Source organism: Azorhizobium oxalatiphilum, from assembly GCF_014635325.1.
Classification (GTDB): domain Bacteria; phylum Pseudomonadota; class Alphaproteobacteria; order Rhizobiales; family Xanthobacteraceae; genus Azorhizobium; species Azorhizobium oxalatiphilum.
Window position 1 is genome coordinate 341,536 of record NZ_BMCT01000005.1, and the last position, 55,728, is coordinate 397,263.

53 protein-coding genes and 1 tRNA gene (2 of these 54 cut by a window edge) are annotated in these 55,728 nt (G+C 67.8%); 42 read left to right on the forward strand and 12 right to left on the reverse strand.

What is annotated here, in order from left to right; all coding sequences use genetic code 11:
• A protein-coding gene (locus IEW24_RS18215) for a lytic murein transglycosylase (protein WP_188581233.1) crosses the window boundary here: on the forward strand, positions 1-178 show its 3' end. The gene continues 1,052 nt to the left of window position 1, outside the view; 178 of the gene's 1,230 nt are visible here — the last part of the coding sequence; the start codon falls outside the window, past its left edge; its stop codon occupies positions 176-178.
• 20 nt (positions 179-198) lie between these two features.
• Complete coding sequence (locus IEW24_RS18220; RefSeq protein ID WP_188581235.1) at positions 199-1,068, forward strand: lytic transglycosylase domain-containing protein; 870 nt, start codon at positions 199-201, stop codon at positions 1,066-1,068.
• A gap of 4 nt (positions 1,069-1,072) precedes the next feature.
• Here the strand turns inward: IEW24_RS18220 and IEW24_RS18225 are convergent, their stop codons facing one another.
• Both IEW24_RS18225 and IEW24_RS18230 read right to left on the reverse strand, forming a co-directional pair.
• Positions 1,073-1,387 carry a hypothetical protein gene (locus IEW24_RS18225; RefSeq protein ID WP_188581237.1) on the reverse strand — a complete coding sequence of 105 codons (315 nt, stop codon included), beginning with the start codon at positions 1,385-1,387 and terminating at the stop codon, positions 1,073-1,075.
• Between the two features lie 77 nt (positions 1,388-1,464).
• Positions 1,465-1,926, reverse strand: coding sequence for a winged helix-turn-helix transcriptional regulator (locus IEW24_RS18230; protein ID WP_188581239.1), 462 nt, complete (start codon positions 1,924-1,926; stop codon positions 1,465-1,467).
• 69 nt (positions 1,927-1,995) lie between these two features.
• On the opposite strand from IEW24_RS18230, the gene IEW24_RS18235 reads away from it, so the two are divergent.
• A complete protein-coding gene (locus IEW24_RS18235; protein ID WP_188581242.1) occupies positions 1,996-2,808 on the forward strand; it encodes an SDR family NAD(P)-dependent oxidoreductase in 813 nt (270 codons plus the stop codon).
• 37 nt (positions 2,809-2,845) lie between these two features.
• Here the strand turns inward: IEW24_RS18235 and IEW24_RS18240 are convergent, their stop codons facing one another.
• The 4 genes from IEW24_RS18240 to IEW24_RS18255 form a co-directional block, all read right to left on the reverse strand.
• Positions 2,846-3,790 (reverse strand): glycosyltransferase family 2 protein, encoded by a 945-nt coding sequence (locus IEW24_RS18240; protein WP_188581244.1) that lies wholly within the window; start codon positions 3,788-3,790, stop codon positions 2,846-2,848.
• A gap of 224 nt (positions 3,791-4,014) precedes the next feature.
• On the reverse strand, positions 4,015-4,329 hold the full coding sequence (locus tag IEW24_RS18245) for a hypothetical protein (RefSeq protein WP_188581246.1): 315 nt from the start codon (positions 4,327-4,329) through the stop codon (positions 4,015-4,017).
• Between the two features lie 178 nt (positions 4,330-4,507).
• Entirely contained in the window at positions 4,508-4,954 is a 447-nt protein-coding gene (locus IEW24_RS18250) for an RrF2 family transcriptional regulator (protein ID WP_188581248.1), read from the reverse strand.
• Positions 4,955-5,024: 70 nt separating this feature from the next.
• The gene (locus tag IEW24_RS18255) at positions 5,025-6,068 is read right to left on the reverse strand and encodes a hypothetical protein (RefSeq protein WP_188581249.1); all 1,044 of its coding nucleotides are present in this window, start codon (positions 6,066-6,068) and stop codon (positions 5,025-5,027) included.
• 746 nt (positions 6,069-6,814) lie between these two features.
• Here IEW24_RS18255 and IEW24_RS18260 point away from each other — a divergent pair.
• From IEW24_RS18260 to IEW24_RS18275, 4 genes are all read left to right on the forward strand, one after another.
• Complete coding sequence (locus tag IEW24_RS18260) at positions 6,815-7,099, forward strand: hypothetical protein (protein ID WP_188581251.1); 285 nt, start codon at positions 6,815-6,817, stop codon at positions 7,097-7,099.
• Positions 7,100-7,256: 157 nt separating this feature from the next.
• On the forward strand, positions 7,257-7,562 hold the full coding sequence (locus tag IEW24_RS18265) for an ETC complex I subunit (RefSeq protein ID WP_188581253.1): 306 nt from the start codon (positions 7,257-7,259) through the stop codon (positions 7,560-7,562).
• A gap of 156 nt (positions 7,563-7,718) precedes the next feature.
• Positions 7,719-7,795: transfer RNA gene (locus IEW24_RS18270), tRNA-Arg, on the forward strand.
• Between the two features lie 143 nt (positions 7,796-7,938).
• The gene (locus IEW24_RS18275; protein ID WP_188581255.1) at positions 7,939-8,226 is read left to right on the forward strand and encodes a hypothetical protein; all 288 of its coding nucleotides are present in this window, start codon (positions 7,939-7,941) and stop codon (positions 8,224-8,226) included.
• 20 nt (positions 8,227-8,246) lie between these two features.
• Here IEW24_RS18275 and IEW24_RS18280 read toward each other — a convergent pair whose 3' ends face one another.
• On the reverse strand, positions 8,247-9,734 hold the full coding sequence (locus IEW24_RS18280) for a class I adenylate-forming enzyme family protein (RefSeq protein WP_188581257.1): 1,488 nt from the start codon (positions 9,732-9,734) through the stop codon (positions 8,247-8,249).
• Positions 9,735-10,071: 337 nt separating this feature from the next.
• Between IEW24_RS18280 and IEW24_RS18285 the strand changes: the two genes are divergently transcribed.
• From IEW24_RS18285 to IEW24_RS18345, 13 genes are all read left to right on the forward strand, one after another.
• Positions 10,072-10,464 carry a c-type cytochrome gene (locus tag IEW24_RS18285; protein WP_188581259.1) on the forward strand — a complete coding sequence of 131 codons (393 nt, stop codon included), beginning with the start codon at positions 10,072-10,074 and terminating at the stop codon, positions 10,462-10,464.
• 239 nt (positions 10,465-10,703) lie between these two features.
• Positions 10,704-11,165, forward strand: a complete 462-nt coding sequence (locus IEW24_RS18290; protein ID WP_188581261.1) for a (2Fe-2S)-binding protein — start codon at positions 10,704-10,706, stop codon at positions 11,163-11,165.
• Between the two features lie 10 nt (positions 11,166-11,175).
• Complete coding sequence (locus IEW24_RS18295) at positions 11,176-13,350, forward strand: xanthine dehydrogenase family protein molybdopterin-binding subunit (RefSeq protein WP_244644524.1); 2,175 nt, start codon at positions 11,176-11,178, stop codon at positions 13,348-13,350.
• A complete protein-coding gene (locus tag IEW24_RS18300; protein WP_188581266.1) occupies positions 13,347-13,649 on the forward strand; it encodes a c-type cytochrome in 303 nt (100 codons plus the stop codon). The genes IEW24_RS18295 and IEW24_RS18300 overlap by 4 nt, the downstream gene beginning before the upstream one ends.
• Positions 13,630-14,892: an NAD(P)/FAD-dependent oxidoreductase gene (locus IEW24_RS18305; RefSeq protein ID WP_188581488.1), complete on the forward strand. Its 1,263-nt coding sequence runs from the start codon at positions 13,630-13,632 to the stop codon at positions 14,890-14,892. The genes IEW24_RS18300 and IEW24_RS18305 overlap by 20 nt, the downstream gene beginning before the upstream one ends.
• Positions 14,889-15,332: a sulfur oxidation c-type cytochrome SoxX gene (gene soxX / locus IEW24_RS18310; protein ID WP_244644525.1), complete on the forward strand. Its 444-nt coding sequence runs from the start codon at positions 14,889-14,891 to the stop codon at positions 15,330-15,332. Before IEW24_RS18305 ends, soxX begins: the two co-directional genes overlap by 4 nt.
• A 4-nt stretch (positions 15,333-15,336) precedes the next feature.
• Complete coding sequence (locus IEW24_RS18315) at positions 15,337-15,798, forward strand: SoxY-related AACIE arm protein (RefSeq protein ID WP_188581267.1); 462 nt, start codon at positions 15,337-15,339, stop codon at positions 15,796-15,798.
• Positions 15,798-16,118, forward strand: coding sequence for a thiosulfate oxidation carrier complex protein SoxZ (gene soxZ, locus IEW24_RS18320; RefSeq protein WP_188581269.1), 321 nt, complete (start codon positions 15,798-15,800; stop codon positions 16,116-16,118). Before IEW24_RS18315 ends, soxZ begins: the two co-directional genes overlap by 1 nt.
• Entirely contained in the window at positions 16,118-16,897 is a 780-nt protein-coding gene (gene soxA, locus IEW24_RS18325) for a sulfur oxidation c-type cytochrome SoxA (protein WP_188581272.1), read from the forward strand. Before soxZ ends, soxA begins: the two co-directional genes overlap by 1 nt.
• Positions 16,898-17,375: 478 nt before the next feature.
• Positions 17,376-18,791, forward strand: coding sequence for an APC family permease (locus tag IEW24_RS18330; RefSeq protein ID WP_188581273.1), 1,416 nt, complete (start codon positions 17,376-17,378; stop codon positions 18,789-18,791).
• 28 nt (positions 18,792-18,819) lie between these two features.
• On the forward strand, positions 18,820-19,689 hold the full coding sequence (locus tag IEW24_RS18335) for an SAM-dependent methyltransferase (protein WP_188581275.1): 870 nt from the start codon (positions 18,820-18,822) through the stop codon (positions 19,687-19,689).
• 226 nt (positions 19,690-19,915) lie between these two features.
• Positions 19,916-20,635 (forward strand): response regulator, encoded by a 720-nt coding sequence (locus tag IEW24_RS18340; RefSeq protein WP_188581277.1) that lies wholly within the window; start codon positions 19,916-19,918, stop codon positions 20,633-20,635.
• Positions 20,632-22,140 carry a sensor histidine kinase gene (locus tag IEW24_RS18345; RefSeq protein WP_188581279.1) on the forward strand — a complete coding sequence of 503 codons (1,509 nt, stop codon included), beginning with the start codon at positions 20,632-20,634 and terminating at the stop codon, positions 22,138-22,140. The genes IEW24_RS18340 and IEW24_RS18345 overlap by 4 nt, the downstream gene beginning before the upstream one ends.
• On the opposite strand, the gene IEW24_RS18350 is transcribed toward IEW24_RS18345, so the two are convergent.
• A complete protein-coding gene (locus IEW24_RS18350; RefSeq protein WP_188581281.1) occupies positions 22,081-23,367 on the reverse strand; it encodes a Bcr/CflA family multidrug efflux MFS transporter in 1,287 nt (428 codons plus the stop codon). The two genes, IEW24_RS18345 and IEW24_RS18350, sit on opposite strands and share 60 nt — an antisense overlap.
• Positions 23,368-23,816: 449 nt before the next feature.
• Here IEW24_RS18350 and IEW24_RS18355 point away from each other — a divergent pair, with 449 nt between their 5' ends.
• The 16 genes from IEW24_RS18355 to IEW24_RS18430 all read left to right on the forward strand — a co-directional run bounded on the left by IEW24_RS18355 (position 23,817) and on the right by IEW24_RS18430 (position 45,392).
• Positions 23,817-24,863, forward strand: a complete 1,047-nt coding sequence (locus tag IEW24_RS18355; protein WP_188581283.1) for an NAD(P)-dependent alcohol dehydrogenase — start codon at positions 23,817-23,819, stop codon at positions 24,861-24,863.
• Between the two features lie 450 nt (positions 24,864-25,313).
• On the forward strand, positions 25,314-25,973 hold the full coding sequence (paoA, locus tag IEW24_RS18360; RefSeq protein WP_188581285.1) for an aldehyde dehydrogenase iron-sulfur subunit PaoA: 660 nt from the start codon (positions 25,314-25,316) through the stop codon (positions 25,971-25,973).
• Positions 25,970-26,920, forward strand: coding sequence for an FAD binding domain-containing protein (locus IEW24_RS18365; protein ID WP_188581287.1), 951 nt, complete (start codon positions 25,970-25,972; stop codon positions 26,918-26,920). Before paoA ends, IEW24_RS18365 begins: the two co-directional genes overlap by 4 nt.
• A 4-nt stretch (positions 26,921-26,924) precedes the next feature.
• The gene (gene paoC / locus IEW24_RS18370) at positions 26,925-29,114 is read left to right on the forward strand and encodes an aldehyde oxidoreductase molybdenum-binding subunit PaoC (protein WP_188581289.1); all 2,190 of its coding nucleotides are present in this window, start codon (positions 26,925-26,927) and stop codon (positions 29,112-29,114) included.
• A gap of 241 nt (positions 29,115-29,355) precedes the next feature.
• Complete coding sequence (locus IEW24_RS18375) at positions 29,356-29,643, forward strand: hypothetical protein (RefSeq protein ID WP_188581291.1); 288 nt, start codon at positions 29,356-29,358, stop codon at positions 29,641-29,643.
• 282 nt (positions 29,644-29,925) lie between these two features.
• A complete protein-coding gene (locus IEW24_RS18380) occupies positions 29,926-31,158 on the forward strand; it encodes an efflux RND transporter periplasmic adaptor subunit (RefSeq protein WP_188581293.1) in 1,233 nt (410 codons plus the stop codon).
• Between the two features lie 6 nt (positions 31,159-31,164).
• Positions 31,165-34,341, forward strand: coding sequence for an efflux RND transporter permease subunit (locus IEW24_RS18385; RefSeq protein ID WP_188581295.1), 3,177 nt, complete (start codon positions 31,165-31,167; stop codon positions 34,339-34,341).
• Between the two features lie 388 nt (positions 34,342-34,729).
• Complete coding sequence (kdpF, locus tag IEW24_RS18390; protein ID WP_244644538.1) at positions 34,730-34,816, forward strand: K(+)-transporting ATPase subunit F; 87 nt, start codon at positions 34,730-34,732, stop codon at positions 34,814-34,816.
• Between the two features lie 40 nt (positions 34,817-34,856).
• Complete coding sequence (gene kdpA / locus IEW24_RS18395) at positions 34,857-36,566, forward strand: potassium-transporting ATPase subunit KdpA (protein ID WP_188581299.1); 1,710 nt, start codon at positions 34,857-34,859, stop codon at positions 36,564-36,566.
• Between the two features lie 21 nt (positions 36,567-36,587).
• A complete protein-coding gene (gene kdpB, locus IEW24_RS18400; protein WP_188581301.1) occupies positions 36,588-38,669 on the forward strand; it encodes a potassium-transporting ATPase subunit KdpB in 2,082 nt (693 codons plus the stop codon).
• A gap of 20 nt (positions 38,670-38,689) precedes the next feature.
• A complete protein-coding gene (gene kdpC / locus IEW24_RS18405) occupies positions 38,690-39,256 on the forward strand; it encodes a potassium-transporting ATPase subunit KdpC (protein WP_188581303.1) in 567 nt (188 codons plus the stop codon).
• Positions 39,257-39,367: 111 nt separating this feature from the next.
• Positions 39,368-42,085, forward strand: coding sequence for a DUF4118 domain-containing protein (locus tag IEW24_RS18410; protein ID WP_188581305.1), 2,718 nt, complete (start codon positions 39,368-39,370; stop codon positions 42,083-42,085).
• Positions 42,082-42,768 carry a response regulator gene (locus tag IEW24_RS18415; protein WP_188581307.1) on the forward strand — a complete coding sequence of 229 codons (687 nt, stop codon included), beginning with the start codon at positions 42,082-42,084 and terminating at the stop codon, positions 42,766-42,768. The genes IEW24_RS18410 and IEW24_RS18415 overlap by 4 nt, the downstream gene beginning before the upstream one ends.
• A 45-nt stretch (positions 42,769-42,813) precedes the next feature.
• Positions 42,814-43,023 (forward strand): hypothetical protein, encoded by a 210-nt coding sequence (locus IEW24_RS18420; protein ID WP_188581309.1) that lies wholly within the window; start codon positions 42,814-42,816, stop codon positions 43,021-43,023.
• Positions 43,024-43,117: 94 nt separating this feature from the next.
• Positions 43,118-44,263: an ROK family protein gene (locus tag IEW24_RS18425; protein ID WP_188581311.1), complete on the forward strand. Its 1,146-nt coding sequence runs from the start codon at positions 43,118-43,120 to the stop codon at positions 44,261-44,263.
• Positions 44,264-44,390: 127 nt separating this feature from the next.
• Positions 44,391-45,392, forward strand: a complete 1,002-nt coding sequence (locus tag IEW24_RS18430) for a UDP-glucuronic acid decarboxylase family protein (protein ID WP_244644526.1) — start codon at positions 44,391-44,393, stop codon at positions 45,390-45,392.
• Between the two features lie 53 nt (positions 45,393-45,445).
• On the opposite strand, the gene IEW24_RS18435 is transcribed toward IEW24_RS18430, so the two are convergent.
• Positions 45,446-46,291, reverse strand: a complete 846-nt coding sequence (locus IEW24_RS18435) for a helix-turn-helix transcriptional regulator (protein WP_188581495.1) — start codon at positions 46,289-46,291, stop codon at positions 45,446-45,448.
• Positions 46,292-46,409: 118 nt separating this feature from the next.
• Here IEW24_RS18435 and IEW24_RS18440 point away from each other — a divergent pair, with 118 nt between their 5' ends.
• Entirely contained in the window at positions 46,410-47,312 is a 903-nt protein-coding gene (locus tag IEW24_RS18440; protein ID WP_188581312.1) for an SDR family oxidoreductase, read from the forward strand.
• A gap of 455 nt (positions 47,313-47,767) precedes the next feature.
• On the opposite strand, the gene IEW24_RS18445 is transcribed toward IEW24_RS18440, so the two are convergent.
• On the reverse strand, positions 47,768-48,049 hold the full coding sequence (locus IEW24_RS18445; protein WP_188581314.1) for a hypothetical protein: 282 nt from the start codon (positions 48,047-48,049) through the stop codon (positions 47,768-47,770).
• Positions 48,050-48,189: 140 nt separating this feature from the next.
• Here IEW24_RS18445 and IEW24_RS18450 point away from each other — a divergent pair, with 140 nt between their 5' ends.
• On the forward strand, positions 48,190-49,977 hold the full coding sequence (locus IEW24_RS18450) for a potassium/proton antiporter (protein ID WP_188581316.1): 1,788 nt from the start codon (positions 48,190-48,192) through the stop codon (positions 49,975-49,977).
• Positions 49,978-50,235: 258 nt separating this feature from the next.
• Positions 50,236-50,535, forward strand: a complete 300-nt coding sequence (locus IEW24_RS18455) for a hypothetical protein (RefSeq protein ID WP_188581318.1) — start codon at positions 50,236-50,238, stop codon at positions 50,533-50,535.
• A gap of 213 nt (positions 50,536-50,748) precedes the next feature.
• On the opposite strand, the gene IEW24_RS18460 is transcribed toward IEW24_RS18455, so the two are convergent.
• Together IEW24_RS18460 and IEW24_RS18465 are read right to left on the reverse strand one after the other, a co-directional pair.
• Positions 50,749-51,264 (reverse strand): DUF1801 domain-containing protein, encoded by a 516-nt coding sequence (locus tag IEW24_RS18460; RefSeq protein ID WP_188581320.1) that lies wholly within the window; start codon positions 51,262-51,264, stop codon positions 50,749-50,751.
• An 11-nt stretch (positions 51,265-51,275) separates the two neighbouring features.
• A complete protein-coding gene (locus IEW24_RS18465; RefSeq protein ID WP_188581322.1) occupies positions 51,276-51,677 on the reverse strand; it encodes a VOC family protein in 402 nt (133 codons plus the stop codon).
• Between the two features lie 291 nt (positions 51,678-51,968).
• On the opposite strand from IEW24_RS18465, the gene IEW24_RS18470 reads away from it, so the two are divergent.
• The 3 genes from IEW24_RS18470 to IEW24_RS18480 form a co-directional block, all read left to right on the forward strand.
• Positions 51,969-53,123, forward strand: a complete 1,155-nt coding sequence (locus IEW24_RS18470; RefSeq protein ID WP_188581497.1) for an aminotransferase — start codon at positions 51,969-51,971, stop codon at positions 53,121-53,123.
• Between the two features lie 201 nt (positions 53,124-53,324).
• Entirely contained in the window at positions 53,325-54,485 is a 1,161-nt protein-coding gene (locus IEW24_RS18475) for an efflux RND transporter periplasmic adaptor subunit (protein ID WP_188581324.1), read from the forward strand.
• A gap of 4 nt (positions 54,486-54,489) precedes the next feature.
• Positions 54,490-55,728, forward strand: the beginning of a protein-coding gene (locus IEW24_RS18480) for an efflux RND transporter permease subunit (RefSeq protein WP_373870088.1). It continues 1,884 nt past the right edge of the window; the window shows 1,239 of its 3,123 coding nt (coding positions 1-1,239); it begins with the start codon at positions 54,490-54,492; its stop codon lies beyond the right edge, outside the window.

Genomic DNA, 55,728 nt, shown 5'->3' on the forward strand with positions numbered 1-55,728 from the left:
TTCGGTGGAAGCGATGCAGACCCATCTGGCGGGGCTCGGCCTCTATAAGGACAAGGTGGATGGCAAGGCGGGCATGCTCACCCGCTCCGCGCTCGGCGCCTATCAGAAGCAGGCCGGGCTGAAGGTGGACTGCTGGCCGAGCGAGAGCGTGCTGCAATCCATGCGCGCGGCGCGCTGAAGGCAGGGAGCGCCAGCGTCATGCCGCACCATGACGGAGGGCGCGCAGGCAGGCGGGGCATCATCCTCATCCTCGTTGCCGCCTGCGTGCTGTCCGCCGCGCCCGCGAAAGCCCAGCGCGCGGGCGAGGCCATGGATGATGCGCTCTGCCGGCTGATCGAGGATGCGGCCAAGGCCAACGCTCTGCCGGTGCCGTTCTTCACCCGGCTGATCTGGCAGGAGAGTTCGTTCCGCCTGTGGGTGGTCAGCTCCAAGGGGGCGCAGGGCATCGCGCAATTCATGCCGGGCACCGCCGCCGAGCGCGGGCTGGCCGATCCCTTCGATCCCGAAGCCGCATTGCCCGCCTCCGCCCATCTGCTGGCGGACCATGCGCGCGCCTTCGGTAATCTCGGCTTGGCGGCGGCGGCCTATAATGCGGGGCCGGGGCGGGTGCAGGCGTTTCTTGCCGGCCGCTCCGGCCTGCCGTCGGAAACCCGCGCCTATGTGCTGGCCATCACCGGGCGCAGCGCGGAGGACTGGAAGCAGGCGGGGCGGGACACGAAGGCCGGGGATGCCGTCCCGGCAGAGGGCTGCCGCACGGTGGTGGCCGCGCTCCGGCGCGGGGCAGGGACGAGTGGCGTAGTTGCCAATGCGGAATTCTCGCCCTGGGGCATTCAGGTGGCGGGCGCGGTGTCGAAGAGCGCCGCTCTGGCGGCCTATCAGCGGCAGGCGAAGGCGATTTCGGCGGTGTTCGCCGACACCCAGCCCATGATCATCGGCACGCGGCTGGCGGGGCGGGGGCGCGCGCCCTTCTACCGGGTGCGCATGCCGGCGCAGACCCGTCAGGAGGCCAATGCGGCCTGCACCCGCCTGAAAGCCGCGGGCGCGTCCTGCATTGTGCTGGCGAACTAGCGCCTCACGGCTTCTTCGGCAGGTTCTGCGGTACGATGGACGAATGGATGATGTCCATGATCCGGCTGAGCCCTTCCGGCGTTCCGCCGCCGTTGACGCTGTCGAGGTCCGCATCGGTCAGTGACCGCACGCCGTCGGCGGACGTGGACCGAGTCGCGTCGATGATGGCGTCGGCCTCGGCCTCGGACAGTGCGATGCCATGGCCGGCGGCATAAGCCTGCAAGGTGTGCGCATCCGCAAGGCCGGCTGAAAGCGCGCGGGCACCTTCGTCGTTCTGCGATAAGCCGCCGACATGGTGGACGAAGTCAGCAATCGGCATCGAATTCTTCCTGCACATGGGGCGGCCAAGGGGCGGCGTGATCGCGCCTCAGCCACCAACCCCTTGATCGTATGCCATCAAGCTTGCCCGGAGGCGGTCCCGGTGTCCGGTCGTTCCAACCGCAGCGGGCGGGTGCCGATGGGCGCGCCGGTGGCGCGGTCCACCACCATGGGGTCCACCGGCGCGCCGGTTTCCGCATCCACCACCCGGCTCAGGGGGCCGTCGCCCACATGGGCGCGCGCCCAGCCGGCGATGACGAACAGAACGGGCAGGAAATCACGCCCCTTCGCCGTCAGCACATACTCCTCGCGCGGCGGGCGCTCGGAATAAAGGCGCTTCTCCAGGAGCCCCTCCTCGGACAGCGCCTTCAGGCGGCCGGTGAGGATGTTGGGGGCGATGCCGAGGCTGGCGCGGAACTGGTCGAAGCGCGTCAGCCCGAAGCCCGCATCCCGCAGGATCAGCATGCTCCACGTGTCGCCCACCACGCTCAGTCCACGGCCCACGGGGCAGACGCCCGTGCGAAGTTGATTTTTGTCCATTGCAAAATGATAGTGATGTGCGTAGCTTTTTGCAAGCGACCCATTCCGGGCCGATCCGGAGTATCCCCAATGACCACTCTTTCCACGCTCGCCGGCACCGCCCTCGTCACGGGTGCCTCCACGGGTATCGGCGCCGTCTATGCCGATCGCCTCGCCCGGCGCGGCCATGATCTCGTCCTCGTTGCCCGCGACGTGGCACGCATGGAGGCACTGGCGACACGCCTGCGCGCCGAAACCGGCCGCACCGTCGAGGTGCTGCCCGCCGATCTCGCCACGCAGGAGGGGCGGGCGCGCATCGCCGGCCGCCTCGCCGATGACGCGGCCATCAGCGTGCTGGTGAACAATGCCGGCCTCGCGCTGGAAGGCGATCTGCTGCAGAACGGCACGGAGGATCTGGAGCGTCTGGTGTCGGTCAACGTCACCGCGCCCACCGTGCTCGCGGCCGCCGCCGCAAAGGCATTTGCCGCACGGGGGGCGGGGGCCATCATCAATCTGTCCTCGGTGCTGGCGCTGGCACCGGAACTGTCCGGCAGCGCCTATAGCGGCTCCAAGGCCTATGTGCTGAACCTCTCGCAGAAGCTGGCCCTCGTGCTGAAGGACACCGGCGTGCGCGTGCAGGCCGTGCTGCCCGGCGCCACCCGCACCGAGATCTGGGAAAAGACCGGCACCGACATCGACGCCATCCTGCCCGGCAAGGTGATGGCCGTGGGGGATCTGGTGGATGCCGCGCTGGCCGGCTTCGATGCGGGCGAGGTGGTGACGATTCCCCCGCTCGCGGACGAGGGCCTCTGGACCGCCCATGAGGCGGCCCGCATCGCTCTGCTGCCCAACCTCTCCGAGCGCCTGCCCGCCGAACGCTATCGGGTGCCCGTGGCGGCGTGAGGCGCGGGACGGCTCGCCGGCAGAGGCGAGCCGTCGCTCACTTCACCCGCAGGAAGCGCGCGGCATCGAAGGCGGCGTCGCGGGCGGCGTTGGCATTGGGGGCGAGCAGGAAGGCCGTGCCCTGCTGGCACAGCGCCTTCAGGCGCTGGTCCTTCTCCCGCGACAGCATGGCGTCGGAGGTGAGCAGCCGGGCCCTGGCGATGTTGCGGTAAGGCTGCGGAACGAGGGACGGGTTCGGCACCCGCTCGCGGAAAATCTGCCGCACGGAACGGACCAGTTCCGCCGTGTCCTTGGAGGCGGAGCCGGGGCGCTTCAGGTAGCGCGTGGAACAGACCGTGTCGCAATAGACCCGGCCCACCTCGCACAGCTTCAGCCAGAGGTCCCAGTCCTCGCCGATGCGGTAGCGGGTGTCGAAGCCGCCCACCTGATCGATGCTGCTCTTGCGCGCCATCACGGTCGAGGTGCCGCACACCGTCTCCGCCAGAATCATGGCGAAGGCGTCCTTGCCGAGGTCGAGCAGGCCGGTGCGCCCTGCGATCCAGCGCCGGAAATAGGGCCAGTAGGTGAACTGCCGGCCGAGCACCACGCCCTCCGGCGTCACGGATTCCACATCCGCGAAGGCGAGGCTGACGGAGGGATCGCGCTCCATCAGTTCCAGTCGCGCCTTCAGCACGCCGGGGAAGAACTGATCGTCCGCATCAAGGAAGGCGATGATCGGTGCCCGCGCCACGTCGAGGCCGGCATTGCGCGCGGCGGAGACGCCGGCAGGCTCGTGCACCAGCGGCGTGAGCAACGGATCGCGGGTCGCCATGTCGGCCAGGAAGGCGTCGGTGCCGTCGGTGGAGCCGTCGTCCACCACCACGATTTCCACGTCCCCGATGCCGTCGGGGCCTTCGCTCTGGGCGCGGATACTGGCGATGGCCGCCGGCAGATATTCGAGGCAGTTCCGGCTGGGAATGACCACGCTGAGGCGGGGCGTCATGCAAGGCTCCGAGGCCCGCCGGAGAGCGGACGATTGCAACTTGCGCGATGCTAAAGCGTCTTTCGGCCCTTTGGAAGCGGATCGCCGGTACTCACCCCGCCGCCATCCCCCCTTGCCTGAGGGCGGGCGCTTTGACCTGGCGTTTCGGTCGGCGGGCAAAGCTCTTTGTCAGGACAGCCGCGTGCAGGTGGGCGCTCCCGTGGGAGCGCCCGAAAACGCGAAGATTACTTCGGCGGCAGGGCGGTCGGCCCGCGGAAGGTGGCGACGTTGTGGAGCACGCCCGCGCCATAGCCGATGAACTCGGCGTTGGGGCAGGAGAAGGTGCCGCCCTTCAGCAGGTGGCCACCGACACGGTATTGGGTGCCCACGGTGAAATCGGCCCCCGGCGGCGGCACATTGATCGCAATGGTGATGCCGCCCGGAATCGTGGAGACCACCGCGCTGGCTCCGGAAAGAATGAGAAGTCCAAACTCGGACGCCACATGCACATCAACGGCATTGGCGCGGGGAATGGTTACAACATCAGCTTCAACAGTCATCGTTTCCCCCATTTGCAATGGGCAGCCGCCAACCCATGGCGGTGCCGGATGGGAGTAATACATCTTTTGGTTGTCTCGTCACCTCAATAAAATCATAGCTTGCAAGCGTTGCAAGCCGAGGATTTTGCCGACCTTGCAACCGATCAGCCGGGGGACCTTCGGGTTGTGCTCAGGGGGGTCAGATGTAGTCCACGAAGGCGGAGAGCTTGTCCTGCCGCAGGTCGCGCATTTCGGCGAGGCTGAAGGTGTCCAGCACCGTGCCCATGGCATCGCGCACCTTCACCATGATGCGGCGGACCTCGCACTGCTCCACGTCGCAGTCCTCGCACGGCACGAAGGAGTTGCGGCTGGCGCAGGGGATGGGCGCGAGCGGGCCGTCAAGGGCGCGGATGATGTCGCCGACAACGATATCCTCGGCCGGCTTCGCCAGCTTGTAGCCGCCCGCCTTGCCCTTCTTGCTGGACAGGAAGCCGGCGTTGCGCAGCTCGCCCAGGATCACGTCGAGAAATTTCTTCGGGATCTGGTTGGCGTCCGCGATCTCGGCCACCTGATTGGACTCGCCCGGCAACAGGCGTGCCAGATGAACGGCCGCCTTCAACCCGTACTTGCCTTTTTTCGTCAGCATTTCACGCCCTCACACCGGGCTTATGGGTTGGAGTTGCTCGAAGGTCAACACACGGCGAGCAGCAGCAGGGTCAGGCGGGCGGTTGCCCGGCCCCGGAAGAGGCGGGCTGGGGCAGGGCCGCGGCAGCGCCTTCCAGGAACAGCAGGAAGACGGCGGCGAAGAAATCGGCGATGGCGGACCTGAGCGGCGGCAACAGGCGTACGCCGCCGGATGCGCCCGCCGCGCGCTCCACGAGGCCTGCCGCCTCCGCATCCCGCAGCAGCTTCAGCACATGGGCGCGGGACACATGGAAACGGCGACCAAGCGACGCAACCGGCGACATGATGGTGTCCTCCGGTGGAAAGGTCCCGTCGCGCACACCGGAGAGGGCGAGGGCGAGCAGGACCATCAGCCCGCCGTCGCGGGCGGCGAACAGGGTCAGCGCCGGGGCATGATCCAGCACACGCTCGCCGGACCGGAAGCGCGTGAGGAGATAGCGCAGCACGATGCGCCGGAAATCCTGATCGTCCAGCCGTGCCAGCGCCACCCCGGCCAGCGGGTCCACATGGCTGGCCGCCGCGAAGATGGCCCGCCACCGTTCGGTCTGGTGGGAGATGAAGAGGGCGGTCGGCACCAGCGGGCGCTGGCGCTTGTCGGCGCCGGGCAGGGCAGGTTTGACGTCCACATAGCCGGCCCAGCGCATCAGCACGAGCATGGCCTTGGCGCGTCCGCGGCTGCACAGGCCGGTCTCGGTGCACAGGCCGATGATGCGCCCGGCGGTGAGGCCGGCGCCGGTTTCGTCCGGCGTGGCGTTGAGATAGAGCGCCATGAGCGCGAACATGGCGCGCTCGCGGTCGTTCAGCAGGCGGTTGAGCAGGCGGTTGCCGTCATAATGGCCGACGAGATTGTCCGCCCAGCTCAGCATGGCTTTGGAAAAGGCGGGGTGCGCCCGCATGGCCGCGATCCGGGGCGCCATGGCGGCCACGGCGGCCACGGGGTCCAGAGGGGCAGGGCTGGACGTATCCGCCTCGCTCCGCCACGGGACGGTGCCATAGGCATCCCTGCTCGCGGCGATATGGTGGCCATCGTCCAGCGCGGCCAAGGCCGGGCTTCGCCGCCGATCGAGATCCGACATCCCGCTCAAGACGTCCTCGCGCCCTGTCGCGTCATCATTACCCCTCTGCCGGTGCACGTTCTAACGGCGTCTGTGCTCTCGCTCCCCGCTCTCCGGGGGGCGAGTGGTGACGTGGCCAGAAATCGCCATTGAGGTCACGCCAGCCCCATTCTAACGCTGGCGCACGTCAAGCGCACCTGGGAAGCGTCGCGCGGACCATCAACCTCCGGAAGGTTGTTGTAATGTCGAAGAGATCCCGCAGTCTTTTCCACATGTTCATTGCGCTGGGCGCGGCATTCGCCGCGATTCCATCGCTGACGCTTCCGGCTGGTGCCGTCGTCTATTGCCGCGCCGTGGGGGTGCCGAAGGGCTGCGTGGCCCGGCCGACGGCTGCTGTCGTTTGCACCCGGCCGGGCTATCCGGTGGGGTGCGTGCCGAAGGGCAATGGCACCGGTGTCGGGGTTCTTCCCGGTGCCGGTGCCGGCGCCGCCGGAGTTGGGCTGGCGCCGGGCGTCGGCGTCGGTGCTCCGGGTGCGGGGGTGAATACAGGGGGGCCTGTCAACCGCGCGGGGGTGCGTTAGGGCAGTGTGCAAAGGGGCGAAAGCCCCCGCCGCATCTGCCCGCCCATGGGTATTTGCACCGGTCTGCCCATGGGTGCACCCCCCGGTTTTCGCGTGCGCCCCGGTTTGCGCGCCTCTGCCGGCCTTCCATTTCCTCCGCCCATCCCGTGCGCCGGGACGGTGCCGCTGATTCCCCAGGAGACACTCATGATTTCGACCCGTCTGGCCTGCCTGCTGGCCGCCTGCCTGATCGGCTCCACCGCTCCGGCCCTTGCCGACAAGGCGTCCTCGGAGGCTTGCGCCGCCGGCCTCTCCGCCGATGGCAAGACCATCTACAAGGCCAGCGCGCCGGCCATCACCCCCACCGCCAACATCCGCGACGTGGTGACGGAGAAGACCCGCTCCCTGGTGATGGGCGGCAGCATCGGCCGTGCAAATGCCAAGACCGACGCCGAGGCGGCCGGCGGCTGCCTCGCCATGCTCAAGCCCTGAGAGGCGCCCGCGCCCCTCTGGCTGTCCTCGGGCTGGCAGGCGGGCGCATGCCGCCACGCGCCGCGTTGTCAGGCGCATCCGCTCTGATTATAGATCGGTTACAGAGTGAGAGGGCGCGGCTGTCCCGCGCCTCCAAGATGGATCAGGCGAGCGAACCATGGTGGCACGCATCTACAAGCCGGCCCGCAATGCGATGCAGTCCGGTGTGGCCAAGACCAAGCACTGGGTGCTGGAATTCGAGCCGGAGCGCGACCGCGCCGTGGAGCCCCTGATGGGCTACACCAGCACCACCGACATGACGAGCCAGGTGCGCCTCACCTTCGAGACCCGCGAGGAAGCGGTGGCCTATTGCGAGCGCAAGGGCATCCCGTACCACGTGACCGAGCCGCACGAGCCGGCCCGCCGCAAGATGGCTTATTCCGATAATTTCGCCCATTCCCGCGTGGGGCAGTGGACCCACTGAGGGTCGATTGAGGGCGTCAGGCCACCGGGCTGCCGCCGGCTCTGGCCTTGTCTCCCGAGGCATTTCGCGTGGACGACGCCCCTGCGCCCGTTTGCATCTGGCGCAGGATGCACAGCCTTGTGCTAAAGGCGGTTTGCGCGATATGCGTCGGCGCATGGCCCCGTAGCTCAGCTGGATAGAGCAGCCGCCTTCTAAGCGGCAGGTCGCAGGTTCGAGCCCTGCCGGGGTCGCCATGATTTAAATGGCTTAGGCTTCTCGCCAGTCGCTATTCCGGCAAATTCACCCGTCTGCCTGTTCCGTTCTGCCCCGCCGTCTTCGCGCAGGCCGGAACAGCATGGCGGCTCCCCCCGTTGAGGAGAAAACGAGGGAGCCTGACATGGACGACACGGGTCACGTGCGATCCCCAGCCGAGATGGATGCCGTCATCGCGGCACACCGGCAACTCCTGATCCTTCTGCTCTCCACCATCGCGGAGAACGAGACCATGCGGGCGCGTCTTGCAGCCCGGATCGAGCAGCGCGAACTCTTTCGTGATGCGCACGAAGATCCCGGAGTCGAGGCGGATGGGGCCGTCGCCTTCGAGGTGGCCGTGGAGCGGGAAATGACGCGCATCCTGGATGATGTGCGCAGCGCTCTGGCGGCGGAGACCGGCAAAACGCTCTGAGCAAGACGCTCCCGGTTCGGTCAGGCCCCCGCGCCCAGTTCCTTGATCGCCTGCCGGTCCGGCTTGCCCTGTTCGGTGCGGGGCACGCGGGGAAGGGGGATGATCGCCGTCGCGTCGGCCACTTCGGCGCCATAGGCTTCGGCAAGAGCCGCGGTGCAGGCGTCCCGGTCGATCTCGCCGCCCGGCCAGGGCTCCACCGCCGCCACGCGCCGGCCGCTGTCGCGGTCGAGCACCACCACCGCATAGCGCACGCCCGGCAGGCGGCAGAGCGTGTCCTCGAGGCCGGTGGAGGTGACGAGAGCGTCGCCCGTGCCGGTGATGTCGTCGGCGCGGCCGAGCACGTGCAGATAGCCAGCCGCATCCAGCACGCCCATGTCGCCGGAATGGTACCAGCCGTCCGCGAAGGCCGTCGTGCTCAGGTCGGGCTGATGGCGATAGCTCTGGGCCATGTTGGCGGGTCGGGTCTCGATCAGGCCCGGCTCGCCGGTGGCGGCGAGCGTGCCGTCGGCCTTGCGCAGTCGCAAATCCACACCCGGCACGAGCCGGCCCGCGCTGGTGAAGCGCTCGGGCAGGCCGGGGTCATGCTCGGCAGGGGAGAGAAAGGTGACGACGCCCTGCTCGCTGGCACCATAAGGATGGGCCACCACCGCCCCGAGACGCGCCCGCGCCCGCTGGCGCAGCACGGCGGGAGCCGAGGCGCCGATATGGACGATCATGCGCAGGGAGGAGATGTCGGTGTCCGCCAGCGCCGGGTCGTCCATCAACTCGAACAACTGCGGCTCCACGAGGAAGAGGTCGGTGATGCGCTGGGATTCGATCTGGGCCAGCGTGTCGGCGATGCTGAAGCCGTCGCGCAGCACCACCGTGCCGCCGCCCAGCAGGGTGGCGTCCACCATCACGCCGGAGAGATAGGCGAGGCGGCCGTTGACCAGTTGGCGCCGCGCAGGATTCGGCGGGCCGTCCACCATGCGGGAATAGGTGGCGAAGTCACGGCAGCTGCCCTTGGGCAGGCCGGTGCTGCCGCCGGAGGAATGGATGACGCCCAGATCCTCGGGGAGGGCCTGACAGGCGATGTCGTCGCCCTCGGGCACATCCTGATCGAGGCGGGCGAGGTCCGGCCCGCAGTCGCCCACGGCGCGCACGGGCACGTCGAGACCGGGTGGCAACAGCGCGCGCGTCTGCGGGAACACCACCAGCAGGGTGGGGGCGATCTTGGCGATGAGCGCGGCGCGCATGGCGGCGGAGGGCGGGGCGGAGAGATAGCAGGTGGCCGCGCCCAGCAGGCTCGCCGCGTAGCGCAGGCAGATGGCATCTGGCGCCGTGGGGGCGAAGAGGGAGAGGAGGGTTCCGCGCCCGATCCCACGCGCGGCGAGGGCGCGGGCATGGAACTGGATGCGGGAGAGTACGGCGCCCGCATCCATGGCGCCGTCCTCGTAGATGAAGACGGTCCGGGCGGGATCGGCGGCGAGGCGGTCCGTCAGGCGATGGATGAAAGTGTCCGCGCTCATGCCGTGCCCCCGCTGCGCATCGCCCGCCCATGGGGATGCGTGGAGGCATGAATGCACCGCCCGCCGGGGGCGTGCAAGCTATTGATCAACAGTCGATACGGTCCGCTCAGCCCCACAGCGGGGCATTTGTAACCGGCTCTCCGCTGCCATGCCGAAACGATACATCTTGCGACACAGCCTCTGTTTACCGGCACATTTCTGCGAAGGGTCAACGGCAGTTTCAGGCCGGTCACGCGGTGTCGAGGGGCGGTTCGTCCTCCATCGCATCTCCCGCCATCCCAGCCCTGCCGCCGGCCTTGCCGGCGCGTCGGCGGCTTCCTGCCTCATCGAGACCTGCATGAACACCTTGCCCCTGAAGATCACGCGTGCCGTGCTGTGCCTTGTCGTTTCCCCGCTGCTTTTCGCGGCACCCGCCCAGGCGCAGGAGGCGGCCGAGGGCGAGCGCCTGTTCAAGGCCCGCTGCGCGACTTGCCATACCACCGTCGAGGGACAGAACCGCGTGGGGCCGAGCCTTGCCGGCGTGTTCGGCCGCACGTCCGGCAGCGTGGAGGGCGCCCGCTATTCCAACGCCATGAAGGGCGCCAACCTCACCTGGGACGAGGCCACGCTGGAGACCTACCTCGCCAATCCGCGCGGCGTGGTGCCGGGCTCGACCATGACCATCTCCGTCACCAGTGCCGACCAGCGCGCCGCCATCATCGCTTTCCTGAAGGCGCAGGCGGGCGGCTGAGGATTCGAGTTGTAACAATTCTCATCAAGGCCCAGACTTCGCGACATCTTGCGACAAAGGGCCGGCCGGAGAGGCACGTTTCTGCGACAGGGCGCGCCTAGCGTCAGGTCAAGAACGGCTCGCAGAGCCTGCCGCCCCATGGCCGCGTACCGCCGACCAAGCTGCGTACCGCCGACGCTTTTTGCCAAGCCGCAATCCAGAACCGAACTTCATCCGGTCGCATGAAAGGGGAGCCGTCCATGCCTCGTCTCAACGTGAATGGTCAGGTCCGTGAGGTCGATGTGGACCCGGACACGCCGCTGCTGTGGGTGCTGCGCGAGCAGCTCGCCCTTACCGGCACCAAGTTCGGCTGCGGCATCGCCATGTGCGGCGCCTGCACCGTGCATATCGACGGCGTGCCCACCCGCTCCTGCGGCCTGCCCATCAGCGCAGTGGAGGAGGCGCAGAAGATCGTCACCATCGAGGGGCTTTCGCCTGATGGCAGCCATCCGGTGCAGAAGGCATGGCTGGCGCTGGATGTGCCGCAATGCGGCTACTGCCAGTCCGGCATGATCATGGCCGCCGCCAGCCTGCTGGAGCAGAACCCCAAGCCGACAGACGAGATTATCAATCAGGAGATCACCAACATCTGTCGATGTGGCACCTACAACAAGGTGCGGGCAGCCATTCACATGGCCGCCGAACGCGGCAATGCGGGCTGAGGAGGCGGACATGAACGCACAACCGCAACTCTCCCGCCGCCGCTTCGTCGTCGGCTCCGCTGCCGCCATCGGCGGCCTCTCGCTCGGCTTCCATCTGCCGTTCTCCTCCGAGGCGCTGGCGCAGGGTGCGCCGGCCGCTGCCCCGGAAGTGAACGCCTGGGTGGTGGTGAAGCCGGACGAGACCGTGGTCATCCGTGTCGCCCGCTCCGAGATGGGGCAGGGCACGCTCACCGGCCTCGCCCAGCTGGTGGCCGAGGAGCTGGAATGCGACTGGTCCCGCGTGACCACCGAATTCCCCGGCCCGTCGGAAAACCTCAAGCGCAGCCGCGTGTGGGGCAATTTCTCCACCGGCGGCAGCCGGGGCATCCGTGAATCCGAGCAGCTTGTGCGGCAGGGCGGGGCCGCCGCCCGGCAGATGCTGATCACCGCCGCCGCCCAGCAATGGCAGGTGCCTGCGGCCGAGTGCCGGGCGCAGAAGGGTGTCATCACCCATGCCGCCTCCGGCCGCAGCACCACCTTCGGCGCGGTGGCGACCGCCGCCGCCAAGGTGCCGCCTCCGGGCGCCATCACGCTGAAGGATCCCAAGGACTGGACCATCGCCGGCAAGCCGCTGCCGCGCCTCGACACCAAGGACAAGCTCACCGGCAAGCAGATCTATGGCGCCGATCTGAACTTCCCCGGCATGCTGAATGCGGCGGTGAAGGCGAGCCCTTACTTCGGCGGCAAGATCGCCTCCTTCGATGCCGACGCCATCAAGGACAAGCCCGGCGTGCGCAAGGTGGTGAAGCTGGACGACGCCACCGTCGCCGTGGTGGCCGACACATGGTGGCACGCCAAGACCGCCCTTGATGCGCTGCCGATCACCTGGGACGAAGGCCCGCACAAGGCCCTCGACAGCGCTGCCATCGCCGCCACGCTCGCGGAGGGGCTGGAGGCGCAGGACGCCTTCGTGGGCAACAGTGCGGGCGATGCGAAAGGCACCCTCGCCAAGGCGGCGAAGACGGTGACGGCGACCTATGCCTATCCGTTCCAGAACCACGCCACCATGGAGCCCATGAACGCCACGGCCCTGTTCACGGACGGCCGCTGCGAGGTGTGGGCGCCGACCCAGAATGGCGAGGCCAGCCTTGCCGCGGCTGCGGAAGCCGCGGGCCTGCCGCCGGCCCAGTGCGAGGTGCACAAATTGCTGCTCGGCGGCGGCTTCGGCCGGCGCGGGTTTCAGGATTATGTGCGGCAGGCGGTGCTCGTCGCCAAGCAGTTCCCCGGCACCCATGTGAAGCTGCTGTGGAGCCGCGAGGAGGACATGCTGCAGGGGTTCTATCACCCCATCACGCAGGCCAAGCTCACCGGATCCCTTGATGAGCAGGGGAACCTTACGGCGCTGCACATGCGCATTTCCGGCCAGTCCATCATGGCCTTCGTGCGGCCCGAGGCCATGGCCGGCGGTATGGATCCTGTGGTGTTTCAGGGCCTGACGCCGAAGAGCCCCGAGGGCATGCTGGGCTATTCCATTCCCAACATCCTCATCGACCATGCCATGCGCAATCCGCCGGTGAGGCCGGGTTTCTGGAGGGGGGTGAACCTCAACCAGAATGCCGTCTATGTGGAATGCTTCATGGACGAGCTGGCGCACGCCGCCGGCATCGAGCCGCTGGCCTTCCGCCGCAAGCTCATGGCCAACCACCCCAAGCATCTGGCGGTGCTGAATGCGGCGGCCGAGCGCATCGGCTGGGATACGCCCCCACCCAAGGGCGTGGCGCGCGGCTGCGCCCAGATCATGGGCTTCGGCTCCTATGTGGCCGCCGCCGCCGAGGTGTCGGTGGAGAATGGCGAGCTGAAGATCCTGCGCATCGTCGCCGCCACCGATCCCGGCCATGTGGTCAATCCGGCGCAGGTGGAGCGGCAGGTGGAGGGCTCCTTCTCCTATGGCCTCTCCGCCAGCCTCTATGGCGAATGCACGGTTGCGGGCGGGCGCATGGAGCAGGAGAATTTCGACAGCTACGACGTGGTGCACATGCACCAGATGCCGAAGGTGGAGACCATCGCCATGCCCTCCGGCGGCTTCTGGGGCGGGGTGGGCGAGCCGACCATCGCGGTGGCGGCACCGGCGGTGTTGAACGCGCTGTTCGCCCTCACCGGCAAGCGCATCCGCACCCTGCCGCTGAAGAACCACTCGCTGGCATGAGGGGCTTGCGCCGGATCGCGCTGGCGGGCCTCGTCTTCCTGACGGGGCCTGCCGTCGCGGCCTCGCCCGCACCGCCCGGCGCTTTGTCGTGCGGTGGCTGCCATCCGGCAAACCCGGCGGGTGCCATTCCCAGCCTCGCCGGCCGTTCGGCCGGTGAGATTGTCTCGCAGATGCAGGCGTTCCGCGACGGCGGCCGGCAGGCCACGGTCATGGACCGCATCGCCAAGGGTTTTTCCGATGATGAGACGCGCGCCATCGCCGACTGGCTCGCCGCCCGTGATGCCGCGCCCAAGCCGTAGGGCGGTGCTCGCGGGGCTGGCGGCAGGCGCGGCGGCATTGGCCGCGCCCTCTGTGGGTGCGCAGACGCCCGGCCGTGTGGTGGTGATCGGCGGTGGCTTCGGCGGGGCCACCTGCGCCCGCGCGCTGGCGGCGGCGGGGCTGAACGTCACACTTGTTGAGCCATCGGGCACTTATGTGGCGTGCCCTTTCTCCAATGCGGTCATCGCCGGTCTGCGCGAGATGTCGGCGCAGACCTTCACTTATGACGGCCTGAAAGGCGCGGGCATCACGCTCGCCGCCCGTGCCGCCACTGCGGTGGATGCGGACGCCCGCCGCGTGCGACTCGATGACGGCACGGAGCTTCCCTACGACCGCCTCGTCATGGCCCCCGGCGTCGACATGAATTTCGAGGCCCTTCCCGGCTATGACGCCTCCGCCGCCGGGCTGATGCCCCATGCCTGGAAGGCGGGCGAGCAGACCCTGCTGCTGCGCCGCCAGCTGGAGACCATGAAGGACGGCGGCACGGTCATCATCTCCGCCCCGCCCAATCCCTTCCGCTGTCCGCCCGGCCCCTATGAGCGGGCGAGCCTGATCGCGCATTATCTGAAGACCCACAAGCCGCGCTCCAAGCTCCTCATCCTCGATGCCAAGGATGCCTTCTCCAAGCAGCGCCTGTTCACGGCAGCCTGGGCGGAGCTTTATCCCGGCCTCGTGGAATGGGTGGGCCTCTCGGGCGGTGGCCGGGTGATCGAGGTGGACCCGGTCACGCGCACCCTCGTTACCGAGTTCGACCGCCACACGGCGGATGTGGCCAACATCATCCCGCCCCAGCGCGCCGGCGCCATCGCCCGGCAGGCGGGCGTGGCGGATGCCACCGGCTGGTGCCCCATCGACCCCGTGACCTTCGAGAGCCGGCTGCGGCCCGGCATCCATGTGATCGGAGACGCGGCCATCGCCGGGGCCATGCCGAAATCGGCCTTTGCCGCCAATGGGCAGGCCAAGGTGTGCGCGGCCGCCGTGGTGGAGCTTCTGGCCGGGCGGGAGCCGGCACCGCCGAAGCTGGTGAACACCTGCTACAGCCTCCTCGCACCGGGCAATGCCATCTCCATTGCCGGCGTCTACCAGCCGAAGAACGGCCTGCTGGCGGATGTGGAGGGGGCAGGGGGGCTCAGCCCGCAGAATGCGTCCAGCGAGGTGCGCGCCACGGAGGCGGCCTATGCGGAGGCGTGGTTTGCCACCGTCACCGGGGAGGCGTTCGCGTGAGGCGGTTCGTGCTCCTCACGGCCCTGCTGCTGGCGGGGCCGAGCTTCGATGCGCAGGCGGTGGCCACCTCCTATGAAATTGAGGGCGATGCCATCGCCGAGCCGCTCACCGGCCATGAGGGCGATGCGGAACGAGGAGCGGCGCTGGTGGCGGATCGCACGCTCAGCCTGTGCGTGCTCTGCCATTCCGGCCTTGTCGCCCCGGTGCACATGCAGGGCAATCTGGCGCCCAGTCTGGCCGGCATCGGCGGGCGGCTCACCCCCGGCCAGATCCGCCTCAGGGTGGTGGATATGAAGCGCCTGAACCCCGACAGCCTCATGCCGGTCTATGGCGGGGTGGCGCCCGGTGCCCGCGTGGCCGGGCCGTGGCAGGGCAAGGCCATCCTGACGGCGGACGAGATCGAGGATATCGTCGCCTATCTCGTCAGCCTGAAAGGGTAGGGCCATGTCTCCCATCCCCCACCTGAAACGACGCGATGTCCTGCTCGGCGCGGCGGCCGGCCTTGCCGTGCTGGCGCTGCCCGCCCGCGCCATGGCGCGCCCGGAGATGCAGGAGGCGGTGAAAGCCTTCACCAAGGGGGCGATGGCGCAGGAGGGGCGGGTGCGGCTCGATCTCTCGCCCATCGTGGAAAACGGCAATGCCGTGCCGCTCACGGTTGACGTTGAAAGCCCCATGGAGAGCGCCGACCATGTGCGCCGCATCGCGTTGTTCAACGAGAAGAACCCGCAGGCGGATATCGCCATCTTCCATCTCTCGCCGGCCTCGGGTCGCGCCCGCATCTCCACCCGCATCCGGCTTGCCACCTCGCAGCAGGTGATCGCGGTGGCCGAGATGAGCGACGGCACCTACTGGTCGCAGACCCGCGACGTGGTGGTGACGCTCGCCGCCTGCATCGAGGTGCTGTGATGCCTCGCACCCTCATCAATGTCCCGAAGACGGCCAAGGCGGGCGAGATCGTCGAGGTGCGGGCCATGATCGCCCATCCCATGGAGACCGGGCAGCGCATGGGCGTGAACGGCGCCATGATCCCGCGCGACATCGTCAATCGCTTCGTGTGCACCTATGGCAGCGAGGTGGTGTTCGCGGCCGATCTCTGGCCGGCGGTTTCCGCCAATCCCTTCCTGTCCTTTTCGCTGCGGGCGAAGGAGGCGGGCGTGATCACCTTCTCCTGGACCGAGGACAGCGGCGCCGTGCACGTGGCAACCGCGGACATCACGGTGACTTGATGCGCCCTGCCGTGCGCTGCTTCGGCTTGGCCGCCCCGCTGCTGCTGGCGGCTTCGGTTGCGCATGGCATCGAGCAAGGCGAGCCGCGCTCGGGCATCGCGTTCGCGAGCCCCGAAACACGGGCCATGCAGGCTGATGACACCGCCAATCCCGGCCTGTTCTGGGTGCTGGACGGCGAGCAGCTGTGGGCGAAGCGCGAGGGCGCGGCGCAAAAATCCTGCGGTGATTGCCATGGCGCGGCGTCTGCCAGTATGAAGGGCATCGCCGCCCGCTATCCCGCCTTCGACGACAAGACCGGGCAGGCGGTGGACCTGACGGGCCGTATCAACCTCTGCCGCACCCGCCACCAGCAGGCGACGCCGCTGCCGCACGAGGGCAAGGAGATGCTGGCGCTCACCGCCTTCGTCGGTTTCCAGTCGCGCGGCCTGCCCATGGCGCCGCCCGCCGATCCGCGCCTCGCGCCGGCACGCGCGCAGGGCGAGGCGCTGTTCACACAGCGCATGGGCCAGCTCGATCTGTCCTGCGCCAATTGCCATGAGGCCAACTGGCAGGGGCGCCTCGGCGGCAGCCCGATCACGCAGGGCCAGTCCAATGCCTATCCGCTCTATCGGCTGGAATGGCAGGGGCTGGGCTCGCTGCAACGGCGCATGCGCGCCTGCATGGTGGGCGTGCGGGCCGAACCGTTCGATTATGGCGCGCCGGAATTCGTGGCGCTTGAGGCCTTCCTCGCCACCCGCGCCAAGGGGCTGCCCGTGGAGACGCCCGGCGTGCGGCCATGAAATGAAGACACCATTTCCGGCACTCTCAGATCATCACTTTGTGATCAAGCTCTGTAATCGGTCCTGAAGTACCGTCTCATGACGACGAAATGCAGGATGATCTGGCAGTTGTCCATGTTCGGGACATTTCGATACAAAGTCATTCCTCTACGGCACATTCGAGCGACAAACCCGTCTCACCTTGCGTGAGATCAGGGGATGGTGCCCCAGCCGAGCCGCATGAGCCAACCGATACAGCACCTGTTCGATCACAGCTCCCACGCTCCGCACGCGCGACAGCCGGCTTCCGGCGGTCTGCCCGGCCCGGCGTTCCTGCGCACGCCTGCCCCGTTTCCGGCACCCGTCGGCCCGTCTCCCTAATCGTGGGCTCATCCCGCCCTCGCGCATGATCCCGCGTGCCCGCGTCCGGAAACGCTGCATCGTCCGTTCCGCAGCATTCCTCCCATCCGTCCGCTTTCGCCGAAACGAGAGGTTCCGCATGTCGCAAGCCCCGCAGGGCCAAACCTCGCCGCGCCAGAGCCAGCCTGGCCAAGCCCCGCGCTCCGAGCCATTGGCCTCGCTCAGCGTGTTCGATGCCGTCACCATCATGGTGGGGCTCGTCATTGGCATCGGGGTGTTCCGCACCCCCTCGCTGGTGGCGGCGAACGTGGACAGCGAGATGGCCTTCGTGGGTGCCTGGCTGCTGGGCGGCCTTGTCACGCTCATCGGCGCGCTCTGCTATGCGGAACTGTCCTCCGCCCATCCTCATGCGGGCGGTGAATATCATTTCCTCTCCAAGGCCTATGGTAAGCCGGTGGCGATGCTGTTCGGCTGGGCGCGCGGCTCGGTGATCCAGACCGGCGCCATCGCGGGCGTGGCCTTCGTGCTGGGCGATTATGCGGCGCAGCTGCTGCCTCTCGGCCCCTATGGGCCGGCGCTCTATGCGGCGATCGCCATCATCGTCTTCACCGGCATCAATGTCATCGGCACGCTGGAGAGCAAGACGCTCCAGGTGGCCATGACCTTCATCGAGGTGGGCGCGGTGCTGGCCATCATCGCCTTCGGTTTGCTGGGCTCGCCCGGCGAGCCGCCGCCGGCGCCCACCGTCGCGCCGGAGACCGCCGCCTTCGGCATGGCCATGATCTTCGTGCTGCTCACCTATGGCGGCTGGAACGAGGCGGCCTATCTCACCGGCGAGCTGAAGGACGCCAAGCGCAACATCGCCCGCGTGCTGGTGATGGGCACGGTCATCCTCGTGACGCTCTATGTGCTCGCCAATGTGGCGCTGCTCGCCATCCTCGGCCTTGACGGCCTGCGCAATTCCGATGCGGTGGCGGCGGACATGATGGCGCGCATGGCGGGTCCCTCAGGCGCTTTCATTGTCAGCCTTGCCATCGTGGTGGCGGCCGTTTCCACGCTCAACGCCACCATCTTCACCGGCGCCCGCGTCTATTACGCCATGGCCCGCGACATCACCCTGCTGCCGCGCGTCGGCGAATGGGATGCGCGGGGCAAGACGCCGGCCAACGGCCTCATCCTGCAGGCGGTGGTGGCGCTGGTGCTGGTGGCCATGGGCGCCGCCACGCGGGATGGCTTCAAGGCCATGGTGGATTACACCGCGCCCGTCTTCTGGGGCTTCCTGCTGCTGGTGGGCATTGCCGTGTTCGTGCTGCGCTGGCGCGAGCCGAAGCGCCTGATGCCCTTCAGGGTGCCGCTCTATCCGCTCACCCCGATCCTGTTCTGCGCCACCTGCATCTACATGCTGCACGCCTCCATCGCCTACACGGGCGTGGCCTCCCTGATCGGGCTGGGCGTGCTGGCGGCGGGTGCCCCGCTGCTGCTGTTCCGCCGCCGCGATGAGGCTTCCCGGCGCGATGTGCCGGCCGTCGGATCGGCGGCCACCCAGTCCGAGTGATCTTTCCCCTCGAACCCGGAGACATGACATGACCGTCATTCGCACCCTTGCCAGCAAGGTCACTATTGCCTGCGCCGTCTCGGCGCTCAGCCTCAACGTCGCCTTCGCCCAGTCCCCGCAGGCGCCCATGCAGATGGCGCAGGCTGCTGCTCCCGCCGCCAACAAGGCGTTCGAGCCGGTGTCCGGGCAGGCCGGCAAGGACGTGGTGTGGGTGCCGACCCAGCAGGAGCTGGTGGACCGCATGCTCGCCATGGCCAATGTGACGAAGGACGATTACGTGATCGATCTCGGCTCGGGCGATGGCCGCACCGTCATCACCGCCGCAAGGCTCGGCGCCCGCGCCCATGGCATCGAGTTCAACCCCGACATGGTGAAGCTCTCGCAGGACGCGGCGAAGAGAGAGGGCGTGACCGAGCGCGCCTCCTTCGAGAAGGCGGACATCTTCCAGTCCGACTTCTCGAAAGCCTCGGTGGTGACGATGTTCCTGCTGCCCCAGCTCAACATCAAGCTGCGCCCGACGCTGCTGGACATGAAGCCGGGCACCCGCATCATCTCCAACACCTTCGACATGGACGACTGGCACCCGGATGAGTCGCTGGTTCTGAGCACGGACTGCGCCAGCTTCTGCCGCGCCTACAAATGGATCATCCCGGCCAAGGTGGCGGGGGACTGGCGCGTGGGCGGGGATGAACTTCAGCTCACCCAGACCTACCAGATGCTCTCCGGCACCCTGACGCGCGGCGGCAAGAAGCTGCCCATCTCGGAGGCCAAGATGATCGGCACGCAGATCACCTTCACCGTGGACGGCAAGCGCTACACGGGCGAGGTCGGCGGCGGCAAGATGACGGGCACCGCGGAAGGTGCCGGCGCGTGGACGGCGGAACGGTCCTCGACCTGACCGGGGCGGAACACGTTTTTCGAACACACCCCGGATCTTAAGGTCCGGGGTGTGTTTCGTCGTGCCGGACGAGCGCGGCAGTCCGGAAAAATCGTCTGCAACTGTCGCTGCGGCAGGTGCTGACGCATTCTGATACACTTTTGATATGGGTTGGCGGGAACACTCGCGTATGTTGCCCTCAGAGCCGGATCGGACATCCGCCTCAGTAACCTTGATAGAGTATTCGATGGACGCGGCACCCCATATCGCGGTCGTCGACGACCATCGCGATATTCGTGATCTCGTCGGCAAGTACCTGATCCAGCACGGCTACCGCGTCTCGCTGGCGGAGAATGCCGGCGCCATGCGCCGGCTGCTGGAGAAGAGCGCGCCCGATCTCGTGGTGCTCGACATCATGATGCCCGGCGAGGATGGCCTCTCGCTCTGCCGCTATCTGCGCAGCACCACCGAGCTGCCCATCATCCTGCTCACCGCCATGACGGAAGAGACCGACCGTATCGTCGGGCTGGAGGTGGGGGCGGATGATTATCTCACCAAGCCGTTCAATCCGCGCGAACTGCTGGCCCGCATCAAGGCCGTGCTGCGCCGGGTCAACAGCCTGCCGCCGCAGAAAGGGCAGATCGCCGCGAAAGTGGTGCGCTTCGATCGCTGGACGCTGGATGTGGGCAGGCGCGAGCTGATGGGCAGCGACAGCGTGGCCGTGCCCCTCAGCACGGCCGAATACCGGCTGCTGTGCGCCTTCCTCGATCATCCCGGCATCGTGCTCAGCCGCGACCAACTGCTCGACCTCACGGTGGGGCGCACGGCCGATCCGTTCGACCGCAGCATCGACAATCAGGTGAGCCGCCTGCGCAAGAAGGTGGAGGCGGATCCCAAGCAGCCCTGCCTGATCAAGACCCACTGGGGCGGCGGCTACTCCATGACGGCCGAGGTGAAACGCCAATGATGCGCCTGTGGACCCGGAGCCTGGCCGCCCGCTTCATCTGCTTCACCCTGCTCTCGCTGGTGCTGGCACAGGCGGTGGTGTTCTTCATCTCGTGGGACGAGCATGGGCAGGCCATGCGCAAATCCGCGAAGAGCGAGATGCTGAGCCGCGGCTCCTCGCTGGTCCGCGTGCTGGAGGCGACCCCGCCCAGCCTTCAGGCGGACATCCTCGCCGCCAGCAACACCACCGCGACGCGCTACTGGATCACGCCCTCCGTGCCGGAGGATGTCACCACCTGGCGGATGGATGCGTGGGGGCAGCTCACCGAGCCGCTGGCGCGCCTGCCGGTGCACGGCAAGAGCCCGCCCGCGCTGGAGCCGCGCATCGAGAAGCCGCGCAATGCCTCCGAGGTGGGATCGCCCACCTGGCTGGACATGCCGCCTTATGCCTGGCCGATCTCGCGCCCGGCCAAGTTCTGCTATCTGGACAATGCCGCCGGCATGGGGCTGGCCGTGCAGCTGGAGAACGGCAGCTGGCTCAATGCCGCTTTCGCCAAGCCGCAGGAATCGTTCTGGAACAGCCAGACCATCGCCTCGCTGACGGCCTCCGCGCTGGTCCTCTCCGTGCTCGCCATTTTCGCCGCGCGCGGCATCGCCCTGCCGCTAAAGCGCCTCACCCGCGCCGCCGAGGCGCTGGGGCGCGGACAGCAGATCGACCCGCTGCCCGAGACCGGCCCGGACGACATCCGCCAGACGGCGGAAGCCTTCAACCGCATGCAGGAGCGCCTCACGCGCTTCGTGGAGGACCGCACCCGCATGCTGGCCGCCATCGGCCATGATCTGCGCACGCCGCTCACCTCGCTGCGTCTGCGCGCCGAGTTCATCACCGACGACGAGGTGCGCGAGAAGGTGCTGAGCACGGTGATCGAGATCCAGTCCATGTGCGAGGCGACGCTCGCCTTCGTGCGGGAGGAGGGGGCGGCGGAGGAGACCCGCGCCGTGGACCTTGCCGCGCTGGTGGAGAGCCTGTGCGAGGATCTGGCCGAGCTGGGACAGGAGGTCACGTTCCTGGAGACCGAGCGTCTCAATTATCGCTGCCGCCCCGCGGCCTTGCGCCGCGCCTGCCGCAACGTGGTGGAGAATGCCGTGCGCTATGGCGAGCGCGCCCGCGTCTCCATCCTGCCAGGCCCCGACCATGTCTCCATCGTGGTGGAGGATGACGGGCCGGGCATCGCCGAGGATGTGCAGGAGCAGGTGTTCGCACCTTTCTTCCGTCTTGAGCATTCGCGCAACCGGGAGACCGGCGGCGTGGGCCTCGGCTTGGCAATCGCCCGCACCATCGTGCGCCATCACGGCGGCGACGTGCTGCTGGCCAATGCCGGGCAGGGCCTGCGTGTGACCATCGCCTTGCCGGCCATGCCCAGCGACGGTGTGCAGGGCGCCCCGGCGCCAGTGACGCGCGAGAAGCTACGCCGCCGCCTGCCGCTCGGGCGTTCCGGCGTCCCCACCACCGGCGGGGCCGGCTGAGGCGGGCTTATCCTTGCCGCGCACCATCAGCACCGAAGTGAGCACGCAGCCGAGGCCGCAGATGCCGACGACCCAGCCCATGGGCCATGGCGTGCCGTCCGCGCACCAGCCCACCAGAGCGGCGCTGAGCACGCCCGAGCCATATTGCATGGTGCCGATGACCGCCGAGGCCGCGCCCGCCTGACGCGGGAAGGCGGCAAGGCCGGCGGCAACCGAATTGGCGACGATGAAGCCGCTCATGGGAATGTAGAAGAACAGGGGCACCGCCAGCCCGGCGAGCCCGCCCCAGCCGAAGCGGGCGTTCATGGCCAGCACCACGCCGGCGATGGCGCAGGTGACGGCGCCCACCTGGAACATGCGCTGCGTGCCATGACGCATCACCAGCCTGGTGTTCAGGTAATTGGTGCCCATCATGCCGAAGATGTTGCAGGCGAAGATGAAGCCGTAGAAGCGCTCCGGCACGCCGTAATATTCGATATAAGCGAAGGGCGAGCCGGCCAGATAGGCGAAGATGCCGCCATAGAAGAAGCTGCCGGCGGCGGAATAGCCCAGCAGCTTCCGGTCGCACAGCAGCATGGCATAGTCGCGCCACACCGCGCTCATGCGCTGCGCGCTGCGGCGGGATGGCGGCAGGGTCTCGGGCAGAGCCAGGAGCGAGACGAGCGACAGAGCGCCGAACAGCACCAGCGCCCAGAAGATGGCGCGCCAGGAGGCGAACTGCAGGATCTGGCCGCCGATGATGGGGCCGAGCAGCGGCGCCACGCCCATGATCAGCAGCAGCGTTGAAAGCACCTGCGCCGAGCGCTCGCGGGCATAGAGATCGCGCACCATGGCGCGGGCCAGCACCGGGCCGGAACAGGCGCCCAGCGCCTGCACCACGCGCCAGCCGATCAGTTGCCCCACGCTGTCCGACAGCGCGCAGCCGATGCTGCCGGCGATGAACAGCAGCGTGCCGGCGATGATGGGCTTGCGGCGGCCGAAGCGATCCCCCAGCGGCCCCCACGCCAGCTGGCCGAGGCTGAAGCCGATGAGATAGGTGGAGAGGGTGAGCTGAATGAGCCCCGGATCAGCTTTGAGCGCCGCGCCGATGGCCGGAAAGGCGGGGAGATAGGTGTCGGTGGAGGCGGCGGCATAGGCCATCAGGGCGCTCAGAATGAGCAGGACGCGCAGGTCCGCCGTCCGGGCGCTGGTGGCTGCCGGCGGGGAAATGTCTGAGGTGCTGGACATGGGCTGGCCTGACGCGTGACATCCGCCGGAAAAGACGCGCCAAAAGATGCGCTCGCTGCCCCGGACCCTGAAGGAAGATGCCGCAACGGTATGCCTTTGAGCAGGCCGGATGCGACGTATGCTTACAATGTCTAGGTCCTTTTTGCGCTGCACAACAGGGGTGTCGGCGGCTTTCGCCATGCCCTCAGCGCATGAGCATTTCAGGCGCGGGCATAGCGAGCGAGCGGACGCAGCGGCAGGTTCGCATATTGATGAAGTCTGCTCATAGGTACATGCACCTTGCCCCCCTTATTCCCCGGCGGCGCGCTCGCTAGACAAGGTGCCGACGCGATGTGGGGTGCCGAACTGCGTGGCGCGGCCCGGCATGCCCGGCAACGACACCGCTGAAGGACGCATTTGGCGTCCGGTGCCAGTCCCCGCACGCGCGCGACAGAGTAAGGACTGACCAGATGAAGACCATTGGCTTCGCGGCGACCTCCGCCGACACCCCGCTCGCCTCCTTCCGCTTCGAGCGCCGCGCCGTGCGCCCCAACGATGTGGCCATGGAGATCCTTTATGCGGGCGTCTGCCATTCCGATCTGCATCAGGCCCGCAACGACTGGGGCTGGTCGCAATATCCCATGGTGCCGGGCCACGAGATCGTTGGCCGGGTGATCGAGGTGGGCAGCGACGTGACCGGCTTCAAGGTGGGCGATATCGGCGCCATCGGCTGCATGGTGGACAGCTGCCGGGATTGCGACCAGTGCCGCAAGGGCTGGGAACAGTTCTGCCGCAAGGGCAACACCCAGACCTATAACGACAACGACCGCATCGACGGCACGCGCACCCATGGCGGCTATTCCAAGCATGTGGTGGTGCGCGAGGAATTCCTGCTGCATGTGCCGGCGACGCTGGATGTGTCGCGCGCGGCGCCCCTGCTGTGCGCGGGCATCACCACCTATTCGCCGCTGCGCACCTGGAATGTCGGCCCCGGCAGCCGGGTGGGCGTCATCGGCCTCGGCGGCCTCGGCCACATGGCGGTGAAGCTCGCTTCCGCCATGGGCGCGGAAGTCACCGTGCTCTCGCGCTCCGGCGACAAGCAGGCCGACGCGCTGGCGCTGGGTGCTGACCGCCTGCTCATCTCCACCGATGCGCAGGCCATGGCGGCGGCGGATTCCAGCTTCGACCTGATCATCGACACCGTGCCGGTGAAGCATGATCTGGCGCCCTACATGCCGCTGCTGGACGTGGACGCCACCCTCGTCATCGTCGGGCAGATCGGCCCCATGGCCGAGCCCAATACGGTGCCGTTCGTCATGGGCCGCCGCCGCATCGCCGGCTCGCCCATCGGCAGCATCCAGGAAACGCAGGAGATGCTGGATTTCTGCGGCCGCAAGAACATCCTGCCCGAGGTGGAGATGATCCGCATGGACGAGATCAACGCGGCCTTCGACCGCATGGAGCGGGCCGATGTGCGCTACCGCTTCGTCATCGACATGGCCTCGCTCGCCGCCTGAGCGGACGGCCCGATCCGGACGCCGCGCTGTTGCGCGCGGCGTCCCTTGCGGCGGCGCGCTGAGGCGGGCCGTCGTTTTCGTTTGGCGACCGCGTGCGCGGCCTTTTGTTGAGCGGCTTTTCCGGATTGCCCGGCCCGTCGCGCCGAATTTATCGCGGCCGGCCCGCCTTGCTGGAACGCGGGCCCCCCGGGCGACGTTGCACCCTCAGGAGCAAGCCTCGCCGGCGCTCCGTTTGCACGACATTCATGCGCGTCGTTCATGAGCGTTTGCAGGGAGACGCGCTGGCGGATGCAGCTCTCGCAGATTATAATTATGATAAGCGTAATCTTCAGTTGAAGTGGCGCTGATCTCGACATGAATGGCCGCTCCTGAATGGCAGCTCTTGCCGCCCCTCGGGGTGATGCCTTCGGTGCGCCACAGCCTTTCCATGCGTCAATCAAGGGATCGGGAATGACTCTCCAGACACCCCGTGAGGCCGACGTTTCTCGGCGTCATCTTCTCATCGCGGGAGCCGCCTCGGTGGTCGCTTCCTCCGCTTCCGCCCAGACAGAGGCCCAGACGCCCGCCGCTCCGGTGCCGGCCGCCTCCGATGCGCCGGTGCTCATGAAAGTGACCCTGAAGGTCAACGGCGCCGCCCATGCGCTCCATCTCGACACCCGCACCACCCTGCTCGATGCCCTGCGCGAGCATCTGCATCTCACCGGCACCAAGAAGGGCTGCGACCACGGCCAGTGCGGCGCCTGCACGGTGATGGTGGATGGGCGGCGGATCAATTCCTGCCTCACGCTCGCGGTCATGCACGAGGGCGACACCGTCACCACCATCGAGGGCCTCGGCACGCCGGAGCATCTGCACCCCATGCAGGCGGCCTTCGTCAAGCATGACGGCTATCAGTGCGGCTATTGCACACCGGGCCAGATCTGTTCCGCCGTAGCGGTGCTGGACGAGATCAAACACGGCATCCCGAGCCATGTGACCGGCGATCTGAGCGCCCCCGTCACCTTCTCCGAAATGGAGGTGCGCGAGCGCATGAGCGGCAACATCTGTCGATGCGGCGCCTATCCCAACATCGTCGCGGCCATCACCGAGGTGGAAGGGGACAAGGCATGAAGGCGTTCAGCTATGCACGCGCCACCTCTCCCGCAGAGGCGGCGGCCCTTGCCGCCCGCACCGAAGGCGCGAAATTCATCGCCGGCGGCACCAATCTGCTCGATCTCATGAAACTGGAGATCGAGGCGCCGACCCATCTCATCGACGTCAACGGGCTGAAGCTCGATGCCATCGAGGCGACGGAGGCCGGCGGCCTGCGCATCGGCGCGCTGGTGCGCAACACCGATCTGGCGGCGGACGCCCGCGTGCGCCGCGACTACGGCCTGCTCTCCCGCGCCCTCGTGGCGGGGGCCTCCGGCCAGCTGCGCAACAAGGCGACCACGGCGGGCAACCTGCTCCAGCGCACCCGCTGCCCCTATTTTTACGACACCAACCAGCCCTGCAATAAACGCAAGCCCGGCAGCGGCTGCGCGGCGCTGAACGGCTTCAGCCGGCAACTGGGTGTCATCGGCACCAGTTCCGCCTGCATCGCCACCCATCCCAGCGACATGGCGGTGGCGCTGCGGGCGCTGGACGCAACGGTGGAGACGGTGAAGCCGGATGGTGCCACCCGCGTCATTCCCCTGGCCGACTTCTATCGCGATCCCGGCGAGACGCCGCATCTGGAGACGGTGCTCGCCAAGGGAGAGCTGATCACGGCCGTGGTGCTGCCGAGCCCCGTGGGCGGCACGCACATCTATCGCAAGGTGCGCGATCGCGCGTCCTATGCCTTCGCGCTCATTTCGGTCGCCGCCATCGTGCAGAAGGACGGCACGGGGCGGGTGGCGCTCGGCGGCGTGGCGCCGAAGCCATGGCGGGTGGCGGCTGCGGATGCCGAGCTTCCGCGCGGCGGCAAGGCGGCGGCGGACATGCTGCTGGCCGGGGCAAAACCCACCCACCACAACGCATTCAAGCTGACGCTGGCGCAGCGCACGCTGAGTGCCGTTCTCACTGAGGCGAAGGGGTGAGGCCATGAAGTTCGACACGCCGGCAGGCATCAATCCCATCGATCAGCTCAAGGTCATCGGCATCCCCACGGACCGTATTGAAGGTCCGCTCAAGACCACGGGCACCGCCCGCTACGCCTATGAGCAATACGACGTCGCGCCCCATCAGGCCTATGGCTATGTGGTGGGCGCGGCCATCCCGCGCGGGCGCATCACCGCCATGGACCTCGCCGCCGCGAAGGCTGCGCCGGGGGTGATCGACATCGTCACCTGGCAGAATGCGGGCGAACTCGGCAAGGGGCCGCGCAACACCGCGCGCCTGCTCGGCGGGCCGGAGGTGCAGCATTATCATCAGGCCATCGCGCTGGTGGTGGCGGAGACCTTCGAGCAGGCCCGCGCCGCGGCCCAGCTGGTGAAGGTGAGCTATGAGGCGCAGCCCGGCACGTTCGATCTCGACGCCTCCCGCAAGACGGCAAAGCCCGCCTCCGGCGGCGTCACGGTGGGTACGTTCGAGCCGGCCTATGACAGCGCGCCGGTGAAGCTGGACGCCACCTATTCCACGCCCGACCAGTCCCATTCCGCCATGGAGCCCCACGCGTCCGTCGCGCAATGGAAGGACGGCAGGCTGACGCTCTGGACCTCCAACCAGATGATCGCCTGGGCGGCCGGCGACATGGCCAGGACGCTGGGCCTGCCGCGCGAGAACGTCCGCATCGTCTCGCCTTATATCGGCGGCGGCTTCGGCGGAAAGCTGTTCCTGCGCAGCGACATGCTGCTGGCGGCGGTGGCAGCCCGGCTGACCGGGCGGGCGGTGAAGGTGGCGCTCCAGCGCCCGCTCATTGCCAACAACACCACCCATCGCCCGGCCACCATCCAGCGCATCCGCCTCGGTGCCACGCCGGAGGGCAAGCTCACCGCCATCGGGCATGAGAGCTGGTCGGGCGATCTGGCGGGCGGCAAGCCGGAGACGGCGGTTCAGCAGACGCAATATCTCTATGCCGGTGCCGCGCGCGCCACCAAGATGTATCTCTCGGTGCTGGACCTGCCGGAAGGCAATGCCATGCGTGCGCCGGGCGAGGCGCCGGGCCTGATGGCGCTGGAAATCGCCATGGACGAGATGGCGGAGAAGCTGGGGATCGACCCGGTTGAGTTCCGGGTCATCAATGACACGCAGGTGGACCCCTCCGCGCCGCAGCGGCCCTTCTCGAAGCGCGATCTCGTCACCTGCCTGCGCACCGGTGCCGAGAAATTCGGCTGGGACAAGCGCAACCCGCGCCCCGGCCAGAGCCGGCAGGGCGGCTGGCTGAAGGGCATGGGCATGGGTGTTGCCTTCCGCAACAATCTGCTCACCGCTTCCGCCGCGCGTGTGCGCCTCGACGGGCAGGGCATGGTGACGGTGGAAACGGACATGACCGACATCGGCACCGGCTCCTACACCATCATCGCCCAGACGGCGGCGGAGATGATGGGCGTGCCGCTCAACAAGGTGCGGGTGCATCTGGGCGATTCCGATTTTCCCGCCTCGGCGGGATCGGGCGGGCAGTGGGGCGCCAACTGCTCCACCTCCGGCGTGTATGCCGCCTGCGTGAAGCTGCGCGAGGCCATCGCCCAGAAGGTCGGTTTCAATTCCGGTGATGCCGTGTTCGCCGACGGCGCCGTGCGATCCGGAAACCGCGCCGTGCCGCTGGCGGAAGCTGCCGGTGCGCAGGGGCTGGAAGCGGAGGACCGCATCCAGTTCGGCGACCTGGGCAAGACGTACCAGCAATCCACCTTCGGCGCCCATTTCGTGGAGGTGCGGGTGGATGCCGCCACCGGCGAGACGCGCATCGACCGCATGCTGGCGGTGTGCGCGGCGGGGCGCATCCTGAACCCCAAGTCGGCGCGCAGTCAGGTCATCGGCGCCATGACAATGGGGGTGGGCGGCGCCCTGATGGAGGAACTGGCGGTGGATGCCGGCCGGGGCTTCTTCGTCAATCATGATCTGGCCGGCTACGAGGTGCCCGTGCATGCGGACATTCCGCATCAGGAGGTGATCTTCCTCGACGAGACCGATCCCCTGTCCTCGCCCATGAAGGCGAAGGGCGTGGGCGAACTCGGCCTGTGCGGCGTCTCGGCGGCGGTGGCGAATGCCATCTACAACGCCACTGGCGTGCGGGTGCGCGACTATCCGCTGACCTTGGACAAGCTGATCGACGCTTTGCCCGTGGTGGGGTGAGCTTTCCTGAAGCGGGGCCGGGATGGCGCAACACCCGGTGCCGGCGTGGAGAAATAAGGAAGGCCGCGCCGGAGCGCTCCGGCGCGGCCTTTCGCATCCGGCTTCACGGTAGCGTGTGGCGTCGTGATTGGACAGGTTCCGTTAACCATGCAAAGCTTGAGCATCCTCAAGTTGGTACCGGTGTTGATGCGCGAGCGTCACCTTGCTCCCGCCGCCGGACCCGAGGTGGTTATGGCAGCCAATGTCCGACTTTTCTGCACCCGGCGAGACGCATGCTCCGGTCGCCCATCGGGCTAAATCCACGGAGCCACATCTGACAAACGCCACGCGCCAGATGGCTCTGGCGGAAGAACGCACGGTTCAGGCCGACACGGTGCGCGCCCGCAAGGATGAATGCGACGATGCCGAAAGCGCGCTCGGCGCGGCTCCGCTCTGGTTACACTGGGTGATGAGCCTGCGGCTCTCCTGGTCCCGCAACCGCCTCTCCCGCGCCAAGAACAGCGCCGCCGCCCACCGCACGATCAAGTGAAGCCGGGGCTGCGCCTTCCCGGCAGCCTTCATCCGCAGACCCTGCCTGCTTGCGCGCCGCGCCACCCGCAGCCTTGCCCCATGGGGCTTTCCGCATGGCCGGTTCCCGCCGCCGGCTGCACCCATCCTCTCCACCAGTCATGACGCCCAAAAGCGAGCCGCCGCATTGACGGCGCGCGCGCCGCATAATATCGGTACCGCATCGTACCGATAATGGTGCTTCGATTTCTGTCCGGTCGCGTGGGGTGGGTCGCGCGCGGCCGGAACCTCGCTGGGACTTGTCATGACACGCTTGCCTTCGTCCGCGCCGCTGCTCGCGGGCCTGATGCTCGCCGCCCTTCTCTCCGGCTGCGGCCAGAATGACGGCGCCGCAGGCGGCGCCCCCAACCGGCCGGAGGTGAGCGTGGTGACGCTGCATCCGCAGTCGGTGGCGATTACCGCCGAACTGCCCGGCCGCACCACCGCCTCGCTTACGGCCGAGGTGCGCCCGCAGGTGGGCGGCCTCATCCAGAAGCGTCTGTTCACCGAGGGCGGCGAGGTGAAGGCGGGCGATCCGCTCTATCAGATCGACCCGGCCAGCTACCGCGCCTCCCTCGACAGCGCGGAAGCCGCGCTCAAGAAGGCGGAAGCCGCCGTGCCGAGCGCCAAGGCGAAGCTGGAGCGCTATCAGCAACTGGTGAAGCAGTCCGCCGTCTCCAAGCAGGATTTCGACGACGCCTCCGCCAGTTATGACGAGGCGGTGGCGGACGTGGCCTCCGCCAAGGCGAGCGTGGATACGGCGCGTATCAATCTCGACTACACCACGCTCACCGCGCCCATCGGCGGGCGCATCGACAAGTCGTCCCTGACCCCCGGCGCGCTGGTGACGGCGAGCCAGACCACGGCGCTGACCACCATCCGCACCCTCGACCCCATGTTCGTGGACGTCACGCAATCCTCCACCAACCTGCTCAACCTGCGCGAGGCCATAGCGGCGGGCCGGGTGAAGCTCTCCGGCGCCAATGTGACGGTGCGGCTGAAGCTGGAGAACGGCACCACCTATGACCAGCCGGGCCGGCTGGAATTCCGCGAGTCCTATGTGGACGAATCCACCGGCACCTACGGCCTGCGCGCCACCTTCCCCAATCCCGAGCGGCTGCTGCTGCCGGGCATGTATGTGCGCGCCGTCATCGAGGAAGGCGTGGCGCAGAACAGCTTCCTGGTGCCCCAGCGCGCGGTGAGCCACAACACCAAGGGCGAGGCCACCGCCTGGTTCGTCACCGCCCAAGGTAAAGCTGAGCAGCGGGTCATCACCGTGCGCAGCAGCGTCGGCAACAACTGGCTGGTGGATGCGGGCGTGAGCAACGGCGACCGCATCGTGGTGGAGGGCACGCAGCTCATCCGCGCGGGCGCGGAGGTGAGCCCGGTGGAGGTGATCATCGACGACACCACCGGCGAGGTGCGCGAGCACAAGGAGGGCGTGATCTCTCCCGATCAGCAGCCGGCGGGCACCATCCGCCCGGCAAAGGCGGGCTGACGCGCCATGTCGAATTTCTTCATCGACCGGCCCATCTTCGCCTGGGTCATCGCCATCGTCATCATGCTCGGCGGCCTGCTGGCGCTGAACATGCTGCCCATCGCCCAATATCCGCAGATCGCCCCCACCACGGTGCGCATCACCGCCACCTATTCCGGCGCGGACGCGCAGACGGTGGAGAATTCGGTGACGAAGGTCATCGAGCAGGGCCTCACCGGCATCGACAATCTCGACTACATGACCTCCACCTCCACCTCCACGGGGCAGGTGCAGATCAACGTCATCTTCACCAACGCCGCCGATCCCGACGTGGCGCAGATGCAGGTGCAGAACAAGCTCCAGCTCGTCACCTCGCAGCTGCCGAGCGTGGTGCAGAGCACCGGCGTCACCGTCACCAAGGCCTCCACCGGCTTCCTCATGGTGATGGCCTTCGTCTCCAAGGACGGCAAGCTCTCCTCCAACGACATCGCCGACTTCATCGACAGCAGCCTCGACGACACGCTGAAGCGCGTGGAAGGCGTGGGCGACACCCAGCTGTTCGGCGCCTCCTATGCCATGCGCATCTGGCTGGATCCGGACAAGCTGCAGAAATACAGCCTGATGCCGAGCGATGTGGCCACCGCCATCGAGGCGCAGAACACGCAGGTGTCCGCCGGCTCGCTGGGCGCGGTGCCGGCCCGCAAGGGCCAGCAGCTCAACGCCACCGTGACCTCGCGCAGCCGTCTCCAGACGCCGGAGCAGTTCCGCAACATCATCCTGAAGAGCACCAGCTCCGGCTCGCTGGTGCGGCTCAACGACGTGGCGACCGTGGAGCTGGGCGCGGAGAGCTACACCACCTCCTCGCTCTATAACGGCCAGCCGGCCTCGGGCCTCGCCATCAGCCTCGCCACCGGCGCCAACGCCATCTCGACGGCGCAGGGGGTGAAGGCGGCGGTGAACCGGCTCTCCGCCACCTTCCCCGAGGGGCTGGAGGTGGTCTATCCCTACGACACCACGCCGTTCGTGGAACTGGCCATCGAGAAGGTGGTGCACACGCTGTTCGAGGCCATCGCCCTCGTCTTCATCGTGATGTTCGTCTTCCTCCAGAATTTCCGCGCCACCCTCATTCCCACCATCGCGGTGCCGGTGGTGCTGCTCGGCACGTTCGGCGTGCTGGAGCTGTTCGGCTATTCCATCAACACGCTCACCATGTTCGCCATGGTGCTGGCCATCGGCCTTCTGGTGGATGACGCCATCGTGGTGGTGGAGAATGTGGAACGCGTGATGGCGGAGGAGGGGCTCTCCCCCCGCGAGGCCACGCGCAAATCCATGGGCGAGATCACCGGCGCGCTGGTGGGCATTGCGCTGGTGCTCAGCGCGGTGTTCGTGCCCATGGCCTTTTTCGGCGGCTCGGTGGGCGTCATCTACCGCCAGTTCTCCATCACCATCGTCTCGGCCATGGCGCTCTCCGTGGTGGTGGCCCTCGTGCTCACCCCCGCGCTCTGCGCGACCATGCTCAAGCCGCACAAGCCCGGCCACACGCCGAACCGCCTGTTCCGCTGGTTCAATCGCACGCTGGATCGCGGCACTGCGAGCTATGGCCGCTCCGCGGCGGGCATGATCCGGCGCCCGCGCCGGTTCGGGCTGGCCTTCCTGATCATCGTCGCCGGCATGGGGTGGATGTTCGCCAACCTCTCCAGCTCCTTCCTGCCGCAGGAGGATCAGGGCGCGCTGATGACCTCCATCCAGCTGCCTGTCGGCGCCACGCAGGACCGTACCCTGAAGGTGCTGGACCAGGTGAAGGACTATTATCTGAACGAGGAGAAGGACGCGGTCGAAGGCGTGTTGCAGGTGGTGGGCTTCAACTTCGGCGGCTCCGGCCAGAACGTCGCCATGGCCTTCGTGGGCATGAAGCCGTTCGCCGAGCGCACCGATCCGCACCTCTCCGCGCAGGCGGTGGCGGGCCGGGCCATGGGCGCCTTCCGCAAGATCCGCGATGCCAGCGTGTTCGCGCTGGCCCCGCCCGCCATTCAGGGCATGGGCCAGAGCAACGGCTTCGATTTCTATCTGCAGGACGTGAACGGTGCCGGCCACGAAAAGCTGGTTCAGGTGCGCAACCAGCTCCTCGGCATGGCGGCCGCCGACAAGCGGCTCGCCAATGTGCGCCCCAACGGACAGGAAGATGAGCCGCAGATCAATGTGGACATCGACCAGGAGAAGGCCAGTGCCCAGAACGTGGCTTTGGGCGATGTGAACGATACCCTCTCCACCGCCTGGGGCAGCCTCTATGTGAACGACTTCCTCGACCGGGGCCGCGTGAAGAAGGTCTATCTCCAGGGCAATCCGGATTCCCGCATGCAGCCGGAAGATCTGGGCAAATGGTACGTGCGCAATTCCGACGGCGACATGGTGCCCTTCTCTTCCTTCGCCAGCATGCGCTGGACCTTCGGTTCGCCGCGGCTGGAGCGCTTCAACGGCGCTTCGGCGGTGGAGATCCAGGGCGAGGCGGCGGCGGGTGTGTCGTCGGGCGATGCCATGGCGGCCATCAACGAGATCATGGCCAAGCTGCCGCCGGGCTATGCCCACCAGTGGGCGGGTCTGTCCAAGCAGGAGGTGCTCTCGGGCAACCAGGCCATCTACCTTTATGCCATTTCGGTGCTGGTGGTCTTCCTGTGCCTGGCCGCGCTCTATGAGAGCTGGTCGGTGCCGTTCGCGGTCATGCTGTCGGTGCCCATCGGCATCTTCGGCGCGCTGGCGGCGGCGCTGCTGTTCGGGCAGTCCAACGACGTCTATTTCAAGGTCGGTCTGCTCACCACCATCGGCCTTGCGGCCAAGAACGCCATCCTGATCGTCGAGTTCGCCATGGAGCGGCAGAAGGAGGGCATGGCGCTGGTGGATGCCACCCTGATGGCTGCGCGCCAACGCCTGCGTCCGATCCTGATGACCTCGTTCGCCTTCATCCTCGGCGTGCTGCCGTTGGCGATCGCCACGGGCGCGGGCTCGGGCGCGCAGAATGCCATCGGCATCGGCGTGATGGGTGGCATGATCGCCTCCACCGTGATCGGCGTGCTGTTCGTGCCGCCGCTCTATGTGGTCGTGCGCAAGCTCACCGGCGGGCGCCACGCGGGGCAGGGCGATGCGGACAAGGCGGAGGGAGGGCACGAGCCCGAGGCGCTGCCGCCGCCCCAGCCCGGCCCGGCCTGACCAGCCGCGCCATTCCCTGAAACGACCAGCCGGCCGGGGCCTCCCCGGCCGGTTTTTTTATGCCCCAAAGCGCCCTTGGGGCTGTTCCGGCCGCATGATCCTTATGCGGCAAACGCAGGCCGCATATGGGCCCGCGCCGGCCTCTTTATGCATTCCTTATGGAATCGAGGCGCTTTCCGCATCGCATGCTTACCGCCCTCGGACCTAGAGCAGGTCGTGCAGACGCGTGTCGGGATTCCGCATCCGGAATGACGACCAACGCGCGCTCGTTCTGGCCTCCCAGGAGGTGTCCCATGGCCGACGTCATTTATCTTCTCATCGTCATCGCCTTCTTCGCCCTCATGACGGCCTACGCCCGCTGGGCGACCAAAGCCTGAAAGGCGTGACCATGTTCGCACTCAGTCTCGGCGCCGCCGTCTCCATCGGCCTCGCGCTCTATCTCCTGACCGCGCTGATCCGGCCCGAGCGGTTCTGAACCGTTCCGCCGCCTCTTCCAATCGAAAGACCGCATCGCCATGACCTCCAACGGCTGGCTCCAGATCATCCTGCTGTTCGCAGTGGTGATCCTCACCGCCATTCCCCTCGGCCGCTACATGGCCCGCGTCTATGCGGGCGAGCGGACCTTCCTCTCAGCCGTCCTCGGCCCCGTTGAGCGGCTGCTCTACGGGGCGGCAGGCGTGGACCCCAGAAACGAGCAGGGCTGGCTCGGCTACACACTCGCCATGCTGCTGTTCAACGGCCTCGGCGTGCTGCTGCTGTTCGCGCTCCTGCGCTTCCAGGGCCTGCTGCCGTGGAACCCGCAGGGCTTTTCCGGCCTCTCGGCTGACCTTGCCTTCAACACGGCGGTGAGCTTCGTCACCAATACCAACTGGCAGTCCTATGCGGGCGAAGCCACCATGAGCAATTTCAGCCAGATGGTGGGCCTCACGGTGCAGAACTTCCTTTCTGCTGCCACCGGCCTTGCCCTCGCCATCGCGCTGGTGCGCGGCTTTGCCCGCTCCAATGCCAAGGCGGTGGGAAATTTCTTCGTCGATATGACGCGCTCCACCCTCTACATCCTGTTGCCGCTGGCCCTCGTCACCGCCGTGGCGCTCATCGCCATGGGCATGCCGCAGACGCTGGACGGGCAGGTGGCCGCCACCACGCTCGACGGCGCGCAGCAGACCATCGCGGTCGGCCCGGTGGCCTCGCAGATCGCCATCAAGCAGCTGGGCACCAATGGCGGCGGCTTCTTCAACGCCAATGCCGCCCATCCGTTCGAGAACCCCACCGCGCTCACCAACATGCTTCAGGTCTGGCAGATGCTGGTGATCTCGGTGGCTATCGTCTTCGCCTTCGGCCAGCTGGTGGGCGACAAGCGGCAGGGCCATGCGCTCCTCGCCGCCATGCTCATCCTGCTGGTGTCGGGCGTCGCCATCGCCTATTGGGCCGAGGCCGCCGGCACGCCGACGCTGATGGCTGCCGGGCTCGATCCGGCGGGTGGCAACATGGAAGGCAAGGAGGTCCGCTTCGGGCTCGGCCTGTCCGCGCTGTGGGCGGCTGTGACCACTGGCCTGTCCACCGGCTCGGTGAACGCCATGCACGGCTCCTTCACGCCCATCGGCGGTCTTGTTCCCCTCGTGCTCATCAAGCTCGGCGAGATCCTGCCGGGCGGCGTGGGATCCGGCCTCTACGGCATGCTGGTCATGGCCATCATCGCCGTGTTCGTGGCCGGCCTCATGGTGGGCCGCACGCCGGAATATCTGGGCAAGAAGATCGAGGCCAGGGAAGTGAAGATGGCGATCCTCGCCGTTCTTATCCTCCCCCTGGCGGTGCTGGGCTTCTCGGGCGTCTCCGCCGTGCTGCCCGATGCGCTGGCCGGCGTCGGCAATGCCGGCCCCCATGGCCTCAGCGAGATCCTCTATGCCTATGCCTCGGGCGCCGGCAACAACGGCTCGGCCTTCGCTTCGCTGAGCGCGAATACCCCCTGGTACAACACGACCATCGGCTTTGCCATGCTGCTCGGCCGCTTCGCCTACATCGTGCCGATGATGGCGATCGCAGGCTCACTTGCGGCCAAGACACGCCTTGCCGCTTCCAGCGGCACCTTCCCCACCCATGGCCCGCTGTTCGTGGGCCTGCTCATCGGCGTCATCCTCATTCTCGGCGGTCTCCAGTTCTTCCCGGCCTTCGCCCTCGGCCCCATCGCCGAGCAGGTGCAGATGCTGGCCGGCAAGACTTTCTGAACGCGGAGCGGAGTTCATCCCATGTCCACCACATCGCTCGCATCCAAGCCCGCCGCCGCGAAACCCTTCGGGTCCATCGCGACGCCCGGCATCCTCTCGCGCGCGGCCGTCGATGCGGTCCGCAAGCTCGATCCGCGCCTGCTCGCCAAGAACCCGGTGATCTTCGTCACCGAGGTGGTGGCGGCACTCGTCACCGTGTTGTTCGTGCGTGATCTGGCCACCGGGCAGCCGCTGCTGTTCACGGGCCAGATCATGGCCTGGCTCTGGTTCACCGTCCTGTTCGCCAATTTCGCGGAAGCGGTGGCGGAAGGGCGCGGCCGCGCGCAGGCGGAAAGCCTGAAGCGCGCCCGCACCGACACGCTGGCCCGGCGCATCGAGGACATCAACAACCGCCAGCGCTACACCAAGCTCTCCGCCCTCGATCTGAAGGTGGGTGATCTGGTGGTTGTCACCGCCGGCGAGCTGATCCCCGGCGATGGCGAGATCGTGGAGGGCATCGCCTCGGTCAATGAGGCCGCCATCACCGGCGAGAGCGCCCCCGTGATCCGCGAGAGCGGCGGCGACCGCTCCGCCGTCACCGGCGGCACCACGGTCGTCTCCGATGAGATCGTGGTGCGCATCACCGCCGCCCCCGGCAGCTCCTTCATCGATCGCATGATCGCGCTGGTGGAAGGCGCGGAGCGGCAGAAGACGCCCAATGAGATCGCGCTCACCATCCTGCTGGTGGGCATGACGCTGATCTTCCTCATCACCGTCGTTTCGCTTTATGGCCTCGGCCTCTATGGCGGCACGGAGCTGTCGGTGCCGGTGCTGGTGGCGCTGCTGGTCACGCTCATTCCCACCACCATCGGCGGACTGCTTTCGGCCATCGGCATCGCCGGCATGGACCGCCTCGTGCGCCACAACGTGCTCGCCATGTCCGGCCGCGCCGTGGAGGCGGCGGGTGACGTGGATACGCTGCTGCTGGACAAGACCGGCACCATCACCTTCGGCAACCGCATGGCCACCGAGATCATCCCGGTGCCGGGCGTGAGCGAGAAGGACGCCTATGCGGCGGCGCTCCTCGCCTCGCTGGCGGACGATACGGCCGAGGGTCGGTCCATCGTCAGCCTCGCGCGGGACAAATTCGGCCTCGCCATGGACGTCGCCCCGGCGGGTGCGAACTTCGTGGCCTTCTCCGCCGCTACCCGCATCTCGGGCGTGGACGTGGACGGGCGCCAGCTGCGCAAGGGCGCCGTGGACAGCGTGCGCCGCTTCGCCAACGATCTGGCGGGCGGGCGGCTCGCGGTGCCGGCCGAATACAATGCGGCCGTGGAGCGTATCGCCCGCTCCGGCGGCACGCCGCTGGGTCTGGCCGATGGCGGCCGGCTGATCGCCGTCATCCACCTCAAGGATGTGGTGAAGCCGGACATCAAGGAGCGCTTCGCGGAACTGCGCCGCATGGGCATCCGCACGGTGATGGTGACGGGCGACAATCCCGTCACCGCCGCCGCCATCGCCTCCGAGGCCGGCGTGGACGATTTCATCGCCGAGGCCACCCCGCAGGACAAGCTGAACTATATCCGCAACGAGCAGCGCAACGGCCGTCTGGTGGCCATGTGCGGCGACGGCACCAACGATGCGCCGGCCCTCGCGCAGGCGGATGTGGGCGTCGCCATGCAGACCGGCACGCAGGCGGCGCGCGAGGCGGGCAACATGGTGGATCTCGACAGCGATCCCACCAAGCTCATCGAGATCGTGGGCATTGGCAAGCAGCTGCTCATGACGCGCGGCTCGCTCACCACCTTCTCCATCGCCAACGACGTGGCGAAGTACTTCGCCATCATCCCGGCGCTGTTCATCGTCGCCATTCCGGAACTGGGCGTGCTCAACATCATGGGGCTCTCGACCCCTGAGAGCGCCATCCTGTCGGCGGTGATCTTCAACGCGCTGATCATCATCGCGCTCATCCCGCTGGCCCTGCGCGGGGTGAAATACACCCCCGCCAGCGCCGCCAGCGTGCTGTCGCGCAACCTGCTCATCTACGGGCTCGGCGGCATCCTCGTTCCGTTCGTCGGCATCAAGCTGGTGGACATGATCGTCACCGCGCTCCATCTCGCCTGATCCTGCCGAAGGAGGCAGACATGATCTCTCAACTTCGCCCCGCGCTCGTGATGCTCCTGGCCTTCACCGCGCTCACCGGCTTTGCCTATCCTCTCGCCGTCACCGGCATCGGGCAGGCGGCTTTCCCCGCCGCTGCCAACGGCAGCCTCATCACCCGTGGCGACGGCACGGTGGTGGGCTCGGCCCTCATCGGCCAGAAGACGGAAGGCCCGCTGTATTTCCATCCCCGTCCCTCGGCGGCGGGGGAGGGCTATGATGCGGCAGCTTCCTCCGGCTCCAACCTCGCCCCTACCTCGCAGAAGCTCAAGGACCGCATCGACGCGGACGCCAAGGCCCTGCGCGACGAGGGCGTGACGGGCGCCATCCCGGCCGATGCCGTGACCACGTCGGGCAGCGGCCTCGATCCGCACATCTCGCCGGACTATGCGCTGGATCAGGTGGCGCGCGTGGCCAAGGCCCGCAATGTGCCAGCCGACAGGGTGCGCGCGCTGGTGGAGCAGATGACCGAGGGGCGCGAGCTCGGCGTGTTCGGCGAGCCCCGCGTCAATGTGCTGAAGCTCAACCTCGCGCTGGATGCGGGGAAGTAGCGGGCCGTTCCCCGCGAGACCCCGCTTTGCCGTATAAGAACTTCACCCTCTCCCGCACGCGGGGGAGGGTCGTCGCGTTGCGAGATCTCGCGTTGAAGGAGACGAGGCCCGATGCCTCAGGAGGACAAGCCGCGCGCATCCCCCGATGCCCTGCTCGCCATGGCCGAGCGTGAGGGCAAGGGGCGCTTGCGCGTGTTCCTCGGCGCGGCCCCCGGCGTGGGGAAGACCTACGCGATGCTGCAGGCCGCCCGTGCCGCGCAGGACAGCGGGCTCGACGTGGTGGTCGGCATCGTGGAAACCCACGGCCGCCGCGAGACCGAAGGCATGCTGGAGGGCCTCGCCGTCCTGCCGCGTCGGAGCATTCCCTATCGCGGCCGCCTCGTGCCGGAGTTCGATCTGGAGGGCGCGCTCGCCCGCCGTCCGAAACTGCTGCTGGTGGACGAATACGCCCATTCCAACGTGCCCGGCAGCCAGCATCCCAAGCGCTGGCAGGATGTGGAAGACCTGCTGGACGCCGGCATCGATGTCTGGACCACGCTCAACATCCAGCATGTGGAGAGCCTGAACGAGGTGGTCCAGCGCATCACCGGCGTGCGCGTGCGCGAGACGGTGCCCGACACCGCCGTGCAGGAGGCGGACGAGGTGGTGATGGTGGACCTGCCGCCGGACGAGCTGCTCAAGCGGCTCGCCGAGGGCAAGGTCTATGTGCAGGACACCGCCGCCCGCGCCATCGAGCGCTTCTTCAAACCCACCAACCTCACCGCCTTGCGCGAGCTGGCGCTGCGCCGGGTCGCCGCCCGCGTGGACAGCGACCTGCTGGAGCATATGCAGAGCGGCGCCATCGAGGGGCCGTGGGCGGCGGGCGAGCGCATTCTCGTCTGCGTCGGCCCCGATGCCTCGGCAGAACGGGTGGTGCGCGAGGCCAAGCGCCTCGCGGATCTGGCCGATGCGCCGTGGTTCGCCGTCACCGTGGAGCGCCCCGGCACCCAACCCAACGCCAGGGACCGCGCTCTGGTGGATGCGGCCCTGCGTCTCGCCGAAAGCCTCGGTGCGGAAACGCGGGCGCTGGTGGGCAGCGACATCGTGGATGAGGTGCTGAAAGTCGCGCGCTTCGAGAATGTGACGCAGATCGTGGTGTCGCGGGCGCGGCCCTCGCGTCTGTCGCGGCCCTTCGTGCGCACGCTGGCCGATGCGCTGGTGCGCGAGGCGGGCGGCATCTCCGTGCATGTGCTCACCTTCGCGGAAGGCGACGAGGCCGCCCCCCGCCGCCGCACGCCGCCGGTGGGCGGGCTGGATGGCTATGTGGCTGCCAGCATGGCGGTGGCGGTGGCGGTTCTGGTGGGCGAAGGGCTCACCGAATATGTGGCTCTGCCCAACGTTTCCATGATCTTCCTCCTGGCGGTGCTGATGCCGGCGCTGTTCTACGGCGTTTGGCCGGCGGTGTTCGCCTCGCTGCTCTCCGCTGCCGCCTACAATTACTTCTTCATCAACCCCTTCTATACCTTCACCATTGCCCGGCCGCACGAGGTGCTGGCCTTCGTCATCTTCCTGTTCATCGCCGTGCTCATTTCCGCCGTCGGCGGGCGCGCGCGCGAGCAGGCAAAAGCGGCCGCGCAGCGGGTGCGGGCGGGGCGGCGGCTCTATGAATTCACCCGCAAACTGTCCTCTCTGGCCGACACCAACGATGTGGCGGCGGGCGCGGCGTCCGAGATCCACGCCATCCTCGCCCGCGCGGCGGTGGTGCTGGTGCAGCGGCCCAACGCGCAGAAGGGGCCGGACGAGGAGCTGCATCTGGCCGCCGCATGGCCCCCGGAGGACCGGCTGGACACCGCCTCGCTGAGCGCCGCCCGCTGGGCCTATGAGAAGGGCGAGCCGGCCGGTGCGCGAACCGGCACGCTGCCGAGTGTGCCCTGGCTGTTCGTGCCGCTGAAATCCCGGCAGGGCATCGTGGGCGTCATCGGCCTTGAGGCGGCGGGCGAGCCGCTGGACCCGGAGGCCCGCGTGCTGCTGGATACGCTGGCGGACCAGACCGCCTCCGCGCTCGACCGCGCCACGCTGGCGGGCGAGATGGCGGACGTGCGCAGCGCGGCGGAAGCCGAGCGGGTGCGCAACATCCTGCTCGCCTCCATCAGCCACGATTTCCGCACCCCGCTGTCCTCCATCCTCGGGGCCTCTTCCAGCCTGATCGAATATGGCGGTCGGCTCGATCCCGCCCAGAGCCGCGACCTGCTGGCCCAGATCCGCGAGGAGGCCGAGCATCTGGACGGCATGGTGCGCAACCTGCTCTCCATGACCCGGCTGGAAGCCGGCGCGCTTGATCTGCGCCGCGACTGGGTGGATGTGGGCGAGGTGGTGAATCAGGCGGTCGCTACGGCCAGACGAAGGGGCGCCACCCAGCGCTTCACTGTTGAGCTGGAACCGGGTCTGCCGCTGGTGCAGGCGGATCAGATCCTGCTCAATCAGGTGCTGGCCAACGTGGTGGGCAATGCGGTGCGCTATGCCGGGCCGGCCGCGGGCATCAACGTGGCGGCGGCGCGGGCGGGGCAAGGCGTCGAGGTTTCCGTCACCGACACCGGCCCCGGCGTGCCGGCCGGCCTTCTTGAGCATGTGTTCGAGAAATTCGTCCGCGCCGCCTCCGATGGCCGTGGGGCCGGGCTGGCCGATGGCGGGGAGGGGGCGGGCTTGGGCCTTGCCATCGCCAAGGGCATCGTGGAAGCCCATGGCGGCAGCATCCGCGCCGAAAGCCCGGTGCCCGGCAAGGGCTCGGGGTTGCGCGTTATCTTTTCCCTGCCCGTTGGGCAGATGGCAGAGCCGGAGACCGGCGCATGAATGATCCGCGTATTCTCGTGGTGGATGACGAACCCGCCATCCATCGCTTCCTCACCCCGGCACTGTCCGCCGCCGGCTATCACGTGGACCGGGCCGATGACGGGGCCGGCGCGCTGCGCGCCATCGCCACCCATCCGCCGGACGCGGTGCTGCTGGATCTCGGCCTGCCGGACATGGATGGCAAGGAGGTGATCGCCCGCGTGCGCCAGTTCTCCCGCGTGCCGGTGATCGTGCTCTCGGCCCGCGATCGCGAGGCGGAGAAGATCGAGGCGCTGGATCTCGGGGCGGATGATTTCGTCAACAAGCCGTTTGGCGTGGGCGAGCTGATGGCCCGCATCCGCGCGGCGTTGCGCCAGAGGGGCGGGGAGCAGGCGCAGGTCGAGGCGGTGCTGCGCGTCGGCCCGCTGGAGATCGACCGGCCGCGCCACCGGGTGACGCGGGACGGGGAGGAGATCAAGCTCACCCCGAAGGAGTTCGACCTTCTGGCCTATCTCGCCCGCCATCCCGGCAAGGTGCTGACCCATCGCCAGATCCTTGGCGCGGTGTGGGGCCCGGCGCATGTGGAAGACACGCAATATCTGCGCGTCTATGTGGGCCAGTTGCGCCAGCGGCTGGAGGCGGAGCCGGCGGCCCCCACCCTGATCCTCACCGAGCCGGGCATCGGCTACCGGATGGCGGAATAGGGGCGGCTTGATCCCATTCCCCTGCCATCCCATGTATGTTGCATCATGCTCTGCGCCGAATGCCCCCGCTGCCACCGCCGTTCCATCCTCGGCAAGCCGTCTGCCGACATCACCGACCAGACGGCGCCCGAGCCGCCGGCGGGCGCCAAGCTGCGCTGTGACTTCTGTGGCTCCAAGAATGTGAAGCTGATCCGCTTCGATTCCCCCATGGAAGCCCTGCGTTTCGCCAATACGCGCGGCACCACCCAGAACTGAGCCGGCACGAAATCGTCGCGGACCCAACGTGACCTTGGCAACTCAAACGCATCTGCGGCGTTGAGTTGCCAGAACTCACGGGACTGGGACCGCCATGGCCGCCACCGCCAAATCCGCTTCTTCCAAATCTGCCGGCAAATCCGCGAGCAAGCCGTCCGCGAGCAAGCCCGCGGCCAAATCCGCGGACAAGTCATCCTCCGATGCCGTCCCGCCCATCGGCGTGCATGGTGCCGCCCAGCTGCCCGGCATCGAGGTGACGAGCTACAATCTGGAAGTGAAGGACAAGGACGGTTTCGTCGGCGACAAGGCGTCGGGCCGTGCTTTCCGCGCCTTCGTGCACGACTGGCGGACCAAGCTGCGCGAGATCGGCAAGGATCCGTTCGAGGAGGATCTCGACGCCCACATCAGCAAGAAGACCATGGACAAGGTGCTGGCGGGCGATCCCGAAGGCGCGGCGGTGGTGCATGGCGCCATCGAGGATTTCGCCCGCAACTTCGCTTATGTGGCCAAGCGCTTCCTTGCCCAGAAAGACTGGGAGGGGGTGGAGCGGATCGTGGTCGGCGGGGGCCTCAGCGATTCCCGCGTCGGCGCGGTGGCGGTGGCCCGAGCCAATGCCCTGCTGGTGGCCGATGATGTGAAGGTGCCGCTCGAACTCCTGCGCCACCATCCCGACGAGGGCGGGCTGATCGGCTGCCTGCACCTCGCCCCAAGCTGGATCTTCTCCGGCTATGACGGGATCATCGCCGTGGACATCGGCGGCTCCAACATCCGCTGCGGCATGGTGCGCCATAATGCGGAGAAGGATGCCGAACTGAAGAAGGCGGATGTCTGCCGCTTCGAGCTGTGGCGCCACGCGGACGAGGACAAGTTGAGCCGCACCGCCGCCGTGGAGCGGGTGGTGAAGATGATCAAGGGCCTGATCACGCAGGCGGAAACGGACAAACTGAAGGTGGCGCCCTTCATCGGCATCGCCTGTCCGGGCCTGATCAATGACGACGGTTCCATCGCGCGCGGCGCGCAGAACCTGCCCGGCAAGTGGGACAGTGATCACTTCCTCCTGCCCGAGGAGGTGCGCAAGGCCATTCCCGCCATCGGCGAGCACGACACCATGGTGGTCATGCACAATGATGCGGTGATCCAGGGCCTGAGCGCCCGACCGTGGATGGGCAAGACGAAGAAATGGGCGGCGCTGACCATCGGCACCGGCCTCGGCAACGCCTGCTATCGCAACCGGGAGTGAGGTCTGGGGTCCGGTTTCCTCCGGTCTGCCCCGGGCATTGGCCCCGGCGCAGGTTTCGCGCTAGGAAGACGGCCCGTCTTCCAGCGCGCCCCGGTGCGCGCGGACCCTTGCGTACCGAGGATCAAGCTTGGTCAATATCAATCCCAACGGCCTGCTGCCGAAGCGCATTGCCGTCACCGGCGGCGCCGGTTTCGTCGGCTCGCACCTGTGCGAGGCGCTGATCGCGCGGGGCCATGAAGTGCTGTGCATCGACAATTTCTACACCGGCGCGCGCACCAACGTGCAGCATCTGCTCGGCCATCCGCGCTTCGAGCTGATGCGCCACGACATCACCTTCCCGCTCTATATCGAGGTGGACGAGATCTACAATCTCGCCTGTCCCGCCTCCCCGGTGCACTACCAGTTCGATCCGGTGCAGACGCTGAAGACCTCGGTCATCGGCGCCATCAATACGCTGGGGCTCGCCAAGCGCCTGCGGGTGCCGGTGCTTCAGGCCTCGACCTCGGAAGTCTATGGCGACCCGGAAGTGCATCCGCAGACCGAGGACTATTGGGGCAATGTGAACCCCATCGGCCCGCGCTCCTGCTATGACGAGGGCAAGCGCTGCGCGGAGACCCTGTTCTTCGATTATCACCGCCAGCATGGGCTCGGCATCAAGGTGGTGCGCATCTTCAACACCTACGGCCCGCGCATGCATCCCAATGACGGGCGCGTGGTGTCGAACTTCATCGTGCAGGCCCTGCGCGGCGAGGACATCACTATCTTCGGCGACGGCTCGCAGACCCGCTCCTTCTGCTATGTGGACGATCTGGTGCGCGGCCTCATCGCCATGATGGAGAGCCCCGCCGAGGTGGTGGGGCCGTTCAATCTCGGCAATCCGTCCGAATTCACCATCCGCCAGCTGGCGGAAGCGGTGATCCGCCTCACCGGCACCAAGGCGCGCCTTGTCGAGAAGCCGCTGCCGCAGGACGACCCGAAGCAGCGCAAGCCGGACATCTCCAAGGCCGAGACGCAGCTGGGCTGGCAGCCCGCCATCGCGCTGGAAGAGGGGCTGACCCGCACCATCGCCTATTTCGACACGCTGCTGGCCGGCGGCATGGACGCGCCGCACCTCGGCGCCGCACGCTGAACGATCCGGCCGGTCGGGCCATCCCGGCCGGCTGTCATCTCATGCCGTCCATCTCATGTCGTCGCGGCGCGTTTCGCGTCGATCAGTGCCTGTATGCGCGCGGCATCGGCTGGATCCGCCGGATTGTAGACGGACAGGTTGAGGTCCGGCCGCCCATCCACGGTGAAGGCGGAATATTCCAGTGAAACCGGCCCCAGCTCCGGATGGTGAATGCGCTTGATGCCTTCGCCGAAGCTGCGCACCTCATTGTCGTTCCACATGGCGGCGAAGGCCGGGTTGAGCAGGGACAGCTCCTCCACCAGCGGCGCCACCTCGGCCATGGCCCCGGCGCGGGCCACATCGGCGCGGAATACGCCGACCACGAAACGCGCCACGCTCTCCCAGTCCGGCTGCGCCGTACGCACGCGAGAGTTGCCGAACATCAGCCGCAGCACGTTGCGCTGCCTGGGCTCCAGCTGGCTGTAATCGGTGAGCATCACGCGCGCCGCCGTGTTCCAGGCGACCACATCCCAGGTCACGGTCCGCACCAGCGCGGGGCAGGGATCGAGCGCATCGAGAATGCGCTTTAGCCGGGGCGAGACGCTTTCCGGCGGGCTGTAGCGCACTTCCGGCGGGCGGCCGAGCCCCAGCAGGAACAGGTGTTCGCGCTCCACATCGGTGAGCATCAGGGCGCGGGCGATGCGGTCCAGCACGTCGGCGGAGGCCGCCCCGCCGCGGCCCTGCTCCAGCCAAGTGTACCAGGTGGTGCTGATATTGGCGCGCTGGGCCACTTCCTCGCGGCGCAGGCCCGCCGTGCGCCGCCGGGTGGCGGTGAAGCCGAGGGCTGCGGGATCGAGCTTCGTGCGTCGGTCGCGCAGATAGAGCCCCAGCTGATTCTGTTCGTTCATGTCCGTGCCCATGTCGTCCATGTCCGTGCCCATGCCGGAGCCTGTTAGGAATTATACCCCGATAAAGTCACTACTTTACCTGGATATCGTAGGTGCGATGCTGCGGCCCATCAAGCAGGGAGATGGGTTCATGCGTGTATTCGTAACGGGCGCCACCGGCTTCATCGGCAGCCGCGTCGTGCGCGACTTGCTGGCGGCGGGCCATCAGGTTCTGGGCCTCACCCGCTCGGATGCGGGTGCCGCCGCCCTCGCCGCCGCCGGGGCCGAGGTGCATCGCGGGACGCTGGAAGACCCGGCGGGCGTGGCCGCCGGTGCCGCGCAGGCGGACGGGGTGATTCACACCGCCTTCGACCACGATTTCTCGAACTTCGCGGCCAATTGCGAGAAGGATCGGCGCGTCATCGCCGCGCTCGGCGGGGCGCTGAAGGGCACGGCCAAGCCGCTGCTCATTACCTCGGGCACGGGCATGGGCAGCACCGGGCCGGGCCTGCCGGCGCTGGAGGATGCCCGCGATCTCGCCCACCCCAATCCGCGCACTGCCTCCGAGGAGGCGGGCGAGGCCCTGTTGCAGGCGGGTGTGAACCTGTCGGTGGTCCGGCTGCCGCAGGTCCATGACACCGTCCGGCAGGGGCTGATCTCGCCTTATATCGAACTGGCCCGCGCAAAGGGACGGGTCGCCTATGTGGGCGAGGGCGCGAATCGCTGGCCGGCCGCTCATGTGGACGATGTGGCGCGGCTTTATGTGCTGGCGCTGGAGCGGGGCAAAGCGGGCGCGCGCTACCATGCGGTGGCCGAGGAGGGCATCATTGCGCGCGAGATCGCGGAGACGGTGGGGGCGGGGCTCGGCCTGCCGGTGGTGTCGCTGACCGCGCAGGAGGCACCGGCCCATTTCGGCTGGCTGGCCATGTTCATGGCGCTCGACATGCTGGCCTCCAGCGCGCAGACGCGCGCTGTCCTCGGCTGGCAGCCCGGCGGGCCGGGCCTGCTCGCCGACCTGAAGGCCATGGACTACGCCGCGGTGGTCGCCGCCTGAGGGCGTCACCGGCCACGCGACAGGACGAAAAAAGACCGGCGCGCGATCGGCATCGCGCGCCGGTCTTTCATTGATCCCGTACTCAGTTATAGCCGAATCGAGTCGGCGTCGGCACGCGGCTCCACCCGCGCCGCACCCGATGGGCCGGCGTATCGGGATGCGCCTCGGCCGTGCCGTCCATGCGCGCGGGCATGGAAGGGCGGGACGGGCAGGGATGTCGGGATGGGCGCCGGTCAGCGACGGTGCGCGAGCACGCCTGTCGATTCCGGCTCGGGTCCGTGGAGGGACAGATCAGGCCAGGCGCATACCATGCGACGCTGGCCATTCCCCCGAGCGTTTCCGCGTTTCATGGAAACACCGAAACGATCCAGCCATGTATTGAGAATGTCTTGTCGCCTGGATTGCAAAGCAATCGAAGCCGGACATGCCCAAGGCTATCTGTCGAGACGGAAGGATCAGGCGGCCACGGCGCCGGGCATGGCGGCGGACTGGGCGTACATCACCGGAGCCGGCACGACGGTGCCATGCGAGATCAGCGGGAAGTCGGCCAGGAGTTCGCCATCCTCGCCGAGCGCATACACCGCGAGACCAGCCGCATAGTGGCGGTCGTTCTCGGCGATTTCCAGCGCCAGATCGAGATCGAAGCAGATGGTGTCCGGTTCAGCGAGGAGCGCGCCGGACGAGGTGCGCAGATACGCTTTGACGAGATACGCGTGGGCGGCATGATTGTGGTGCATGTTACGGTCCCCGCTTGGGCCACCGCGTTCCCCGAACGCTTGATGAACCAATTGTCAGGAATGATAGCTGGACAGGTTTCGTACGGCTACTGGGAAATCACTATCAAAACGGATCAAGTCCAAATGGAGGCCCCGCAAGGATGGGTACTGTGTTCCTCTCGGACCTGGTTCTGCTCATCGGCTCGGCACTGGTGGTCCTTGGCACGGTTTCGAGCATCCTCGCTGCCCGTTTCGGTGCACCGATACTCCTCGTCTTTCTTCTGCTCGGTATACTGGCAGGTGAGTCAGGTCCCGGACAGATTCACTTCTCGGACTACTGGGCAACCTACATGGTGGGATCGGCGGCCCTGGCCGTGATCCTCTTCGACGGTGGGCTGCGCATGCGGGCGTCCACCATGCGCGGGGCCCTGGCGCCGGCCATTCTGCTGTCCACCGTGGGCGTCACCATCACCGCCGGGCTGGTGGCGCTGGCGGCCCTGCCGCTGCTCGGCCTCTCCCCCCTGCAAAGCCTGCTGGTGGGTTCCATCGTCGCCTCCACGGACGCCGCCGCCGTTCTGTTTCTCGTGCGCGCGCAAGGGCTTAGGCTTGGGCGGCGGCTGGGCGCGGTGATCGAGATCGAATCGGCCACCAACGATCCGATGGCGGTGTTCCTGACCGTGGCGCTGGTGGAAATCCTTGCCTCCGGCGCCGCCGATCCGGGCTGGATGCTGGCTGTGGGCTTGGTGCAGCAACTGGCGCTGGGCGCCGCCATCGGCGTTGCCGGCGGCTTCGGCCTGGCCCTCCTGCTGAACCGCCTCGATCTGCCCGGCGGGCTGCATCCCGCGCTGGTGGTGGCGGTGGCGGTGTTCATCTATGCGGCTGCCGCCATGGTGCATGGCTCGGGCTTCCTTGCCGTCTATCTGGCCGGCCTCGTGCTCGGCAACCGGCCGGTGCGGTCGATTGCGACCATCACCAGCTTCCACGATACGGTGACGTGGCTCTGTCAGATCGTCATGTTCGTCATGCTGGGCCTGCTGCTCTCGCCCGAGCGCATGGTGCAGTACGTGCCGCCCGCGCTGGGCATCGCCGCCTTCCTGCTGCTGGTGGGGCGGCCGGTGGCCGTGTTCCTGTGCCTCTGGCCCTTCGGTTTTTCCTTGCGGGAGAAGGTTTTCGTCTCCTGGGCGGGGTTGCGCGGGGCGGTGTCCATCTTCCTCGCCACCATCCCCATGCTGGCCCAGCTGCCGGGGGCGGAAGCCTTCTTCAATGTCGCCTTCGTGGTGGTGCTGGTGTCGCTCATCCTGCACGGCTGGAGCCTCGTCTTCACCGCCCGCCGGCTCAAGGTGGCGCTGGCCGAACCCATGCGTGAGACGCGCCGGTTCGAGATCGATCTGCCGGGGCAGAGCGACCATGAACTGGTGGGCTATCCGGTCACGGGCGGCACGCTGGCGGTGTCCTCCGGCCTGCTACCGCTGTGGGCGCGCCTCGTGATGGTGGTGCGCAAGGGGCAGGTGCTCACCCCCGAAGCGGCGGGAGTGCTGCGCGCGGGCGACTATGCCTATCTGCTGGCACCGCCCCAGCGGGTGCACCAGCTCGACCCGTTGTTCATGCCGGAGGAACGCCGCAAGAGTGATGCGCCGTCAGGCTTTCCCTTCGCCGGCGAGGTGCGCATCGGCGATGTGGCTGATCTCTACGGGCTGATCGTCCCCGAGGCCGAACGCGGCGTGACCATCGCGGACGCCTTCGCCGACCGTTCCGACGACCGCCCCTTGCCGGGTATGCGTTTTCCCGTGGGCTCGGCTGCCATCGAGGTGCTGGCGGTGGATGAGGGACGGGTCACGCAGGCCGCCCTGCGCTTCGAGACGCTGGGAGAGGAGGGGCTGCCCTGGCTTGAGCGGGCCATGGCGTGGCTGCGCAAGCGCCTCGGCGGGACGATCCCGGGGGCCGGATGAGGCCTTGAGCGGGACTATGGTGCCTCTCTGGCGCGGAACGGAACTGCCCCACTTTGGATCAATCGGCCGAGGATGGTGCACTGCCGTCCTGCTGACGTTTTTCCGGTGCGCTGTGTGACCGTAGCGGGGTCGGTCAGGCTGGCGCCGATGGGCAGTCAGCCTTATGGCTCGTGCGCCTGATCGTGTCGCGGGTTGGAGTGACCGCCGGGCCGGAACGACGGAATGGACCGAGTCGGGGGCTTGGAGAGGAGACGAGGCATGGTGCGCCTGTTCATGCGCGGACGTGGCGAGGGATCGGGCACGCAGATGCGGGACGCCACCCGCGCGCTGGCGGACATGACCCGTCGCCTGCTGGCGCTGGAGGAGGAGGCCACCGTCTCGGTGAGCGAGATCGCCTGCGGCGACCCGGCTTGCGGCGGCGCGGAGACGGTGGTGCTGGTGATGCGCCCCGGCCACCCCACGCAGGCGGCCAAGGTGCTGATGCCGGTGGCGCGCGTCACCGAGGAGGATCTGCTCGCCGCCCTCCAGCCGCTGTCGCAGATGATGCGGGCGGGGTGAGGAATTCGCTCACCTTAAGGCGCGGAACATCTTTCAAGCAGAACACCGTCATGCCCGGGCTCGTCCCGGGCATCCACGCCCCGCGGCCAGGAACAGTCTTTAAAGGTCTGCGTCGTCGGCACGGCGTGGATCCCCGGAACAAGTCCGGGGATGACGATGCACTTTAAGGTAAACGTCGTTCTGCATAGAGGTTCGCGCGGACGCGGATCAGCCCTATGCCATCCAGCCGGGAAACGCCGCTGCCTGCTTTATCCATGCCGCCATCTGCGCTTCGTCCCACGCCTCGCCCTCGCGCAGGTCGATCCAGCGCGCCTCCTTCGCCGTGCCCCCGGCCGGCGCGGGCTCAAGTTCCGTGCCCTTGAAGAACGTGACCTTCACATAGCGGGTGAAGACGTGGAAGGAGAGGAACCAGCCCTGTCCGGCGACGCCGTAGAAAGGCGAGTTCCACTTCACCGCTCTGGCGACGCCGGGCACCGTCTCTTCGATCAGCGCATCGAGCCTGCGGCAGATTTCCTGCCGGGAGCCCGAAAGCGCGGCGATATAGGCCTGAACGGGCGCCTCGCCCTCCGCCTTGGCGATCTGCGGATTGCCGCCGGACAGAAGCACCTGCTTCTTCGCCGCCGCCTTGGCGGGCGCCTTGGTCTTCACCGTGGATTTGGCGGGTACCTTGTCCTTTGCGGTCGTCTTCTCCTTCGCCGCCCCTTTGGTCGCCGGCTTGCCGTCCCCCATGCGTCCCTCCTTCACAGGTCCAGATCACCCCGGCAGACGATGTGCAGCTTGTTGCCGTCCGGGTCGCGCAGATAGGCGCCGAAATAGCCGTCCCCATAATGCGGGCGCGGGCCGGGGGCGCCCTCGTCGGTGCCACCGTGAGCGAGGCCCGCCGCATGGGCTTCGCTCACCGCATCCTCGGTGGCGGCGAGGAAGGCCACCATCGAGCCGTTGCCGACGCTCGGCGGGCCGCCGTTGAACGGCTTGTGGGCGAAGAATTCCGGCAGCAGTGCGGGGCCGGTCCAGCACAGGGCCTCCGGCCCGCCATCCGGCGCGGTGGCGCGCCGGGTGAGGCCGAGCGGCGCCAGCACCGCATCATAGAAGCGCCCGGCGCGCACCAGATCGCTGACCCCGACGGTGATGTGGCTGAACATGGTGTCCTCCCCGTCATTCCTGCCGGGCCGAGTGTGGGCAGGCGCTGGGCGGGCGGCAAGCCCTTGGGGCAGCCTTCGGTGGAGCGCGGGCAAGGCGCTGCCCTTCACCTTCGGCGCGCTTTGATCTAGAGCACTGACAACGGAGCGGCCGCGCCCTCGGGTGGGCCGCTTGCTCTCCCAATTGAGGTGACGCCTGCCGCCCATCGGCAGCGCGCCCCCGATGCCGGCCGAATGTCCATGTCTTCCACGTCTTCTACCGTCACCGCCTCCCGTCCCTCGGCGCTCGCCTCGCTGAACCCGATCTATGCGGCGCTGCCGACCACCGTGTTCGAGGTGATGTCCGGCCTTGCCCGCCACCATCAGGCGGTGAACCTCGGGCAGGGCTTCCCGGATGATCCCGGCCCGCTCGACGTGCGCCAGAAGGCGGCGGATGCGGTGGTGAACGGCTGGAACCAGTATCCGCCCATGATGGGCCTCATGGAGCTGCGGCAGGCGGCTGCCGATCACTACCGGCACTGGCAGGGCCTCGAACTCGATCCCGAGACCGAGATCATGGTCACGTCGGGGGCCACCGAGGCGCTGGCCGGCGCGCTCATGGCGCTGATCGAGCCGGGCGACGAGGTGGTGCTGTTCCAGCCGCTCTATGACGCCTATCTGCCGCTGGTGCAGCGGGCCGGCGGCATCCCCCGCCTCGTGCGCCTCGAGCCGCCGAGCTGGCGCATCACGGAAGAGAAGCTGGCCGCCGCCTTCTCGCCGCGCACCAAGCTGGTGCTGTTCAACAATCCGCAGAACCCCACCGGCATCGTGCACTCCCGCGAGGAGATGCAGCTGATCGCCGATTTCTGCGCGAGATATGACTCTCTCGTGGTGAGCGACGAGGTGTGGGAGCACATCATCTTCGACGGCCGCCGCCATCTCTCCATGATGTCGCTGCCGGGCATGCGCGCGCGCACGGTCAAGATTTCCTCCGCCGGCAAGATCTTCGGCATGACCGGCTGGAAGGTCGGCATCGTGATGGCCCAGCCCGAGCTGATGAAGGTGCTGGGCAAGGCCCACCAGTTCCTCACCTTCACCACGCCGCCGAACCTCCAGAGCGCCGTCGCCTATGGGCTGACGAAGGACGATGCCTATTTTGAGGACATGCGCGCCGGCCTTCAGCGCTCCCGCGACCGGCTGGCGAAGGGCCTCTCCGATCTCGGCTTCCCGGTGCTGCCGAGTGCGGGCACCTACTTCCTCTCGGTCGATCTCGCCGCCATCGACCCGAAGCTCGACGACGAGGCCTTTTGCCTCAATCTCGTGAAAAACCATGGCGTTGCCGCCATTCCGGTGTCCGCTTTCTATGCGCAGGATGCCGTCCGATCGGTGGTGCGCTTCTGCTTCGCCAAGCAGGATGCCACGCTGGACGCGGCCCTTGAGCGCCTGGCTGGAGCTTTGCGCAACGTTTAGGAAGTGTTGCGCCGCCAATGATCTCCAGCAGTTGTGATGACCTCGCAATAACGTTAGGGCATGCGCGCGAATAAGGCGGCCCGGCGCAACGTCTGCCATGTAAAACATCTCGCAGGGTGAAGGGGCCCGGTGTAACGTCTCTAACGTGAGGGGCGGCAGAGCGCGGGACGGCTGATGCCCCTGCGCCAGACGAGGTGGTTTATGGGCGGTTCGAAGCGGGCGGGGCGCTGGCGGGTCTATTTCGTATTTCTCTGCCTAGCCGTCGCGGCCGGGGCCGCATGGTCCTGGTCGCAGGGCCTGTGGGGCAAGGCGGGAACCGCCAAGGCGCAGGTGCAGGCCGAACGGCGCGTGGCCGTTGTGGTCGCCACCGTGCAGGATCGCCCCATGCCCGAGCGCATCGAGGCGCTGGGCACGGTTGAGCCCATGGTCACTGTCACGGTCCGCTCCCGCGTGGCCAGTCAGGTGATGAAGGTGGCGTTCGAGGACGGCGCCGCCGTCCAGCAGGGCGACCTGCTGTTCCAGCTCGACCCGCGCGAGATCGACGCCCAGATCCTTCAGGCCCGCGCCACCCTCGCCAAGGACAGGACCCAGCTCGAAAAGGCCCTGCGCGACGTGGAGCGCTATGCCGGGCTCGCGCAGCGCAATGCCGTCTCGCAGGTGACGCTGGACGATGCCCGCACCACCGCCGATGCCCAGAAGGCCACGGTGGAGCAGGACGAGGCGAACCTGAAGGCGCTGGAGGTCCAGCGCACCTATTACGACATCCGCGCCCCCGTGACGGGGCGGATCGGCGTCGCCGCCGTGCGGCCGGGCGCGGTGATCCGCGTGGACGACACGCTCGCCACCGTGCGCCAGATCAAGCCCATCTATGTGGCCTTCGGCGTGCCCGAGCATTATCTGAAGGACATCCGCACGGTGCAGGCCAATGCCCGGGTGGAGATCGCCCTTCAGGGCGGCCGCGACGAGGTGGGGGACGGCAAGATCGCCGTCATCGACAACACGATCGACCCGCAGACCGGCACCCTCATGGTCCGCGCGCTGTTCGACAACAAGGACGAGCGCCTGTGGCCGGGCACGCTCGGCGCGGTGTCCGTGACCCTGCGCATGGAGAGCGGCGTTGCCTCCGTGCCGTCGGAAGCGGTGCAGAACGGCCAGAGCGGCACCTTCGTGTTCGTGGTGGAGAAGGACATCGCCCACATCCGCCCCGTCACCGTCGCGCGCACCGTGGATGGTTTCGCGGTGATCACCGCCGGCCTCAAGGGCGGCGAGGTGGTGGTGACGGACGGCCAGCTCTCGCTCCGCGAAGGCAGCCGCGTCACCATCAAGAGTTCGGCCGCCCCCGCCACCGCCACGGGAACCTGATCTGATGTTCTCGGAGCTGTGCATCCGCCGCCCCGTGATGACGACGCTGCTGATGCTGTCGCTCATCATCGGCGGTCTGTTCGCCTATCGCCTGCTGCCCGTGGCGGCGCTGCCGCGCGTGGACTTCCCCACCATCTCCATTACCGCCACCCTGCCGGGCGCGAGCCCGGAGACCATGGCCACCGCCGTGGCGACGCCCATCGAGCGCCAGCTCTCCACCATTTCGGGCATCACCCAGCTCACCTCCACGAGCACGCAGGGCTCGACCAACATCACCATCCAGTTCGATCTCAGCCGCAACATCGACGATGCGGCGCTGGATGTGCAGTCGGCCCTCTCCGTGGCCCAGCGCCAGCTGCCGGACGAGATGACCACCCCGCCCAGCTTCCGCAAGGTCAATCCTGCGGACTCGCCGGTGATCCTGCTGGCGGTGTCCTCCGAGACCCTGCCGCTGTCGCAGGTCAATGAATATGCCGACACCATCATCGGCCAGCAGATCTCCCAGCTGCCGGGCGTGGCGCAGGTGCAGATCTACGGCACGCAGAAATATGCGGTGCGCATCCGCGTCGATCCCGCCGCCGCCGCCGCCCGCAACATCTCCGCCGCCGACATCCAGAACGCGGTGCAGGCGCGCGCCTCCAACACCCCCATCGGCCAGCTCTCCGGCCCGAAGCAGGCCCTGACCATCGACATGGGCGTCGCCAAGGCCGACGCCGGCTCCTATCGCAAGCTGGTGGTGGCGTTCCGCAATGGCGCCCCGGTGCGGCTGGAGGAGATCGCCACCATCACCGATGGCGTGGAGAATGAGCGCGTCGCCTCCTGGTTCAACGGCAAGCGCTCCATCGTGCTGGCCATCGTGCGCCAGCCGGATGCCAACACGGTGGCGGTGGTGGACGAGGTGCGCTCGCATCTGCCGCAATATCGCGCGCAGGTGCCGGCCTCGGTGAACATCGACGTCATGAACGACCGCTCGCTCTCCGTGCGCGAGGCGGTGCATGACGTGCAGAAGACGCTGTTCGAGGCCATCGTCCTCGTGGTGCTGGTGATCTTCCTGTTCCTGCGCAATCTGCGCGCCACCATCATCCCCTCGCTGGCGCTGCCCATTTCCATCATCGCCACCTTCGGCCTGATGTGGGTGCTGAACTTCTCCATCAACAACATGACGCTGCTGGCGCTGACGCTGTGCGTCGGCTTCGTGGTGGACGATGCCATCGTGGTGCTGGAGAACATCTACCGCCACATC

What these genes read in the sequence shown, in the direction of transcription:
- IEW24_RS18220 (WP_188581235.1), top strand. Translation starts at nt 199, where the DNA reads ATGCCGCACCATGACGGAGGGCGCGCAGGCAGGCGGGGCATCATCCTC.
- IEW24_RS18225 (WP_188581237.1), bottom strand. Translation starts at nt 1,387, where the DNA reads ATGCCGATTGCTGACTTCGTCCACCATGTCGGCGGCTTATCGCAGAAC.
- IEW24_RS18230 (WP_188581239.1), bottom strand. Translation starts at nt 1,926, where the DNA reads ATGGACAAAAATCAACTTCGCACGGGCGTCTGCCCCGTGGGCCGTGGA.
- IEW24_RS18235 (WP_188581242.1), top strand. Translation starts at nt 1,996, where the DNA reads ATGACCACTCTTTCCACGCTCGCCGGCACCGCCCTCGTCACGGGTGCC.
- IEW24_RS18240 (WP_188581244.1), bottom strand. Translation starts at nt 3,790, where the DNA reads ATGACGCCCCGCCTCAGCGTGGTCATTCCCAGCCGGAACTGCCTCGAA.
- IEW24_RS18245 (WP_188581246.1), bottom strand. Translation starts at nt 4,329, where the DNA reads ATGACTGTTGAAGCTGATGTTGTAACCATTCCCCGCGCCAATGCCGTT.
- IEW24_RS18250 (WP_188581248.1), bottom strand. Translation starts at nt 4,954, where the DNA reads ATGCTGACGAAAAAAGGCAAGTACGGGTTGAAGGCGGCCGTTCATCTG.
- IEW24_RS18255 (WP_188581249.1), bottom strand. Translation starts at nt 6,068, where the DNA reads ATGTCGGATCTCGATCGGCGGCGAAGCCCGGCCTTGGCCGCGCTGGAC.
- IEW24_RS18260 (WP_188581251.1), top strand. Translation starts at nt 6,815, where the DNA reads ATGATTTCGACCCGTCTGGCCTGCCTGCTGGCCGCCTGCCTGATCGGC.
- IEW24_RS18265 (WP_188581253.1), top strand. Translation starts at nt 7,257, where the DNA reads ATGGTGGCACGCATCTACAAGCCGGCCCGCAATGCGATGCAGTCCGGT.
- IEW24_RS18275 (WP_188581255.1), top strand. Translation starts at nt 7,939, where the DNA reads ATGGACGACACGGGTCACGTGCGATCCCCAGCCGAGATGGATGCCGTC.
- IEW24_RS18280 (WP_188581257.1), bottom strand. Translation starts at nt 9,734, where the DNA reads ATGAGCGCGGACACTTTCATCCATCGCCTGACGGACCGCCTCGCCGCC.
- IEW24_RS18285 (WP_188581259.1), top strand. Translation starts at nt 10,072, where the DNA reads ATGAACACCTTGCCCCTGAAGATCACGCGTGCCGTGCTGTGCCTTGTC.
- IEW24_RS18290 (WP_188581261.1), top strand. Translation starts at nt 10,704, where the DNA reads ATGCCTCGTCTCAACGTGAATGGTCAGGTCCGTGAGGTCGATGTGGAC.
- IEW24_RS18295 (WP_244644524.1), top strand. Translation starts at nt 11,176, where the DNA reads ATGAACGCACAACCGCAACTCTCCCGCCGCCGCTTCGTCGTCGGCTCC.
- IEW24_RS18300 (WP_188581266.1), top strand. Translation starts at nt 13,347, where the DNA reads ATGAGGGGCTTGCGCCGGATCGCGCTGGCGGGCCTCGTCTTCCTGACG.
- IEW24_RS18305 (WP_188581488.1), top strand. Translation starts at nt 13,630, where the DNA reads ATGCCGCGCCCAAGCCGTAGGGCGGTGCTCGCGGGGCTGGCGGCAGGC.
- IEW24_RS18315 (WP_188581267.1), top strand. Translation starts at nt 15,337, where the DNA reads ATGTCTCCCATCCCCCACCTGAAACGACGCGATGTCCTGCTCGGCGCG.
- soxZ (WP_188581269.1), top strand. Translation starts at nt 15,798, where the DNA reads ATGCCTCGCACCCTCATCAATGTCCCGAAGACGGCCAAGGCGGGCGAG.
- soxA (WP_188581272.1), top strand. Translation starts at nt 16,118, where the DNA reads ATGCGCCCTGCCGTGCGCTGCTTCGGCTTGGCCGCCCCGCTGCTGCTG.
- IEW24_RS18330 (WP_188581273.1), top strand. Translation starts at nt 17,376, where the DNA reads ATGTCGCAAGCCCCGCAGGGCCAAACCTCGCCGCGCCAGAGCCAGCCT.
- IEW24_RS18335 (WP_188581275.1), top strand. Translation starts at nt 18,820, where the DNA reads ATGACCGTCATTCGCACCCTTGCCAGCAAGGTCACTATTGCCTGCGCC.
- IEW24_RS18340 (WP_188581277.1), top strand. Translation starts at nt 19,916, where the DNA reads ATGGACGCGGCACCCCATATCGCGGTCGTCGACGACCATCGCGATATT.
- IEW24_RS18345 (WP_188581279.1), top strand. Translation starts at nt 20,632, where the DNA reads ATGATGCGCCTGTGGACCCGGAGCCTGGCCGCCCGCTTCATCTGCTTC.
- IEW24_RS18350 (WP_188581281.1), bottom strand. Translation starts at nt 23,367, where the DNA reads ATGTCCAGCACCTCAGACATTTCCCCGCCGGCAGCCACCAGCGCCCGG.
- IEW24_RS18355 (WP_188581283.1), top strand. Translation starts at nt 23,817, where the DNA reads ATGAAGACCATTGGCTTCGCGGCGACCTCCGCCGACACCCCGCTCGCC.
- paoA (WP_188581285.1), top strand. Translation starts at nt 25,314, where the DNA reads ATGACTCTCCAGACACCCCGTGAGGCCGACGTTTCTCGGCGTCATCTT.
- IEW24_RS18365 (WP_188581287.1), top strand. Translation starts at nt 25,970, where the DNA reads ATGAAGGCGTTCAGCTATGCACGCGCCACCTCTCCCGCAGAGGCGGCG.
- paoC (WP_188581289.1), top strand. Translation starts at nt 26,925, where the DNA reads ATGAAGTTCGACACGCCGGCAGGCATCAATCCCATCGATCAGCTCAAG.
- IEW24_RS18375 (WP_188581291.1), top strand. Translation starts at nt 29,356, where the DNA reads ATGTCCGACTTTTCTGCACCCGGCGAGACGCATGCTCCGGTCGCCCAT.
- IEW24_RS18380 (WP_188581293.1), top strand. Translation starts at nt 29,926, where the DNA reads ATGACACGCTTGCCTTCGTCCGCGCCGCTGCTCGCGGGCCTGATGCTC.
- IEW24_RS18385 (WP_188581295.1), top strand. Translation starts at nt 31,165, where the DNA reads ATGTCGAATTTCTTCATCGACCGGCCCATCTTCGCCTGGGTCATCGCC.
- kdpF (WP_244644538.1), top strand. Translation starts at nt 34,730, where the DNA reads ATGTTCGCACTCAGTCTCGGCGCCGCCGTCTCCATCGGCCTCGCGCTC.
- kdpA (WP_188581299.1), top strand. Translation starts at nt 34,857, where the DNA reads ATGACCTCCAACGGCTGGCTCCAGATCATCCTGCTGTTCGCAGTGGTG.
- kdpB (WP_188581301.1), top strand. Translation starts at nt 36,588, where the DNA reads ATGTCCACCACATCGCTCGCATCCAAGCCCGCCGCCGCGAAACCCTTC.
- kdpC (WP_188581303.1), top strand. Translation starts at nt 38,690, where the DNA reads ATGATCTCTCAACTTCGCCCCGCGCTCGTGATGCTCCTGGCCTTCACC.
- IEW24_RS18410 (WP_188581305.1), top strand. Translation starts at nt 39,368, where the DNA reads ATGCCTCAGGAGGACAAGCCGCGCGCATCCCCCGATGCCCTGCTCGCC.
- IEW24_RS18415 (WP_188581307.1), top strand. Translation starts at nt 42,082, where the DNA reads ATGAATGATCCGCGTATTCTCGTGGTGGATGACGAACCCGCCATCCAT.
- IEW24_RS18420 (WP_188581309.1), top strand. Translation starts at nt 42,814, where the DNA reads ATGCTCTGCGCCGAATGCCCCCGCTGCCACCGCCGTTCCATCCTCGGC.
- IEW24_RS18425 (WP_188581311.1), top strand. Translation starts at nt 43,118, where the DNA reads ATGGCCGCCACCGCCAAATCCGCTTCTTCCAAATCTGCCGGCAAATCC.
- IEW24_RS18435 (WP_188581495.1), bottom strand. Translation starts at nt 46,291, where the DNA reads ATGGGCACGGACATGAACGAACAGAATCAGCTGGGGCTCTATCTGCGC.
- IEW24_RS18440 (WP_188581312.1), top strand. Translation starts at nt 46,410, where the DNA reads ATGCGTGTATTCGTAACGGGCGCCACCGGCTTCATCGGCAGCCGCGTC.
- IEW24_RS18445 (WP_188581314.1), bottom strand. Translation starts at nt 48,049, where the DNA reads ATGCACCACAATCATGCCGCCCACGCGTATCTCGTCAAAGCGTATCTG.
- IEW24_RS18450 (WP_188581316.1), top strand. Translation starts at nt 48,190, where the DNA reads ATGGGTACTGTGTTCCTCTCGGACCTGGTTCTGCTCATCGGCTCGGCA.
- IEW24_RS18455 (WP_188581318.1), top strand. Translation starts at nt 50,236, where the DNA reads ATGGTGCGCCTGTTCATGCGCGGACGTGGCGAGGGATCGGGCACGCAG.
- IEW24_RS18460 (WP_188581320.1), bottom strand. Translation starts at nt 51,264, where the DNA reads ATGGGGGACGGCAAGCCGGCGACCAAAGGGGCGGCGAAGGAGAAGACG.
- IEW24_RS18465 (WP_188581322.1), bottom strand. Translation starts at nt 51,677, where the DNA reads ATGTTCAGCCACATCACCGTCGGGGTCAGCGATCTGGTGCGCGCCGGG.
- IEW24_RS18475 (WP_188581324.1), top strand. Translation starts at nt 53,325, where the DNA reads ATGGGCGGTTCGAAGCGGGCGGGGCGCTGGCGGGTCTATTTCGTATTT.